This is a genomic window from Leisingera daeponensis, from assembly GCF_019801465.1.
GTDB classification, from domain to species: Bacteria; Pseudomonadota; Alphaproteobacteria; order Rhodobacterales; family Rhodobacteraceae; genus Leisingera; species Leisingera daeponensis_A.
Map to the genome: position 1 here is coordinate 1 of NZ_JAHVJA010000016.1, position 57,509 is coordinate 57,509.

Genomic DNA, 57,509 nt, shown 5'->3' on the forward strand with positions numbered 1-57,509 from the left:
TAAGGCTCAAGACGGTCCATCTGCGCGTCCGTCAGCCAGAAAAGATCAGACATATCACCGCTCATTTTTCGAACCGTGAATCACGCCACCCACCGGAAATCAATGGGTCCTGACCCTAGAGGCAAAGCCTGTTAGGATGGCCGCGGTCGGTCCAACCAGCAGCACGAAGACCAGCAAGAGGAAGGCCAGCCCCATGTTGATCTCCGACAGCACCTTCACACCGCCGTCCAGGCCGCGCAGGACCGAGATCAGCGCGATGGCGGTGATGGCGGAAATCAGGATCACCTCGGTGGTGGCGCCGGTCGGAACGCCGAACAGCTCATTCAAACCCGCGTTGGCCTGGGTTGCGCCGAAACCAAGTGAGGTCGCGAGGCCGAAAAGCGTAGCAAAAACCGCCAGGATGTCGATCACATGGCCGGTCCAGCCCCATACACGTTCGCCGAACACCGGGTAGAAGGCAGAGCGAATTGTGAGCGGCAACCCCTTGTTATAGGTGAACAGAGCCAGCGCCAGCGCAACGATCGCATAGATTGCCCAGGGATGAAGCCCCCAATGGAAAATCGTCGCCGCCATCCCCAGACGCACTGCCTCGGCCTCATCCCCTGCAGCGGCGCCTAGCGGCGCCCAGTCGGTGCGGGCGCCGCCGCCCTCAGGCACAGTAGTGCCGCCGAAGGCAGTGGAGAAATGGCTCATCGGTTCACTGACGCCGTAGAACATGAGCCCGATGCCCATGCCAGCGGCAAACAGCATCGCGAACCAGCCCATGTAGCTGTAATCCGGCGTGGCCTCATTGCCGCCCAGGCGCACCTTGCCCCAGGGGGAGACGATCAGAAACAAACAGAACAGGACGAACAGGTCTGCGGCGCCGAAGAAGAACCAGTCAAAATTGCTGGTCACTGCGGGACGCAGCCAGTTGAAGAAGGTTCCGGCCTGCTCCGGCAGCGCCAGCGCATAAAACACGAAGGCAACTATGATGAGGCCGGACACCAGAAACACCGGGTTGTGAATGTCTACCCCGAACGGGCCGATCCGGGTTTCAATATTGTCTTGGCCGATCTCATAGTCGGTATCGATGATATCCGCTTCGCCCTCGGGCTCAGGAATACCCTGATTTGTGGATTCGTCAGCCATATTGGCCTCCCTCCCTGTAAACTTTGATCCTATATGCCGGGGGCTAACACCGCCGGAGGCTTTCGGCAGTTCAGCTTTCGCGCACGACCAGCACCGACACCGGTGCCTTCTCCGCAACTCGCCCGCCATGGGCGTGGAACAGGTAATCTCTGACACTAGGAACGTGGCTGGCCATCACAATCAGTTCCGCCCCTATGTCGCTGCAGGCTTTGAGCAGTGTTGCTTCCAGATCCACCGCCGGGTCGTGGCTGACGACGGTGCGGGCAGAAGCCGAAATGCGGCGCTTGCCCGCTTGGTCTGCCGCAAAGCTGTCCAGCTTGGCGGCGAACTCCTGCGGGTTATGCGCCACGGAACTGGGCTGGGAAGTGGTGATGCCCACAAAGACCACTTCGGCCTGATAGAGATGCGCGAGATCCGATGCCATTTGCAGCGCCTTGTCCAGGCGGGCGGCGTGGGCCAGATCGACGGGCACCATGATCCTTGAAAACACGGTCTCCCTCCTTTGATTCAAATACCGCGCGTCTCCGGCACAGGGCCGGGAAAGCGCCGGGCGAAGCACATGTCGAGGCCGCGCAACCGCGGCAGTGCTCACCAATTAGGCTGCGGCGAGGCCGCGCCCTAACTGAAAAACGCGCTGCCATCGCCGCGCGTCTTCCGACAGATGCAAGCCATAATAATGATTTAGGTGTTAACGTCCATCGCCCTCCGGCCGGTATTGCCGCAAACTTTTCTGGGAGTGGCCCGCCAGCCTTCGGCCGGGCACAGGCTGGCCCGGTGGCCCAGCGTCAGCGCCGAAGACCTGGTGCAGGGGCCAAACATCCGATGAAACTGCCGCACAGCCGCGGCTTTTCCTGTCGCTGCTGCAGAACGCCAGATGCCCGGAGCGGGCGGCCCATGCAACCGTCTCGATCGAGATTCTGCAATCGATGGTGGCGTACGGGTTCGCCGCCGGCCTGCTGGCCACCGATCTGCCGGACGGAAACTGCTATGACGGCAACCCGGTTGTCCGGGTGCCGCTCGCGGGCCATCCGCCGCTGCACCAGATCGCGCTGGCCGACCGCGGTGCCGCGCTGAAACGGCCCGCCATCCAGGCGTTCACCGGTTTTGCCAGGGCCTTCTTCGCCCCGCCTGACTGAAGAACCGGCGCCTTCCGGCGCCGCTGCCCTTGTGCGGTGCTCCGCATCCTCCCGCTTGACGTGCAGGCCCGCGCACGCCACCCTGTCGCGCGGGGCGGCGCAGAAAGGCCGCCCTCGGCACAGGAGATCCGACCGATGACGGCGTCCTCCGGCGCAAATGCCTTGTGCAGCCTTCTGGGCTGCGATTACCCCGTCCTCCTGGCGGGCATGGGCGGCGTCTCCCGCTGGGAACTGGCCGCCGCCGTCGCCAATGCCGGCGGTTTCGGAATGCTCGGCATGGTGCGCGAAAGCCCGGCGCTGATCACCGAGGAAGTCACCCGTCTGCGGGCCGCCACGGACCGCCCCTTTGCGGTCAATGTCATCCCGGCGGCAACCGACCCGGCCCTGCTCGACGCCCAGATCGGCTGCGGCCTCGATCTCGGCGTTCCCGCCTTCACCTTCTTCTGGGATGTCGTGCCCGAGGCCGTGGCCCGGGTAAAGGCGGCGGGCCGGCTGGTGCTGCACCAAGTGGGCACAGTCGAGGCCGCCCGTGCAGCTGAGGCCGCCGGCGCCGACGTGATCATCGCCCAGGGCATCGAGGCCGGAGGCCATGTCCACGGCCGCCACCCGCTCTGCGGCTTGACGGAAGAGATCCTGGAAGCCGTGCAAGTGCCGGTCGTCGCTTCCGGCGGCCTCTCCACCGGCGGGGATCTGGCCGCTTTCCTGTCTATGGGTGCGGCCGGGATCCAGTGCGGCACCGCCTTTCTGGCCACCGATGAATCCTTTGCCCACCCCTATCACAAGGACCGCGTCGCCGCCGCGACCGGCGCCGACACCGTGCTGACCGATGTCTTCGTGCTCAACTGGCCCGCAGGCGCGGCGGTGCGGGTGCTGGAAAACAGCGTCACCAAATCGCTCGGCGGCCACTATATGGGCCACGACCCCGACACCCTCCCGCGCGAGGAAATCGCCTGGGACGGCAGCCAGCCGCGGCTGCGCTACAGCACCGACTCGCCGCTGCGCACCACCACCGGCGACCTGGAGGCAATGGCCCTGTTTGCAGGCCAGGGCGCCGGCGCCATCCGCCGGATCGTGCCGGCCGGCGATCGCATCGCGGGCATGGTCAGCGCAGCGGAGCAGATCCTCGGACGGCCGCTGTCGCCCCGCAGAGGAGCCACCGCATGAGCAAGATCCCCAGCACCCCGCCCGGCGGCAAGGGCTACGCCTCCTCGCCCTGCATGGCGGAGGAAACCGGTCTTTACGACCCCCAGGCCGCCGCCGCCCGGCACGCCGCGGACGTTGCCCGCTGGCGCAAGGCCGCCCGCAGCCGGCTGCGGGCGGAACGGCTCGCCACGACGGTTGCCGCACGGCAGGCGGCAGGGGATGCGCTGTCCGGGCACCTGCGGCAGCTGCTCAAATCCCGCTCCGGCGGCGCGGACGGGCAGGTCATCTCCTTCTACTGGCCGATCAAGGGCGAACCCGACCTGCGCCCGCTGATGGCTGAGCTGCACGCCGAAGGCGCCACCATCGCCCTGCCCATCGTCGAGACCAAGGCCGCGCCGCTGGTGTTCCGGCTATGGACGCCGGAAACCCGGCTGGTGCGCGGTGACTGGAACATCCCGGTGCCGCCGCCAAGCGCACCGGCGCTGACCCCCGCCACCGTGCTCGCGCCGCTGGTGGGCTGGGCGCCCGGCGGTTACCGGCTGGGTTACGGCGGCGGCTATTTCGACCGCACCCTGGCGGCCCTAACACCGCGCCCCTATGCCATCGGTATCGGCCTGGACGCCGCACAGCTGCCTACTATTTTACCGCAGCCGCACGACATCCCACTGGACGTCATTATGACTGAAACCGGCGAGCAGTTTGCGAACACAGCATCATGACGAGTACCTGAGAGCGTGCGGAAGCGTCTGCCCGGCCCGCTTCTCCGGCTAAGGTCAGGTGAATGGACAGTTTGAAGTTGCTTCGCAGCGTGGTTTGGAATGTCCGGTCCTGGGAAATCGGCGACGCCGACGAATTGCCGCAGCTGCGGGTGCGAACTGAGTTTTAGGCTCTCAGCTCTGTACGGCCTCCGACTACGAGGGCCATGTGGCGTCCAAGACGAGTTCACCCTTGCAGCCACCGCCCAGAAGCTCAGGAAACTGGCCAAACTGAAGCCAATAGTGCCTGCCGCCGCGTAGAAGAGCGGTACAGCCACAGATTGCACCAAGAAATTAGGTCCATATCCCCGGGTAGGCCGCCAAAAACAATGAGTTCTTCAACGACATCGGCTCGGTCCGTGAATTCGCCGCGCACTGTATGAACGATAACTGTTGTCAACGAACACGCTGCCCGAAGGGTGGCGTGTCTACAGTTTGAGGAATGTGGTCCGGGACCACACTGAGTGGGCCTGCGGGACAATCAGTTTTGAGCAATCGCCGTTTCTGCCAGTTGTGGAGGTGGCGGTAGCCAGTATCTTCTTCCTCGTACAGCGGACTGCACTTCGGGACGTGCTCCCCGGCCACATTTGCGTATCCCGCCGTCTCCTAAGGTCCTGAAACTTCTTCCAATGGCTTGGCTGAAGTCTTCGCAATGCTCGATCTTGATGAGGTGAAGAGGTCGGGCAATTTTGCTGTAAGCCCGGCGTCCGGCGTGTGGTCCGGGACCATAAATGCGCTTTCCCAAATCACCCCAATAAGCGCAAGATTCAAGCTTAGGCGCAAACTTGTCCGATAGACGCAAGCAATCTTGCGCGCCGAGAGGCAATACAAACACCGGTCAGTAGAGATCAACAATTGAAGACCAAGGATGAGGCCGGCAAGACTTTCCCCCTGGAATCCGCTATTATCCAGCGGTGCGGCCGACCTCGGAGCGAAGCGTGACGCGCCGGCTGAAAGCTTCACCAGGCAGCCTATACAGTCCTTGCCGGTTTGAGGCGGCCGCACACCCGACCGCGTGCTTGAAGGCATACCTGCTGCATGCAGCAAGTGACATCTCTGGGTGATTGCAACAGTTTCACCTTTCGCGGCCGCGGGCCTCTTCACGCTGCCGTTCTTCCAGTTCACCCTGGCCTTGCTGCTGAATCTGCGTCTTGCCCATCTCCGCGCTCGTCTGCTGGCCAGCCTTGGACAGCTTCTCCGCTTCGGCCTCCTGTTCCCGGGTGACATTGGGAAGCTTCTGCACGTCGAAGGTCTTCCCGGCCCGCAGGCTTTCAGCAAGGTTGCCCGCTAAATTGGACAGGGCCCTTTCCCGGTCTTCTTCCGGCACCCCGGCGTGGCGAAGAGCGGCATCTGTTTTTGCAACGATGCTGGCGGCTCCTTTCACCTGTTCGTCACCAGGTTCGAAGTGGCGAATGCGGTCTTCCAGGCGATCGGCGGCAGGGTGCTGTTCTCGATCCTTGCCCGGCATTCCACTGGCCTCCAGGTTTGACTTCTGGGCTGCAGGGCCAACCGGTGCGACTGGCACCTGATCCGCAAGCAGGGGCTCGTTCATTTTGACCGCGGTTTCAGCGGGTTTCCGGCTCTTTGCCTCCGCACGTTCGATGCCTTCCGCAACCCAATTGCGCCGTTGCACATCCCGTTCAGAGATTTCGCCGGTTTTCGGATCCTTGATTTGGAGGGCTACAGTTTGGGTGCCAGCAGATCGGAGCGTTGCCGTGTCGCCGACCTGCAGGCGGTTCACCCTGATGATATCCGGCAGGGAAACACCCCAAACCTTGTGCTTCTGACCTGATGCCAGTTCGAGTTCGACGAATGGGGTGTCTTTGGCACCTTTACGGTCACGATAGGGGGCCGTGCCGGTTTCGGTGATCGAGCCGCGCACACCCTTTTCATAGTTTGGCATGTCGATCACGTTAGTGGTCTTGCCATTGTCATGCCGGTCGCCGGCTGATGCTGACGGGGCGGGCGAAGAGTGCCTGGCGTGGCTGGATTTGGCGTCATCCAGGCGCTCAATCACCCGGTCACCGATTAGCTGTGCCCTGCGATCAGATTCCTTGCGGTCCTGTTCGGACGGCCGGTAACCTTGGACCTGCATGCCGTGGGCGGTGCCCTCGATCCACATTTCACGTCGAAAGTCTTCCGGTCCGCGGGCTTTGATGCCCTGCCAGCTGCGGTGGGCGGCGAGCTCGATCATGTCCATGGCGGTGGAACGGTCGGCATTCCCGGTGGACAGCTTGTCGCCTTTGTCCACGATGGCCGGGCGTTCATCGTCATAGGCGCGGAACAGCTCCCGCTGGTTTGCATGTTTCGTGATCAGAAAACGTTCTTCAAAGCTGCGCGGCATGCCGAAGCGGGATTGGTCCTGAGCGTGCTGCGGGGCAGGGTGGTCCGGTTCGATTTCACCGTCCCGCTGCGGCCCATGAACCATCGCATCAGAAGCCGTTTCCGGGCTCTTCGCCTTTTTGGCGGGGATTGCAGATGCACCGGCGCTTGCAGCATTCTCCTGTTGAACTGCCTGTTCGGGAACCTGTTGCGGCTCAGGCTGAACATCGTGGTGACCATGATCTTCCATATCAGGCCCTTTCCTGTTTCTGGGGTTTGTCCGGCACACCAAGCGCTGCCAGAATGTCGTGCGTGCCCTGCGGTGTTGCCAGTTTTTGGGTGGTGCTCAGCTTGGCGATCTTCTCGGTAAGCCCGGTGCTGTCGAGTGCCATCTTCTCGAAGGAGATGCCGCTGGGATCCGCCACTTCCTCGTCGGTCATCGGAACCTCGGCGGGTTTGCCGCTGGCCATGTTTGCTTCCTGGAAACCCTTGAGGAGTGTGAGCCGGGCCACGGTTTCCTCCAACGCCGCCAGGCGCTGACGCATTGCCCCGTTCTCGGCTTTCAGGGCCGAGATGTCCTCGCCGGGTTCCCGCTTCGGCACGACCGGGACCTCCGGCGGCTTGATGCGGGAGCGGGACAGGAACACCTCTTCCGCGTAAAAGCGGATCTTGCGCGCCCGAACCGGGCGCTCGCCGCCGATCAGAACCAGCGCTTCCGTGTCGGGCAGTTCCAGCAGCTCCTGCGGCATCATCAGATCGCGTTTCTGCTCGCTCTCGCTGATAGTTGTCGTTTTGCGTTCAGCCAGGTATTTCGACTTGCTCTCGCTCCTCGCGGCCATGCCATGTGTGCCGAGGCGTTCCGATATCTTTTTGGCTTCGTCGATATTCTTGGGTGTGAACACCACGGTCACGCCGGCGTTGTCCATATAGGATTTTGCCCCCTCCTGGCCGTAGATATCCGCCAGCTGCGCCGGTGTCTGAAGGATGGTCAGCACCTTCAGCCCGTAGCCCGCGAAATACCCTATGCCGCGTTTGAAGCTGGGCAGCTCGCCCACGGCCGCGAACTCATCCATGCACAACAGGACGCGGTGTTTAAGCTCGGGATTGTGCTCGGGCAGCTCCTGCATGTTGGCGTCAACACAGCTCTGGAAGAAGAGGTTGAGCAGGGGCGCGAGGCGCCCGAGGTTGTTGGGGGTGATGCCGACGTAGATGCTCATCCGCTTCCTGCGCAGATCGGCGAAGTCGAAATCAGATGCCGATGTTGCGCGGTCGAGCATCGGGTTTGCAAACAGACCCAGGTTTGCGGTGATGGTGGACTTCACGCTTTCAAAGGTTGCATCGCTCTTGGACAGGAAGTCGTTGAGCGTGGAGACCGTTTGCTGCGACAGGGGCGTTCCCGATGCGGCCCGGTCCTCGATCCTCTTTTTGAATGTCTTGACGAACTGATCCGTGAGGGTGAGCTGCCGGTAGATTTCGCCGAGGGTGAACGGCAGCTCGGGCGTTTCGGCCAGATAGCCGCCGACGCCGACAAAGGCGGTCTGGGCGGCGCGGTCGAAGAACGGGTCTTTGGATTGCACAGGAATGAACAGGTCAGCCAGGCGCTGGAGATCATCGATCTGGTAGTCGGTGCCCCGGCGCACGGCGGACAGCGGGTTCCAGCGGTGCGTGCGGCCGTTCGGCTCCAGCGGGTCGAACATGAACACCTCCTGGCCGCCTGCTTTCCGGAAGCCTGCGGTGAGGGTCCAGTTCTCTTTCTTGATATCGAGGATTACGGCCGATTCCGGCCAGTTCAACAGGTTGGGGATCACAACACCCACGCCCTTGCCCGAACGGGTCGGCGCATAGAGCATCATGTGCTCCGGCCCGCCATAGCGCAGAAGGTTGCTGGCTGTCAGATGGCCGGTCCTGGCCACTTTCACCTTGCCATTGTCTTCATCGACCCGCCCGAAACGGTCAACGGGCTTGCCGTAGTTCGGCGAGGGCAGGGGGCCTGTGAACCCTGCAATCAGCCCCTGTTTTGCCCGCAGGCCTGCACGTCTGATATCTGCGCCCTTGGCGAATGCAGCACTGCCGTGCAGGTCAGGCTTCGGCTGAGACTTGAGAATCCCGGCGATGATCAGAGCCGCAGGCGCCAGCGCGGCATAGCCCGCCAGTTTCACCCATTTCGCGGTCTGCGCGGGCTGGCCGCCGGCCAGCGCATACTCGGGATAGATCAACAGATCCTGAGGCAAAGAAACCGGGATCTTGAGCCCCCACTGCAGCACCATGGCGGAAGCGGCAAGGCCGCCGAGGGCGGCAATACTTGTCCCTGCAGCCACCACGGCCATGCGGGCGCCGGTGCTCATGCGGGGCCAGTTCTGGATGATCATTCCGCCCCTCCCTTGGCCTGCTTCAAGGAGGGGTCATAGAAAATCTCGGTAATGCGCCGTCCCTGCGGGGTCTTTTTGATCTGCACCACCACATCGACCATCTGGTAGAGCATGTCCTTGATCTCGCCGCGCTTGAGGTCGCGCCCGGCTTCGCTTTCCTTCACCAGCAGAGCCAGCTGCTCGAAGGCGAGCTGTGCGGAATCCGCGTGGATGGTCGTGATCGATCCTGCGTGGCCGGTGTTCACATTGCGCAGATAGTAGAAGGCCGCGGCGTCGCGCAGCTCCTGCAGGAAGATCCGGTCAGGCCGCATCCGCAGGGCGCTTTCCAGAAGGTCACGTGCGGACACATTGGCTTCGCCCTGGCCGCCTTTCGAATAGATCAGCCGCACCGCATTGGGCTGCGGCAGTTCGAGCTCCACGGTGTCCTCGATCGTGATCAGCCGTTCATGCTCGGGGATCAGCGGGATCAGAGCCTTGGAGAAGGTTGTTTTGCCCGAGCCGGTGGCGCCAGAAATCAGGATGTTTTTCTTGGCGGTGACGGCTTTCTTCAGAAAGGGGAGCCAAGCTTGGTCCCTGTGCAGCTGCATCAGCTCTCTGCTGTCCCCATCGGGCGTATCTGCATCGGCTGTGACGTCATCGAACATCCCCAGCCTGGCCAGCTCGTCCAGTGTAAAGCTGCACTGAGCCGGTTTCCGGATCGTGATGCTGACAGTGCCTGCGGGAACCGCTGGCGGCACCACAATCTGAATCCGCTCGCCGCCCGGCAGAGAGCCGGACAGAAGCGGGCTGGTTTCGTTGATCTCCTGGCGGGCGTAGGAGCCGATGGCACGCACCATGCTCATGAGGAAGTCGAATGTCAGCTGAAGGACGCTGTGGGTCTCCCAGCCGGAATAGGCCTCGACGAAGACCTGGCCGGGGCTGTTGACGCAGATCTCGATGATATCCGGCCGGTCGAGGAAGCAGTTGAGCGGCTCCAGATAGGCCGCGAGTGCTACCGGCACCCGCTTTTCCGTGCCGATGGGACGGGGTGCGGTCATGGCAGTCACCGCAGCATGTAGACAGGGGAAAAGTCCAGGTCGCGGGCAACCATCACGGCAACTTCCTCGCCTTGGTTCTTCCGCAGGATCACCGGCACGTTAATGGTGTTTTCCAGCTCTATTTCAGCCAGCCTGCTGGCACCGTTGCTTGTGCTCTCATATTCGCCGTCGTCATCATGGCGGTTTGCGGCAATCGCCAGGGCGTCATCAATGATTGACAGCATCATGGTGCCGCCGAAGCGGGTCCAGAACCGGGTATCCACATCTCCCTCAAATCCGCTGCGGCCGAGGGCATCGGTGGCAGGAGATGCCAAGCTGACAATGACACCATTGGGGGTTTCCGCCCGGGTCCACACCACGAACAGGCGCTTGTTGCCCCGCTTCAAGCCGCCCTGATATTCGCCAATGATCCGGGTTCCCCGTTCCAGCAGAACAACCGCGCCGGTGGTGGAGAAAATGTCGTCGGTCACGCTGCAGCGGACCATGCCCGGGTTGCTGGAATCCATCGCCGTTTCAAGCGCGCAGGGGATCATTGTTCCCTGGGTGATGGTCAAATGCGGATTGTCGAGAAGCTTGGCTTTGGCGGGCGAGGGCGCCCCGGTGAGCAGCGAAGACGCAAAGCCGCTCAAGTCTCCACCTGCACTGTCGGCGGCACTGCCGAACAGGCCGCCGGGGCTGCCCGCTGCCGCGTCCGCATTGGCTGCTCCGGTGCCGCGGGGACCTGAGTAGGCCAGGAGCGGGGCACGCTTCGAGCTTTCATAGATCAGGTCTGCCTCGCTGGGCGGGGACGGGCGACGCTCTTCCTTGGCTCTGGTCTGTTCGATAGGGCCGAGCGGCTTCACCGGCTCAGACGGAACCGGTTCCGGCAGAACAGCAGGTGCCGGATCCGGAAGATCGGCGGGCTGGAAGCCGCCGCTGGAGCGGATCCGCGTGAAGCTCTGCTGCGTTTCCGGCTCCTCCGGCACCTTGTTGCTGGGCCATTGCGCGTAGGCGGCGATACCAAGGAAGGTGATACCCGCCAGCACCAAAAGCTTCTTCCGGGCTTCGCCATCCAGCCCGCCGGTCTTCTCGGTAGTGACGGAGGAGATGCCGCGCTCTTCGGGGATTGCGCTTTCGGTCCCGGCTTCAAGTGGGTTCTTGTCGTCAGCCATGATTATTCCCCGATGATTTCGCGCCGCACTGAACGGGAAACGGTGCCCGTGCCTGTGCCGCTGCGGCCCTCGCCGGGCCACATGTTGTAAATCGCCGTCACTTGGTTCCCGAGGCGCAGGCGCAGTTCCGGCGCTATGTCGTGGACGATGATCTGGTTCTTCCGGACGGTTGTGTTTGCGGTGCGCTCTCGCCCGTTTTCCACGATGAAAACAGAAGGCAGCCGGGTGCGGCGCTTGAACGACAGCACGGTCATTTCGCCATTGTCATAGGCGCTGGCGGGCTGCAGGTCGCGGGAGCCGGCCGCCAGGTAGCGCCAGTTCTTTGTACCGGTTGTTGCCACCGCATCGGCAAGCCGCGCTGCTGCAGCCTGTTCCTGCGCGCGGGCTTTGTGTTCGGCAGCTTCCGCACGCCTGCGCTCCGCCTCGTCGCCGGGGTAGGTGTAGCGGATCTGGAAATAGACATCCCGCGTGTTGTGCATGATTTCGCCGTCGCGGGTGATCAGCTCCATGGAATAGGTGCGCGTTGTGCCATCCGCCCGCATGGTGGCGACCTGGAGATTGGTTGGAGGATTGGCCTCGCGCGCCTTGAGGTAGAGGATGTTTCCCCGCGGCTGGATTTCCCAGGCAATCGTGTCGCCGCCCGCTACATCGATGATTTCTTCGCTCTGGGCAAAAACGATCTGAACCGTGGTGCGGATGGTGCCGATCACGCGCACAACATCCCATTCGTTATAGCGCACCGAGCGCACGCGGCTGTCCGACCGTGAAGGATCGGGGATATCCAGTGCCGCCGCCGGACCCGCGGCGGCCAGCAGGGCACTGGCCAGAAGGGCTGCTTTCAGTCTCATTCCACCACCTCCGGGTCAGCACGGTAGTTGTTGGCGATGAAGCCCAGCGGGTTGATCAGCCGGTCTTCGGAGCTGATTTCAGCACGCGGGTCGAATTCAAAATTGATGGTGGCCACCCAATGGCTGCGGGTTCGGAGGTCTTCCCGCTCATTGATTTCGGTGCGGTAGAAGCGCACCTGGGCCAGCCCGTCCCCGAGGAAGGCAATCGAGCGGATCTTGATCTCCGCCTTGGTGTCCTTGCCGTAAGTATACTGCGGGCTTTGCGGGTTGCTGGCATTGTAATAGTCCGAGAACTCTCGCTGAGCTTCGGGCGAGGACAGAAGCGAGACTTCGTGAAAAATCGCTTCCCGCTCGGCGTAGGTGTAGCCTTCCCGCGCCCGCACGTAGCGGGCAAGAAAATAGCGCGATACGGCCTCGTCATAGGTCTGCCCGCCGTCTTCCAGTGCAGTCATGACCTCCGGCACGCCGCTGGCTTCGTCCACGCGGATCACAAAAGGCGTGACCTCTTTCAGCGGTGCCAGTGCCGCCACCGCCGAGACAGCCGCCAGGGCCAGCACGCTCGCACAGCCGGCGATGATCCAGGCCACCCGCTTTGACCGTTCTGCGGCAATGCGCAGGTCATAATCAAAGGACCGCGCCTCGCTCAGGTATTTCTGGAATTCCTTGTCGTGTGCATCCTTCATGATCAGCTCCCGCGGCTATCCTGATCGGTGGGATTTGCGAGCCCGATTTCCTTCTGCTTCTGGAGCACGGCCTCCTGGTAGTCCCATTTCGTGGGGTTCAGCGGGCGCACCATGCTTCCCCTGACATCGGGCAGCGGAATCACCGGGGCGCAAGCGGTGACGCCAAGCGCCGCCGCCAGAACAATAAGCTTTTTCATGTAATACCTGGTGTTTGAGGGTGATGGGACCGGATTTGCGCGGCCTCAGGTTCTGGTTGCGGAGCCGCTATGCGTGCTGTTTCCACCGCCGCTGCTTGAGCTGCCCAGGAGTTTCCGCTCAACAACCCGTTGAAGCGCGCCCGTGGAGGCACCCGTGCCAGCGGTCAGCGCCGAGGCTATGGACGGCAGGAGAAAGAAGAAGATTGTTGAGCACAGGAGACCAACACAGAAGGTGAACAGCGCGATGGTGCCGTCTTTCAGATCGATATTTGTATAGACCTCTCCAACGAAGGACGTGATGACAACAGATAGAACGACCACCAACAGCTTCAGGATGGCAAAATTTACAGTTTGCCCAAGCCAGCCAAAGAACCAGCCGCGTGTGTGATCGAACAACGCGAATGCGATGAAGAGGGGGCCAATAGCTGCCATGATGGCCAGTCCAAAGTGCACCAGAATAGAAACTACAAAAGTGATGGATGCGAAAATGGCTGCAAAGAACATGACAACCAAGGACATCAGGTAACCGTAAAAACTCCCCGGAATACTGCTTCCGTAAGCTTCTCTGACGTCCGCGCTGATAAGGGAGGCTTGGGTCATTACGGAATCCGCGGGCAAGTTTCCCTTTCCCCCAGTCAACGTTTCTACAAATTGCGGTATATCGGACCGGATCAGGTCTCCAACCCATGCTGAATAATCACCAGCTTGAGTTGCCAAGGTCCAAATGATTGCGAGCTTTATTCCTCTTGCGAGGAAGTCCATCACCGGCTCCTGGATCATGCCGCGCATGATCGCAAAACCATACAGCAAGATATACAGGGTCATAGCCGCGGTGAGCGGGGCGCTCACAGCAGAGGACATATTGCTGCTGATTGTGTTTGTGTGCTCGGTCAGGCCGTCGCCCAAACCGTCATATAGTGTCTGAATAATTCCAGCCATGCCGATCCACCCACATAAAAAGCGGTTTCACTCCGAGGGGGTGCCGCCAAATAGCCTTTTTGCGGCCTGCCGCTCACGATCGATTTGAACTTTTTCCTGGGCTCGCCAGGCATTGGTGCAATTTGCGTCGAGATTGGCACCGTCGGACAACTCGCATTTCTTAAGCACGGCGGCGCGCTCAGCTTCGTTTTGCACGAAGTACTCCACGGAGCGATTTTCTTCTTTGCAGGCAGAAATTGCGCTGAAGAATGCGATGGTGATGAGAAAATGTTGTGTTTTCATGGCGATATCATCAATTTTCAGAAGGGTAGTTCTGGAACATGCGCTGTGCAGCCGCGCGTTCGCGTTCAATCATTTGCAGTTCAACCTGCCGCTGCCTTTGAGCCTCTGCCTTGGTCTGCGCCTCTTGCAGCATGGCGAGCCCCTGGATGCGGTTGGTGTCGTTCTGCAGCATGGCCTGCTCGACCGAGAGGCGGGCGTTCAGGGCGTTGATCTCCTTCTGAGTTTCCGCCCGGCCGATTTCCATGCGCAGCTTTTCCAGCCCGGATAGCCGGTCGTCGGCTACCTGCAGAATGCGGTCTCCCATGGCGGCATTCCGGGCGCTCTGGCCTTTGATGCGCTCCAGTTCGTTCCGGTAGAAATCCTCGGCGGAGATGTCCGCGCCAATCAGAGAGGCATGATCGTAGACATCCCGCGCGGCCCCGGCCAGTTCCCCCAAGCCATCGAGATCGACATCAAAGGCGCTGGCAATCCGCATTGCATCAGCACCCAGCAGCTCCCGGACTTTGGGATCATTAAGCGCCTCGGCAATGTCATCCATGCTGGTCAGGCCGTTCACAGAGTCATAGAGACGTCTGGCCTCCTCAAGCTCCTTTGCCATCTGCGCGAGTTCCTTGGCGAACTGCGCCTTGGCGTTGGCGATGGCTGTAGCATCGACAACTGGGACACCTGCGGCATGCGCGCCTGTGCATGACAGGGTCAGAGCGACTGCGGATGTGAGCAGGAGTTTTTTCATTCCATCTCCTTTCGTCTTTGGAACAGAAGGGGAAGCCAGTGTGCAGGATCCGGGTTATCAGCCCGCAGCTCACGCATGATTTCATTGGTGGCGGTGCGGCCTGAAAGAACAGTCAGGACGTCATCAAGCCCGGTCAGATCCAGATCGCAGACCACCGAGTTCCCGCCCTGTTTCACCAGGAAGTGTCCCCGCGGCAGCTCGTTCCGGATGATGTCGAATTCCCGTTCGGACAGCCCGAAGCCGTCTATAAGGTCGGCCCGGCTGGCCTTGTCCGAGCCGAAGAAGATCAGGTTCGCACATTGCTCAATCACGGTCCGGGCGATTGGGCTGGCAAGCACGTCCGAGGGGGACTGGGTGCCTGCTACGATGATGCCGTTCTGCTTCCGGATCACCTTCAGCTTGTCCCGCACAAAAGACACGAAATAGGGGTCCGACAGCGCTTTCCAGAATTCATCGATAAAGATTGCGATGCGCTGGCCGTTGATCAGCTGCTCGACCCTGTACATGAGGTACATCATGATCGGATTGCGAATTTCGGGGTCATCCAGGAACGCGGTGATATCAAAACCCGCCAGGCTGGCCCCGAAATCGATTGTGTCCGCCTGGTTATCGAATACCCAGCCGAGCTGGCCGGCCTCGCACCAGCGGTCGAGCCGGTTGCCGATATCCCCGGCGCCCCGGCCGAAGCCCAGCAGTTCTTTCAGCGTCGAGACCGAGCGCTGTCCGCGGGGCAGGGTGGCCAGCGAGGCAACTGCAGTTTCGATACGCTTCTGGTCTTCGGCAGAGAAACGGCAGCTGTCGTCGCCGCCGCTCAGCATGCTTTTCACCAGCGAGATGAGAAACGGCGTGGCTTCGGGCGTCGCGTCGATCGCCATGAAGGGGGCACAGCCCGTTGGCTGCCCGGGCTGAAAGCTGAGGTAGCTTCCGCCAAGAGCGCGCACGAAAATCTCGCAGCCGTAATCCTTGTCAAAGAGGATGCCCTTCGCCCCGAACTTTTCCAGCTGGGACAGCATGAAGGTCTGGAAAACGGTCTTGCCCGAGCCGGAGGGGCCGCAGATAAGCGCATGCCCCAGGTCTTCGACATGGAAGTTGTAATAGAAAGGGGTGCCCGCGGTGGAGCGCAGTTTGGCGACGGCGCCGCCCCATTCGTTACCGCTCCTGTGCCCGGCCGGGAAATTGTGCAAGGGGGCCATTGCCGTGAAATTCCGGCTGGTGACCAAGGCAGGGCGGATGCGGAACGGGTGATTGCCGGGGAGCTGGGACCAGAAGGCGCTTTCAAGGCCCAGGTCTTCCCGGCCCGCGACAGCGCCGGATTCCGACAGCAGGTTCTTGGCGTCTGCCACGTGGTTTTTCAGGGCCTTCGCGTCGCTGGCAAAGACCGCCAGGCTGAGGTTGTGTTCGCCCATGACGTAATGGCCGGACATGAGCTCATCGCGCGCTTCGACCAGTTGGTCCGCCTGGGACAGCGCAGGATCCTTGGAGTTGCGCATGCGGCCTTCCTTGAGCGACATGGCACGGAGGGCTTCATTCTTGGCCACGCAGCGGAAGGATTGCGTCAGCACGAATTGAAACGGGGCCGTCAGCAGGTTGTCGAGCATATTGGGGCGGGTGACGGCGTGGTACTCCTTCACGCCGAACATGGCACCAAAGGTGGAAGCGGCCGGGTGCCGGATCTCAAACGCCTCCCGGCCGAAAATCACCCGGTCGGTGTAGATCGCATTGCCGATGGTGCCCATGACAACAGGGACGGGCTCATTGTGGCCGGTGATGAGCTGTCGCAGCACACTGGCAGGCTGGGAGATCAGCAGGCCCCGGCTGTTGCGCTCCACAGCCAGCCGCCGGGGCTTGAACCGGCTCAGGTTGCTGAGGAGCTGCAGGGTTTTGTCATCCAGTTCGCCAAGCAGATCCTGGTCCACCTCGATCTGGCTGGTCCGGGCGCGGCGGACACCTTTCGCCAGCTTGGCGCCGGGCAGCTCCCGTGGCTGCATGTAGACCGTCAGGTAAATATCGTTTCTGAAGAGTGTCTTCCGCTCAAGCTTTTCGCGGTAGGCGGCGTCAATCCACTTACTTGTCTCCGATGAGAAACCGCCTTCGGGGTAGTCGTCATCTGCTGTGCGGACCACGTGCACGTAAAGCATCATATTGTCATCGGCGATGTTGCGAAGGGCATGGTTGAGGTTGTTGTGCAGGGTATTTATCCGCTGCCGGTCAGCGGTTTCAAAGGAGACGCCTTCCAGCTTGAGCATCTGGAAAGCGCCGCGGCCGCGCGTGATAATGGTGTGCTCGTCGGAGTGCCGGATATACGGCAGGTAGCGGTCAGCGGTCAGCTCCGCTTTGATTTTCTTGGCAAAACCCATCAATCAATTTCCTCGATCCTGTAGTCCCGCTTGAGGCGCAGAGCCGAGGACGAAGAACCGCCCCAGAACCGGTGATTGAGGCAGTGTGCGCCGGTGTCGAACCAGCGGAACAGAATGCGGAAGGCGTTCTGGTCGCGCTGCACGATGAAACGTGACACGGCGAGAAAAGGGAGAGCCAGGAGCAGGTAGAAAATCGAGTCCGCAGCAATCATTGCCAGGCCCGCGGCCCCGCAGGAGATCGCAAAGGCTTCCATAGGAATGCCCCAGATCATCGCCGGGCGTGTCAGCGCCAGGAACAGCGGATCCTCGTTGATCTTTTCCATGTCCAAATCGCCTCCCTTTCCCGGTTGCTCAAGCGGTGATCATCGTCAGCACATCGGTCGAGGCGTAGATCAGGACGATGCCGCCCACGACCCAGCCTGCGCGCCGCAGGTCAACGAAGTTGAAGAGCCAGCCAAGCCCCACCAGCATGAGCCCGATGAGGGCGAGCGGCTGTTTCGCGTTGTTGAATTCATCAACGATGTTGTTGAAGAAATCCGTGAAGCCCGCGGCCGCGGCAGGCTGTGCGGCCAGGGTCAGGATGGCGGCCATGACAATGGGCGCCGCAAAGTTGCGGCGTTTGGCGAAATCGGTTCGCATGAAGGTCTCCTTTATTGAAATACAAGTGCTGCGGATGTGCCGGAACTTCCGAACACATCCCAGCGGGTTGCCGCATCCGCGGCAGCTGCTGTTACAGGGGGCCGATCTGCAGAATTGCGGCGGCCTGTTCCGTCCCCGCCCAGCACGCGCGCCACATAGCCGTTTGTGAAACCGCGCGTGAACGAGCCGGTGTTATAGGCCGAGAGGGCTTTCCCCAGCGCATCCTCTCTGGATGCGCCTGCCTCCCGCGCGCGCTCATACCCGTCGCGCAGAACCTTGGCAGAGGCTTCAAGGTTCCTGCACGGATCAAAAACGGTTTCCGGGGTGAGCCCCAGCCAGGTAAGATTGGCGCTGTTAATCTGGCCGAGCCCCATGTCGATGGACGCGCCTTTTGCGATCAGCTTGCGCGACACCGCGGCCGCCTCTGCGGCGCTGGCCGGGGCATAGCTCCGGCTGTCCGGGCCATTCACCCCGATTGCAAACGGATTGAACGCGCTTTCTGAGCGGACAATCTTCTCCAGGATATGGAGCGCGACGCCCGGAGCGCAGTTTTCGGCAATGGCTTCAAATGCCTGGCGGCTGAGCTTTCCGGCTGAGGCGGGAGCGGCTGATGCCACTCCGAGTACAGCAGCGAGCAAGAATGCCGACGGGCGGCTTTTAGCTGCCGTTGCTGCTTTCCTGACCGCTGTCGTCCGGGATCGGGATAAACAGGCCTTTGGCGCCGGGGTTGTTCCGGATGTGGAAGGACAGCAAGGCATCCGCTGTTTTGAAAATCCGCGGGCCGCCGGTCTTTGAGGAGGTGACAATCTCCTCGTGGCCGTCAGGAGAGATAGCCCACAGTTCCCACTGCCAGCCTTTTGGTGTGTTAATGGGGCGGTATTCGACTTGGCCGCCCTTCTTGAAAAATGAAGGAAGTGCATCGCTGGTCACTACTGGTCGGTTAATTCGCATCTATCCTCACCTGCCGAAATACGATGACAGGTGCAGTTAGCTTTGAATCACAATCTACTCCAAGAGGAAAGCGCTAAAAGTAAAAAAGCGCGAATACCAAGAGAGAGCAAAACGCAATATGCGTGAAATCGCTAAGAGCGCCAATCACGGAAAAACAGGTGGACGCAGGCATCGTTCGTCGGGTAACGCTCCGCCAGCCAACGTGTATTAGAGCGTTTGGACATTCTTGAGTTGAGTAACATGATTTTGGATCGCGCGTATGATTTGCAGGACACGTAAAACGGTAGCGGCCGGGCTGCTAGCAGCTTCAGCGGTAATAGGCGGAATTTCGCGCACGGAGGCGGCGCCGATCGACTGCGCGATTTTGCTCTGCCTTTCAGGTGGTTGGCCATCCTCGGCAGAATGCGGCGCGGCGCGCGCGGAGTTCATCCGCAGGATCACGCCATTTCCGATTGAGCCGCCGCTGCAGATCTGGCGGTGCCCGATGGGAGCGTCCTATAGTCCCATGCAACCGGCCAGCCCTGTAGAACGCCTCTATGACGCTGCAATCAGCGATAGTGAGGCACTTGCGGAGCTTCGGCTGCAGCCGGGAACGGCGGAACTGCCATCACTCACGACCGGCGAGCCTCGCGCCGTGCCGTTTCCGGCAGCCCTTCGCCAGCTCAAGCAGGACGGAGCACCTCCATCCGGATTGCTTGAGCTGGCTGGGGACTATTCCACGGAAAACGGGCGTGCCGACATCGACATCAGCAATCGCGCCTTCGATTTTGTCCGCTCCATCCGCGTCTACCATGTGAAGTTCGAAGCGCGGAGGGAGAAGGATTATTGCGGAGAGATCGACAGCACCCAGGTTGGCACCTACGGCGTTCAGGGCGGCTTTTCCTGGCATGGCTACAGCGCCCGGGGTGTGCCAAGCTATGTGATGCCAACCGTCAAGGGATGCCCGGAAGGCGGCCGCATCCGGGCGGTTGGTGTCGAGTGGAAGGACTACGAGGGCAATACCGGGTCGGAGCTCGTCTATTACTGAGACCTTTGCCGCTGAGTGGTTGAACCTCAATGATTGCGGCACATTTCAGACCTTGGGTCTCTGAGGTTCACCGGACATCAACCGGCTTTGATCGGGCTTTCAGCACGGAAGAGGAGGGAAATGTGAGCATTCGCTTCCTGATGGCGGTTGCCGTTGCAATGGTGCCGGGAAACCTGGCTGCGCAAGACTGTGTCGAACCGGTGCGGCCGGAACTGGCCTATTTGGAAGATGCCGGGTTCACCGGTGCTGAAATGCGGGAGCACTACCGCCTCTACTTCGCGGACGTGGAGGTCTACCTGAATTGCCTGAATGCCAGCTCCGGCCGGATCCGGGAGGAGGCCAGGGCGGCGGCATATGATTACCAGCAGGTATTGAACCGGCGCTCGTACGCGACAGACGCGGAAACCGATGGGGAGCACAACGCTTCAGAGGTCAGCATGCGCGAAAGCGGTGAACTTTACCTGTCATACAAGCCCGGATCCGGGGAGGGAGACCGGGAATGATTCGCTAGCGAGCCACGGCCAGTTGGTGTCTGGTTTCGTGCTGTTCTGCTATGGTTGTCCACTTTGTGCTGCCGGAGTAGGAGCGGGTTGTTTCGTTCAGGCAGCCGCTTGCGGTGTTCTAGCCCTTAGGGGCAACAGCCGATTGTAATCCGCCCAGGCGTTCGCGGACGGCCTCGCTGATGGCATCAATTACATCGGTTGGGAAACCCGCCGGCATGGACTCTGCGGCTGTTTCGAGCGCCTTGGGCGCACGCTCTGCAATGTCTTCAATGAGGTCGCGCGCACGTTTTTTCGAGAGCCCCGCCCGTATGGCCGTTTGCATGAAATGCCGCCCGTGAATCTGGTCGAAGCGATAATGGCGGCTGTTGCCCACCGACATCGCCATTTTCATTTGCTTGCGCTCGATCTGGCGGGCGTTAAGTGCAGGCTGGGCAGTCAGGATGTCATAGAGCGGGGTCATGCGGTAGCTGCCACCCGGACTGAGAAACACGCTGAAGTTCTTGGCATGGCCGTCTGTTGCACCGATCAGCCAGAAGATCAATTGAGCCTTCAGGAAGGTTGCCTGATCTTCGAGGGGCGTATCGCTGCCTTTGAGCAGGCCGAGAATGTCGGCCATGCCCGGTCCGCCCTCATTCTGGTACTTCAGGGTTGGGGGTACGGACAGAGCCTGGCAGCAGTCCTCTTGCGGCAGGCGCAGGAGGCGTCCGTCCTTTGTCCAATGGCGGTCGAAACGCTCTATCACAAGGGCTTTGGTACCCCCGAAGGTTTCAATGGCGGCGTTGTTCACCGGCAGGCCGAAGGCTGATGTGAGTCTGAGGCAATAGTATTCGTTCTCGACGCTGTCCGAGAGATCGATGCCGCCGGGCAGCTCGCCGATCTGTGTCTTGATGAGATGTGTGGTTGGGGTCGCGCCGTGCGGCTTGATCCATTGCCCGTCATGCCGGAGCAGGGCGGTTTTTTCTTGGGCGCCCGCCACGGAAATCCGGAACGCGTCATCTCCCGTGAGGCCGAGAGGTGCCTGGCTCAGGCCTTTCAGTATGTTCTCGATGACCACGGCATCAACCGTTTCGCCCTCCAGCCTGCCGGTGGTGTCAGGCGCAAAATCATCCCCCGCGATGAATTGCAGCGCGCCTACACAGTCACGACCGATCTTGGTCAGCATATTGTAGGCGTCAATGCCTCGGGCGCCGACTTTTTCGGCAACAAGGCGGCGAAGCTTGTCCGAGTCAGGCAGCAGGTTCTCGAAAACCGCCGCAACAGGCTCTCCCCGGTACGGCGTTTCTCGCAATGGCAGCGAAAGTGAGACAGGCAGGGCATGCTCCCAGGCCAGCCAGTCGTGGTGATAGACAAAGCCGATGGCACCGTTTCTTTCACGGGTGAGTGTTCCGACGCGGCGGTTGTTCAGGTAAATCCGCAATGGCATAAATGCGGGGCGCCGTCCCATTAGAAAAGCTCCTCGATATCCTGCCCGTGCCCTTTGGTGCGCTTGTCGATGCTGAATTCCAGGTCAAGAGCTGCAAGAACGGCCAGGATGGTGTCGAGCTTCGCAAGCTTCTCGCCGCTTTCGACTTGGGAGATCGTGGCCTGGCGCAACCCAGCGCGTTCAGCAAGTTGCGATTGTGACCAGCAGCGCTTTTTGCGCGCGCGCTGGATGATGGAGCCGATCTGTCTTGGTGTGCGAGCGAGTTCTTTCATATGAAGATGATACGCTATGACGAATAAATTAACAATATACGCTATGGCGGATAAATTTAAACTATACGCTTAAGCGAGTAATGGAGTTTTATGCGCCGTAACGCATGAAGGGTTCTGGGTGCTTTGAGCAAGTTAGAAGATTGTGCATCAAAGGTGCACTGGCCTGGGAAAGTTTGAAGACGTCGGCCGCTTCATTTCCTTGCGTAACCCTTCTGTATCGGCTTGCATCAGGTTGCTTGCTTTGAGCAGGGCGGCTGGGCCTATTCCTATTTCGCACGGCTGAAGCGGGCTCGGCGTATTAGAGGGGCCACACCTCACGCAGCAAGCTGCCGGAGCGCGTTTTCCTATGTCCGGCCACACGACCCAGTATGCCTATGAAAACAGCTCCTAAATGTGGATAGCCGAGTGGCTGGTTTCTCCTGAAGTCGCTGACCTCAGGAAAATTTCTAGCGCAGACAGGGGCAAAATGCCAGCCTCTGCGGTGGTCCACAGTTTCTCCTAAATTCTCCCACATGCTTAGCCTGCGGGGGTGATACAGAACATCGTTTTATAGCTCTTCACCGCGCCGTGCAGGGTCGGTTAGAAAGGCGCTCGACAGGCCTTGCCCATGACAGAAGTCAGCTTTGGTCATTGGTCGACCACGCAAACTGCCTGCAAAATTCTTCGTCGCGGTCTGCATTTCCTGCCGTTCGCTGCGATAGCAAAGTTACTCTCGGGGCGAACTCACGCACTGCGGGACAGAGCGAACTTTCGCTGCAAGTGTGCCAAAGTCTGGTTTCATTGGAAAACTGCTGACTATATGGCGCATTCCCGGCGCCTGCATTAGAGTAAGAATCAAAGCTCAATAACACCAATGACGGAATTCACCCGTTGCAAAATGAGGCCGCAATGCTCAACAGGTTTTCGATTTTTCTTGCGATTGCTTTCGCGTGGAACAGCGCATTGCATGCTGAAGAGTTCTGCGCTGTGCCTTTAGCGGTCAGCAACTCTGTTTCTAACGAGCATTGGGGGTCCCAAACTGAAGTTCTTACGGTGCCGGGATTCGCGAATTCCTTCATCAAACTTGGGCGAAACGAAATTCTGACCATAAAAGATAGGGCTTTGACCGAATTTGAAGGGCCACCCCTTTCAAACTGGAACCGCTTGATGCCGAATATCATAATTGATCGGAAAGGAGAGACTTGGGCCTATACCACGATACGCGAACCCGCGCTCTTTCGGCTCACAGCGAATGGTGAGTTTGAGCGTCACGGCTTGTCTAGTTTATCTGATCTGGATGGACTGGCAGACCCGGATTGGCGGCGAACACATTCTGATCGCACAGACCGAAGGCGGCTTAATCGCGACGGTCCGATTTTCGCCGTAAAATCAGGTGAACTTTATAGGGTTGTCGGAACCCTACCAACGAAAGTTCAAACGCCGCCGGGCTGGGGCCCCAGGATGCCAGTCCCAATAGATATTAACGGGCTGGGGGACTTTGCTCATGTAGACGGTAGAATATGGTATCGCACGGGCTCTGAGAGTTCTTGGCAACAAGTCGCCAGAATAAAGGATCTGTTAAGTCTCTATTCTCAGTCGCCGTTTTCGATTTTTGATGTGTTATTCATCAAAGACACCGGACGTTTGCTACTCCTCTTGGAAGATCGAGCCCTTGTTGGCCGTTTTGATACCGATCTTCGACATCCTATATTCGACTACCAGTTTTCAGGTGACATCGTCCTTGATCAAGCATCAGGGAAGGTCCTCGTATGGGCCGGCGCGCCACTTACTCAAAGCCGCGTGGACGAACCTAAACTGATTACAGAAAGCGAGGGGTTGTGGGAGATGACACCCGGAACTCCTACCAGAGTCGCTGGTTTTCAAGCACTCGCGCGTAGAACAAGTGGTGGAGTTCCTTACATGAGCTTCGTTTTTCACGAACCATCTGAGTTGACCTTAACGAGCCATAGTAACGGGTTCGCAGCGTATGATGGCGAAAGCCTGATTGATCTATCCGAATGGCGAGAGGGTCGGCCTTCTGCCACCGACAATCTAAGGCTCAAGAAGATCGGAAACGCTTATTTCGCAAAGGATCACCAAAGGCTCTTGAAAATTGAATCGGATTTGAGTGCTGCTGAAGTGGTGTTACCTGAAACAGTCGAGTGGCTGTGGGACGTCGTTTTCAGCGAGGCACTAGGCAGCTATTTCCTGTTCTCACCTGCATGGGAAAATACCTACAGCACGAAAGACTTTATTGATTTCAGTATTGTGAGAGACGCCCCGATGGGAGTTAGAAGTCTGTCTGGCGACGTTGCTTCTGCACATGGTCTCTTTGGTAACTCAGATGACGATGCTTTTGTGGTTCAATTCTGTGGAGAAACAGCAGACCTTAAATGAACCTTGCCATGTCGTAGCAATGACAAAGCAACTGCCTATGCTTAGTCGTCAAGCTGCTTGCCACAGGATAGCAATTGTCCCGATTGCAAAGTGTATCGCACTCTCTCGAAAGCGGTCACTCACGCAGCCCGCAGCATTCGGTATTTTGGGCTCTTGACCGGGCATTCGCCGCGCCAGGCGTGAATGACGGCAGGCAGCCCCAAGCTGCCCCCTTGCCTGGCGACCAGCCTGGCGGGCCAGCACATGCAGGTCGGGCGGCTTGCGGTCTTTCTCCACATCTGCAGAGCGGACATGCACTGAAGCTGATTGCCGACATTAGGCGGTTCTCACATCGGCGGTTGTTCTGCGTTGCAGCATGATAGGGCGAAGCAAAGCAGTCGGGCTCGGATAAGTCGGTTGCATGGTGTTTGGAACTCAGTCCAGCAGCAGGCCGAGGCCATTGCCGTTGCGGGTCGCTGCGACCTTGGCTCGGCCCAGCCGCTTAGCAAGCGTCCCCAACGGGTAACCCAGGAACTTGCAGGAACAGATACGGGCGCCGCTCTGTCGGTCGTTCAGAACCAGCCGACCCAAGTAGAAGCCTAAGTCGAACCCTTTGCCTGCAAGCCGGCGGCGCAGCCCAGCCCAACTGGAGGATTGCCGAAAAACCGGTTCCAGAACCATGCGCAGTAAAACCCCGGTTTCACAATCGAGACGATTGCTTTCTTCCGGTCCGCGCCACCGGGTCTGCAATGGACCGGTTTCCGTGACTAGATCGGGTTGATACATCATTCTTCGATCCTCCGATGCCGCACGCGGCGTCTCCTGATGCGGAAGTAGCAAAGCGTGGCCTGGGTACCCATACCCCGGCGTTGCAATGCGTGAACAAGTCTTGCCGCGGACCCGTGAAACGCGCGTGATTACGGCAAACGTCGTGCAATCACGGTTCCAGATTGAGGAAAACTCGGTGAGTCAGATTTCGGAGAATCTTAACCGTCAGATTCGGATTGGTTTTTTTAGAGCAAAAATTTCCAACTACGCGGGCGCGTAGCAGAACTTCAGGGCCACGCTGCCGCTGATCTGTCGCGATACGTTCCGGGAGTTACAGTTTGACGTGCCGGAGTTGATACACTGGTCAGCCCCGGATCAATTCAAGACCCCGCGGCAAAGGCGCTGGCCAGGCCATCCATGACCTGCACACGATATCGGATATCCTCTGCCTCCGACAGAAAGCACAGGCGCGGGCCTGTTTTGGTGAGAAGAGCCATCCCGACACTACGGCGATTGTCGTCGGAAATCACGAACAGGCCCTGGCCGGGGCCGCGGTAGCGATGCTCTTCGATGAAGCCGGGGAGGGCTTCGCTCTCGGGCCAGTGGGCGGACTTGGTCGTCGGCAACATGCGCGCCAGCGTCGGAGCGTCTTGTTGCCGGGCCGGGCGGAGCGACAGGTTGCCCGCCAATAATATCAGGGGATGCAGCAGGTGCCATTGTTCGGGCGCCATGACGTAGTCAAGGCAAGGCTCGGAGGTTTGCGTGCCGTGAAAGAACATGCGCCGTGCGGCGGGGCAAAGTGAAAATCCAAGTCCGGTCAGAAGCGCGCGCGACGCGGTATTATCTGCATGACAGGTGGCGATCAGGGGCGGACCAGCGTTAGCAAAGCGGGCCGTAATGGCCAGTTTCAGCGCCCGCCGCATCAGACCCTGGCGCCAAAATTCCGGTGCTAGCCAGTACCACAGCGATGCACCGATACAGAGCCCGCCCGCCACCTTGTTCTGGTATTCGATGATCCGCAGGTTCTCGCCGGGATGCGCGCCATGGGCCAGAAGCTGGCGCGCTGCCTCGGGCCCGAAAGGCTGGGCGACCGCGGCCAGCCAGCGGGCGACGCGGATATCGTTGAATTGCCCGGTGACAACGGTCTGGTCCGCCGCGGTCAACGGGCGCAGGCGCAGGTCGCCCTTGGTCAGAATTTCAGGAAGACTATCCATCATCCCGTGTTGTCCGGCTGCGGTTCCCTGCCAGATGAGCGCAGAACAGGCACCCGAATCAAGCCAGTGATTCGGATGCTTATCATGTTCGGAAAAATTTCTGCGGCGCGGCGAAATAGGCTTCGAAACAGGCTGTTACACAGCCGCGCGCAAAACGTAACGCAATTTTACACATTTTCGGAACGGCCCGCGGAAACCGCAGAAAAACGCGGCTTCCGGCCCTTTCTGATTGCGTCAACGTGCCGCTCGGATACCCTGTGTGCCACCCGGAAAAACGGGGCCCGTGGGAGGGTGGCCAATGCAGAAAATCTCAAGCAGGCAGCGCAACAGATCACTGGGGGCTTTAGTTCGGCCGGTCGGAGCCCTGCGCCCCGGGCAGGAAGTCCCAGATCGCGGAAAGATCGCTGACCATGCGCAGATGAACCTGCCGGAGAAGGTCGCTCTTGAGAGGATCGTCCAGGTTTTCAACGGCTTTGCGCGCCGTCTGCATGTCCAGAGGATCGCCAGTTTCCAGCGCGCGGTCGATGGCGTCGCGGCAGCTCCGGCCGACACCCTCGGCGGTGCTGCAAACCTCCTTCAGCGCCCGGAAAAAGCGGAGATCGGCGGGATCTGTCATCGGATTTGCCTTTCGCTGGGAAAACCGGCGCCGGTTTACAGGGGGCGCCCATGACAGGTCAATCACGCAAAACCGGCGATATCCTTATGGACCGGGTGAAGACCATCCAGGCGATCGCCCAGGCCAATACGGAACAGCTGCGGCTGAACCAGAAGGCCAGCGGCCTGATGGTACTCGAGATGAAGGACATGCAGGACGGGGTCGAAGACCACGCCCACGAGGACGCGCAGGCGCAGAACGACGCAGCGCTCAAGGAAAACACTGAAATGATCAACCGGCTAGAGGCCAGGCTTTCCGCCCTGGACGAGGAATTGGAAGCCGCGATGAAGGAGCAAAGCTGAATGACACAGCACAAGCCGCCGCAAGCAATGACGCTTTTCGACTTGATCGCCCGCACATGGGACGTGAAGACCGAGGTGCGCGCGCTTCAGTTCAATGCCAAGGGGACGTCCCTGGCCGCGCAACTGGCCGATGGCCAAATGGCTTTTGTCTCGGTCCAGGACGCCGAGAGCCCGGACAGCCGGGTACGGGTCGAGGCCGATACCGGGCGGTCGAGCATCCGGCCCCGGTCCAAGCCGCTGCCGCCTCCGGTATTCAGCGAAGCGCCCGCGGCGCGCGTTGATGTGCCGATGTGCCGGCTTGGCGATCAGGGCTTTGCCTTTCCCCATGCCGAGACGGGTGCCCTGTGGCGCGCAACCGCGCGAGGGCAGACCCTGGCAATGAATGCGGCGTGCCAGGATGCGGTCACCGCGTTGGCAACCCTTTCGAGCTCTGGTCAGGTGGCCGTCGCGCATGGGGCACGCCTGGCCCTGGTAGCCGAAACCGGCGGGGCTGAGGTGGCTGGTATCAAGCTGGATCACGGCGTTACCCGGATTGCAGTTTCTGGCGATGAATCCTTGTTGGCCTGCTGGGGTGCGGGTCAGGTGAGCATTGTCCGTGCCGAAGACATAACCTGCCTGGCGCAGATCACCTGCGACGGCAAGGTGCTGTGCCTCGAATGGTCTCCCTGCCAGCGCTGGCTGGTGGCGGGCTGCGAAGACAAGGCAGTGTTACTGGTCGATGTGACCGCGAGCGCCTCGGACCGGATCGTCGATTTCCCGGCACCGGTTCTGTCAGCACAATTCAGCGACCAGGCCAAGGCGGTCATCGCCTCAGGCGCGTTTCGGGTAGTGGGGTGGTCCTTGCCGGACCTGCCGTTCGGTGACCACGCCGGTGCGCCGATCGAGACCGGAAAGCCGGGGCTGACGATTGTCGACTGGGTGGCGGTGCATCCCAAGCGGGATCTCTGTGCGGTTAGCTACGGCTCCGGCCTCGTCATGCTGTGCCGCATCGGACACCCGGATGAAATGCTGGTGCGCGAAGGCACAGGAGCGGCGGTTTCTGCGCTGGCCTGGTCCGACGATGGCGCGCATCTGGCTATCGGTGGGGAGGACGGCAGCCTGTCGATCGCCACCTTCCCCAAGAACATGTTCAAATAAATGCCCAGGGAGGAAATCAATGACACAAGTGCTATCCGCCGAAGAACAAAGCAAGGACCGTTTTTTTCAGCAACTCGCCAAAGTGGCGGAGGAGATGGTTGAGGAACACGGCAAGGATTTTGCCGCTGGCGCGCTGGTTCTGGCCGCGCGCTGGGTGGCGGAAAACCGGCTCGGCAAACCCGAAGACTTGCAACACTAGTGGTGTTTGGCTGTCTTCGGTGTGTTCGCGGGCGGCGCCGATAGGCTCTGAATCTGATTGATGATGATTTTGCTCATCGGAGCGGCCAGCGCGGCAAGCGGGTTGGCCGAGGGAGTGGAATTTGCCGCCTTAGCGAGTGCGCCGGTCAAGTCGGGTTCAAGCAATTGCGAAAAGGCACAAAGCTCATGAATGCGAAAGGTTGCAAAATGCAGGCTGTCCCCATTTACCAGCACTGCGCCCTGTTGACGCCGCGGCGCTTCGGTTTTGAGCGCGTTGCTGTGGACCGCCGCACCCAGCGTGGTCAGTACCGATTTTCGCCACTTGGCGTAATCGGTGTCGTCGGAATAGTCGATGCCCACTTCATAGAGCTTTTCGGAAATCGCGCGGAAGGCACGGCCCCCGGCAATGTGGCGGCGCCAGAAATCGCTGGCCTCTTCTGCGCTGCGGCAGGCGGCGAAACGCTCCGCCAGTTTGCGGCGGATCAGGATCACCAGTGCCATGTCCACGTCTTCCGACAGCGGCCGGGCGATTTGCATCGCGGGCATCGGCAGGTCAGTCAGCGCCAGAAGGCGCAAGGCTGCAAGCTGTTCGGTCAACCGGGCAGAGAGCGCCGCCAGCCCGTGCCATTGCGCCGCGTTCAGCCCGTCGGTCTGGTGCTGACGTCCGATAGCCGCGGCCTCATGCAGCGCCCGGGCCCAGAGCACCGCCTGATCGTAGAGAAACACCAGGTCGACATCGGTGCTGGCGGGCGCCGCCTCGACCCGGGGCAGAGCGCGGAACCCCGGCAGGCTGCGCAGGCCCACGCGCCAGCCATGGTCGAAATCCAGACCGGCGGCGGACCAGAGTTGCCGCACCCGTGCCAGAAGCTGGGGCGAAAGGCCCGGATAGGACAGTTCCGGCGCGGCACCATCGAGCGGGATAATACCACCGTTGGGGGGATGCGGGCTCATCTTGCTGCTTTTCAATGGTTTCTTTTTCTCAGGATAGCGCGGCGCCTGGCCTCGGGGCCAGCGTTTTGTCGGCTGTTCGGGCAGGAGGCGGTTCCATGCCTTTGAAGACTCAGTTGCGAGTGCAACACCGCCAAGTGTTCCGGCTGGGTCAGGTCGTGACCCTTTTGCAGATGTCCGCGGCCGAACTCGATGAGCATCTGGCCGCAGAGGCGCAGGCGAACCCGATGCTGGTTTTGCGCCAGCGCCGGGCCGCCGGGATGAGCGCCACGGATGTGCTGGAAATGACCGCGGTGGAACAGGCAAACAGCCTTTATGATCATGTGTTCCGCGAATTGGCCGGCCTGATCGGTCAGGGCGGGTTGATGGAAAAACTCATCACCGCGCTGATTGCGGAACTTGAGCCGTCGGGCTGGTTGGCGCGCGCACCGGCGGAGATTGCCGAAAGCTTGGAATTGAGTGGGGAGTTGGTGGAAACCGCGTTGCGAGTAGTCCAGAAACGCGTCGACCCGGCGGGGCTGTTCGCGCGCGATCTCATAGACTGCCTGCGGTTGCAGCTGGAAGACCAGGATGTGATGACCGAGGACATGGAGATGGTGCTGGATCATCTTCCTGCGCTGGAAAGCGGCGGCCCGGCGGCACTGGTCCGGGCGACCGAACTGTCGCGGGATAGGGTGCAGGATTGCCTCGCGCTGCTCCGTCGACTCGACCCGAAACCGGGCAGCGCCTTTGTCTCGGATCCGACGCTTACACGTGAACCCGATGTCCGGATCACGCCGTCAGGCGAGGGCTGGGAAATCGAATTTCTGTCGTCCTGGCAGGGGGATATCGAAATCGCCAAGCTTCCGCGGGGTGGTCGGGCAAGCGAGGCCAGTGAAGCGCTGGCCAAGGCGCGGGCGCTGAAACATGCGCTCGATATGCGGGTGTCGGCGCTGAAAGAGGTGGTGGGCGAAATCGTGGAGCGCCAGGGCACCTATTTCCGCTTTGGCGACCGCGCGCTGGCACCGATGACGCTGTCCGAGATTGCGCGGGAAACCGGATTTCACCTCAGCACCGTCAGCCGAGTGCTGAACGGTTTGCTGATCGAAGGTCCGAACGGCATTGTTCTTGCGCGCAACTTGTTCACCGGCACGGCGTCGGCCCAGGCTACCCAGTCCAAGCCGCAAGTCCAGGCGCGCATTCGGGCGCTGCTGGCCGACGAAGACCCGAAGAAGCCGCTGTCCGACCGGCGGCTGACGGCCATTCTTCAGTCCGAAGGGATCGCGGTGTCGCGCCGTGTCGTGTCCAAGTACCGGCAGGACATCGGCATCCACGCCGCCGCGAAGCGTCGGCTGCGGGCCTGACGCCGCAGTCCCTCAGCGCTGTACTGCTCCACAGAAGCAGGCATCCGGATGCGGTCGCAGATCCGCAGGGTTCCGGCATGCTGCAATGCAGAAGATCCAAAATATTTCAGAGGTTTGCCCTGACAGGTGCGGTGCTTTCTGGGCGCTCGGTCCGGCGGGTATAACGCGGGTGTTTCAGCAGATGTAACGAAGCGTAAAATTCCTGAAACGGCGATTGTAACGTTTTGCGACAATCTGTCCAAAGGCCTCGACCGGCGTCGGCCTCAAGCAAATTGTCCCGCGAAGAACCCATCGAAAAATAATATTCAAAATCAGTCTGTTAATGGATTTTTTCGCGCTACTTCGGGCGTCTGCCGAATTCTGGAACCGGCCTTGCCTGAAGAGAACCACAAGACGCCAGCGCCCGGACAGGACGCTCAAAGAACGAAGGACAGGGAGAGAGACCAGCAGCCGCCACGATGCAGCGGGTGTGTCGAACTTCTCAACCTTTGCCGAGAACCGGCGCCTCAAGTGGGCGCCAAACCGAAATGGCAAAAGCCGCCAACCGGGTGCCGGGCGACTGGCCCCAGAGCTTTAAGGAGGCTCATGGCATGACTTTGACGCTCAACAAGATCACGTCCCAACGTGGTATCTCGGTAGGGGAGGCCACCAAGAAGATCTCGGATCTCGGATGGAATCCGTCCTACGTCCAAGAGGCCGCCACCTTTCCGACCGACTACAAGATTACAAAGGCTCCGCGCGACCCGATGAAGCAGGTCCTGCGCTCCTACTTCCCGATGGAAGAGGAAAAGGACAACCGTGTTTACGGTGCGCTTGATGCGGCGCTGCGCGGTGACATGTTCCGCAATGTGGAGCCGCGCTGGATCGAGTGGATGAAGCTATTCTTGGCAATAATTCCCTTCCCCGAAATCTCGGCCGCCCGCGCGATGGCAATGGTCGCACGTATCTCACCCGGCGAGGATCTCCGCACCGGCTTCACCATGCAAATGGTCGATGAATTCCGCCACTCCACGATTCAGATGAACCTGAAGAAGTGGTACATGGAGAACTACATCGACCCGGCCGGCTTCGACATCACGGAAGAGGCCTTCGGTAAATGCTATGCCACCACCATTGGCCGACAATTCGGTGAGGGATTCATCACAGGTGACGTGATGACCTCGGCCTGTATGTACCTGACCGTGGTCGCGGAAACCGCTTTCACTAACACGCTCTTCGTGGCCATGCCCTCAGAGGCGGCGCGGAATGGCGACTATGCGCTGCCCACGGTTTTCCTCTCGGTCCAGTCGGACGAAAGCCGCCACATCGGCAACGGCCACTCGCTTCTAATGGCCGCGTTGAAGGAGCCGGAGAACCACCTTCTGCTGGAACGCGACCTGCGCTACGCCTTCTGGCAGAACCACGCCATCGTTGACGCCGCCATCGGCACGTTCATCGAATACGGCACCACCAACCGCGACAAGGAAAAGGAATCCTACGCAGAAATGTGGCACCGGTGGATCTTCGAGGACTACTACCGGACCTACATGCTGCCGCTCGAAAAGTACGGCGTGAAGGTGCACCACGACGACGTTCAGGAAGCCTGGAAGCGGATCACCGAAAAGAACTACGTTCACAAAGTCGCCCAGTTCTTTGCCGTCGGCTGGCCCGTCAACTTCTGGCGCATCGAAGCCCAGACTGAGAAGGACTTCGAGTGGTTCGAGCACAAGTACCCCGGCTGGTACGCCGAGTTCGGCGAGTTCTGGAAGTGGTATGCGAAACTGTCGAAGCCGGGTGAGAAAGTCGTCACTTTCAACGAGGACACCGGTTACGTCTATCCGCACCGCTGCTGGTCCTGCCTCGTGCCTTGCCTGATCCGCGAGGACATGGTGGTCGATGAGATCGACGGTGAGCTGCACACATTCGCCCATGAGCTGGATCGCTGGACCGCGGTCGAGGCATTCTCTGACGAGTACCAAGGCCGGCCGACACCGGCGATGGGCAAGTTCTCGGGCAAGCGCGAATGGGAAACTGTCTATGACGGCTGGGACCTTGCGGATGCCATCAAGGATCTCAACTTCGTCCGCGACGACGGCGAGACCCTGATCCCGCAGCCGCACCTGCGCTTCGACAACAAGGACATGTGGAAGCTGGAGCACGTTCGCGGCCACACCCTGGCTTCACCGTTGAAAGCGCTGCGCGCCATGTCGCCCAGCGATCGCGAGGCGCACATCGCAGAGTACCGCGCAGGCTTCACCATCAATCCCTGCAACTGATCACGACCATCGCTGGGGCCGCGTGAGCGGCCCCGGCACACCCGCAAGCACGGGAGAGGGAGGAAACAACAATGACGGACATCTACAACGTGCGCCTTGAGCCGGTCGGCGTGGAGTTCGAGGTCGAGGACGGTGAATACATCCTTGACGCCGCCTTTCGCCAGGGTATCGCGCTGCCGCATGGCTGCAAGGAGGGCCAATGCTCGGCCTGCAAGTGCGTCCAGCTCGACGGCGAGACCGAGATGGAGAATTACTCGACCTTCGCACTCAACGACATGGAAAAGGACGGCGGTCATATTCTGATGTGCCGCTCGCTGGCGCTCAGCGATCTCGAGATCGAATTGCTGAATTACGACGAAGAGGTGCTGTCCAAGAGCATCCCGGTCAAGCAGTTTACCGGCCGGATCACCGATTTCCAGAAGCTCACCCATGACATTCGCGGAGTCCAGATCGAACTGGATGCGCCTTTGAAATTCTGGGCGGGTCAATATGTCGACATTACGGTCAAAACTGAAGAAGGGGAGGAGATTACACGCTCGTTCTCCATGGCAAATCCGCCGAGCGAAACCCAAAAACTCGGCTTCATCATCAAGAAATACCCCGACGGAAGGTTTAGCAACGAGCTCGACGACGGCGGCATCAAAGCCGGTGCAGAAGTCAGCATCGAAGGCCCCTACGGCATGTGCTTCCGACGCGAAGAGCGGCAAGGACCCGTGATCCTCGTCGGCGCCGGCTCGGGCATGTCGCCGGTCTGGTCAATCCTGAATGACCAGGTGACCAGCGGCGAAGATCGTCCGATCTACTTCTACTATGGCGCCCGCACGCAGGACGACCTGTTCAAGCTCGACGAGATAAGAGCCATCACCGACGCCCATCCCAATGTCGAATTCATCCCCGTCCTCAGCCATGAGGAAGATGGCAATGGATGGGACGGCGCGCGCGGCTTCGTGCACGAATACGTAGACACGCACCTACGCGAGCTCGGGATCGACGGCGAGGGCGATGTCTATGCCTGCGGACCGCCGCCGATGATCGATGCGCTGACGCCAGTGCTCTTCATGCACGACTTCGATACCGACCGCATCTTCTACGACAAGTTCACGCCCACGTCCGGTTCTTCGGGCCACTGACGGCCCGAACGCTCGTGACGTGAACGAAAACCAAGGGAGGCAATCATGCCAGCAACATCCAGCTCAGTCGGATCCGGTGCCGCCGGTGCCGCGGAATTCATCGGCTCCAAGAGCCGCAAGTACAATTACTTCGAACCGCGTGGCAAGCGGGCGACCCACTACGAGGACGTCACCGTCGACGTCCAGCCCGATCCCGAACGATACCTGATCCAGAACTGGATCATCGAGTTCGAGGGAGGCAAGGGCGGCGGTGCCTACCGGAAGGACAACACAGCGGCGCTGTCGTCGAACTGGCACGCCTTCCGTGCGCCCGACCAGGAATGGGAGCGCACTCATTACCAGCGCCAGTCGAAGATCGAGACCATGGTCCAGAACGTGATCTCGAACGCCCGCAAGGCCGGCGCGCACAAGGTCTTCGACAAGAACTGGCAGACCATCCTCCAGAAACACCTCGGCGCTTGGAAACACGCGGAATTTGGTCTCGGCACCTCGCTCATGCAGGCGCAGCGCTACGGCTATACCCAGATGATCAACAACGCCACGCTGACCAATTCCTCCTACAAGATGCGCCTGACCCAGGACATCACACTCTACCTGGCCGAGATCGGCATGGACATCGACGGCTGGGATGACACGCTGGGCAAGAAGATGTGGCTGGAAGATCCGGTCTGGCAACCCTGCCGCGAGGCGATCGAAACGATTATGGGATCGGAAGACTACCTAGAGCAGTATTTCGCCATCAACATCGTCTTTGAGCCGATGGTGGGCGAGCTAATCCGCTCGGGCTTCTTCATGCAGGCGGCCGCAGCCAACAATGACTTCATCACCCCGCCGGTAATTTCCGCCGCCGAAGCTGACTATGAGCGCAACCTCGCGAACACCGTCGATCTGATCTACCTGCTGGCGCACGACGAAGAGCATGGCGAACACAACCGCGCGCTCTTCAAGTCCTGGCTCTCCAAGCACGGCGACCTGGCGGAAAAGGCCACCACCGCGCTTCAGCCAATCTGGTCGCAGCCGCATTCCAAGCCGGTCTCCTTCGAGGATGTCAAAGCCGTCTCGCAAGAGCGCCTTGGCAGAATCATCGCCGAGCTGGGCTTGTCGTAACTCTCTGAAAAGGAACTGGAACTATGTCTAGCACAGCGCGCAATGCGTCCAACCAGAACATCTTCAAGTCGATGAAGGACATCGACCTGACTTCACGCGAGGTCTCGCACCAGTGCGGTGTCACCATGAACGACAGCGTCGAGGCCCGCGCCATCGCCGAGTTCATGGAGGAAAACGATCCCAAGGTCACAATCACCTACAACCCGGCAACCATCCGGATCGATGGCGAGGGCAAGCTGATCTTCAAGATGAGCGAGATCACCGAGTACCTGGGCCGCGAGATGACTGCCGAGACCTTCGAGGTCAACACCTCGACCCACTACGGGCGGATGGTCCGGGTCGACGACGATACCGTGATCCTGTTCGGCGACATGAATGAGGTCATGGAATACATCTGATCGACCTCTGACAGCTCCGGGGCCGCTGCAGCCGCTACGCCCCGGAGCCCCCAATTTCTCAGCCAACGCAAGGGAGTACACCATGTTCAAGACACCGAATGGAAAAGAAATATTCGTGATCGACGGGCACACTCATTTCTGGGACGGCAGCCCTGAGAACCAGGCAAATATACACGGCAAGCAGTTTATCGACTGCTTCTATGCCTACCACACGAACCTGAGCCCGGAAGACCAGCTCTGGGAAAAGACCAAGTTCGAGAAATACTCCGAGGACGACATCTACCGCGACCTCTTCGTCGAAGGGCCGGACGACATGGCGATCATTCAGACCACTGTGCTGAGCGATTTCTACAAGAAGGGCTTCGGCTGCCTCGAACGGTCTAGCGAGATGGCCAAGCGCCACCCGGAACGCTTCATTGTCAACGGCTCCTTCGATCCGCGTGATGGCGAAAAGGCGCTGGAATATATTCACTACATGAAGGAAGTCTACGACATTCAGGGCGTGAAGATGTACACGGCCGAATGGAACGGTGATAGCAAGGGCTGGGCGCTGAACGATCCGTCGGCCTACAAGTGCTTTGAACTCTGCGAGAAACTTGGCATCAAGAACATCCACGTCCACAAGGGCCCGACGATCATCCCTTTGTCGAAGGACGCCTTCAGCGTCGATGACGTGGATTACGCCGCCACCGACTTCCAGAATCTGAACTGGATCGTGGAACATTGCGGCCTGCCGCGGCTGGACGATTTCTGTTGGATCGCGACGCAGGAGACCAATGTCTATGCCGGGCTGGCGGTGGCGATGCCCTTCATCCATTCGCGCCCGCGCTACTTCGGCGAAGTCATGGCGGAACTGCTCTGGTGGGTCGGCGAGGACAAGCTGCTGTTCGGTTCGGACTACGCGATCTGGACGCCTGGGTGGCTGGTCGAGAAGTTCTGGAACTACCAGATCCCCGAAGACATCTCGGCCGAGCGCGGCGGGGTGCAGCTGACCGACGAGATCAAGGAAAAGATCCTTGGTCTGAACGCGGCAAGGCTATACGGCATCGATGTGGCGGCCAAGAAGGCCGAGCTGGCCGGCGCTCCGGTGCAGATCGCGGCGGAGTAGGGCGATGCTGGTGGCCAATCTCAAGGCAGAGCTGGAAACCGAGGTCTGGGACTGTCTCGACAATGTGACCGACCCGGAACTGGATGAGCCTGTGACAGACATGGGTTTCATCGAGCGGATCGAAGTCAAGGATGCCAAGTCGGTAAAGGTCGAGTTTCGTCTGCCCACCTATTGGTGTTCGCCCAACTTCGCTTTCCTCATGGCCTTTGGCATTCGCAGGGAGGTGACATCGCTGCCCTGGGTAATTGAGGCCGAGGTGCAGCTGAACGATCATTGCTTTGGCGACAAGGTCAACGAGGGCGTAAACAGCGGGCGCGCCTATCACGACATCTTCGCGGAGTACTGCGATGGCGCGAAGCTGGACGAAGTGGTCGAGACCTTCCTCGCCAAGGCCTTCGACCGGCGGCAGGAAACCGTGCTGCTGGGTCTGCAGGCGCTGGGTCACAGGCCCTCCGAGATTGTCACGATGACGCTGGCCGAGTTGCAACAGGTGACTTTCAACGGCGAAGAGGAGCTGCGGCAACTGCCACGCTACCTCGACCTCTTGGCAGTGCAGGGTCTGGCCACCGAGCCCGATGATCTCGCCTTCACGACGTGGGAGGGGCACGAGATCGCGGTGGCGGATCTCAGCGATCATCTGACACGGCTGCGCAGCACCCGGATCAACATGGAGTTCAACGGCGCGCTCTGCCGGGGACTCGCCAAGACCCGCTACAAGGAGGTCGAGATCGGGCCCGATGGGCCGCAGCTCATCGACTTCATTGCAGGTCACGTGCCGCCTCGGGAAGAGGCCGCAGCGACCGACTAAGGCGCGGATAAACCGAAACTTCAAAGGGAGGCGCCCAGGTATCGGCCTGGGGCGACGGAGGAAGATATGGCTAAACTTATGATACATGGCAAGACTGCCCGCAATGCATTGGCCCGCGGTGTCGCGCGGCTGGCGGCGGCGGTGGAGCCGACGCTGGGCCCAAAGGGTCTGAACGCGATGGTCGACCGCCCGGTCGGCACGCCGCTGGTCACCCGCGACGGGGTCAGCATCGCCACCGAGATCGAGTTGAACGACCGGTTCGAGAACATGGGCGCGCAGGTGGTCCGCGAGGTCTCAATGCAGACCAATGACGTGGCCGGCGACGGAACCACCACCGCCATCGTGCTGGCCAATGCGCTGATCCAGCGCGGCGTGGACCTGACCGACAACGGCGTTAAGCCGGTGGACCTCTGCAAGGGGATCGATCTGGCCGTGGCGCGGGTGATCGATGGGATCGACGCCTCCTCGCTGAGCTGCGACGATCACCCGGAATACCTAGAGGCCGTGGCGCGCGTGTCCTCGACCGACCCCAAGCTTGGCGAACTGGTGGCCGAAGCCTATCGCCGCGTGGGCCGCGACGGGGTGATTTCGGCCGATTTCGGGGTGACCATCGAGACGACGATGGAAGTGGTCGAGGGCATGTCCTTCGAGCGCGGCTACATCTCGCACCACATGGTCACCGACCGAGAGCATATGGAGGCGGTGCTGCGCAACCCGTTGATCCTGCTGACCGACCAGAAGATCCTCAAGCCTGAGATGCTGGATACCGCCATTTCGCTAGCCGACGGCGAAAACCGCCCGCTGTTGATCGTCGCCGAAGAGATCGCACCGGAAGTGGTGGTAAAGCTCTTGGACAACGGCGGGGCCGGTAAATTCCTGATCGTGCATCCCCCGGAATACGGCCATTGGCGCACCGCGGTGATGGACGATCTTGCCATCCTGACCGGGGGTGAAGTTCTGGCCCGCGACCTCGGCAAGAAGATCGAGAACGTCACGCTGGCCCAGCTGGGCGGGGCGGAAATGGTCCGCTCACATGCCTCCGGCACCTCGGTGCTGCGTGGCGAGGGCGATCCGGAGGCGATTACCGCCCGCCGCAACCAGGTCCAGCGCCAGCATGATGCGGCCCCGCCGAACATCGAGAAGGACAAGCTGCGCGAGCGGCTGTCTAAACTCACGGGCGGCAGCGCAATCATCTATGCAGGCGGTTTCACCCCGGTTGAGCAGAAGCGCACGATCCAGCTGATCGAGGACGCGCTTTGTGCGGTCCAGGCGGCCGCCGAGGATGGAGTGGTTGCAGGCGGTGGTACGGCGCTAGCGCAAATCTCTGACTGCCTCGACACGCTCGACGCGCTCGGCGACGTGGCCAAGGGCATCCAACTGGTGCGTTCGATCCTAACCGAACCGGTCCGCCGCATTGCCCGTAATGCCGGGGCCGACGTGGCCGCCGTGGCGCAGGCCGTGGCCGAGGGCCCGTCGGGCCACGGCTACAACGCCGCCGCCGGCACCTACGGCAACATGTTTGAGGTTGGCATCGTCGATCCCGCCCGTGTGCCTGCCAGTGCGCTAGTCAACGCGGCCTCGGTCGCGACGCTGATCCTGACCACGGAAACCCTGATCGGCGATCTCGACGAAGGCGAGGCCGATCCGACCGAAGGCCCCGCCCGCGGTGGCGGTGCCGAGCTTCTGGGCCGCGCCTGAGCGCTGTTTCATACCCGAGAGGCCGGGCGTTTCGGCCTCTCCCGACAAAAGGAAATAGACAATGAAAGCCGCGAGACTATACGAATACGACCCCGACATGAACGTTGAGTTGAAGATCGAAGACGTCGCCGCGCCCACGATCACGGCCCCGGACGAGGTGATCGTCAAAGTCGGCGCCGCGGGCCTTTGCCGCACCGATCTGCACATCATCGAAGGCGTCTGGAAGGACATCATGGACACCGAGGGCAACCTGCTACCCTACGTGATGGGCCATGAAAATGCTGGTTGGGTTGAGGACGTGGGCAGCAATGTCACCTCGGTCAAACCCGGTGACGCGGTGATCTGCCACCCGTTCAACGCCTGCGGCATCTGCCTGGAGTGCCGCTATGGCCATGACATGTACTGCGACCACGGCAAGTTCCCTGGTCTCGGGCTGGATGGCGGCTTTGCTGAATATTTCAAGACCAACGAACGCTCGGTCATCAAGTTGAACACTGGCATCACGCCGCTGAGCGTCGCGCCGATGGCCGATGCCGGGATCACCGCCTACCGCGCCGCCAAGAAGGCCGCGAAACTGCTTAATCCTGGCGGTTATGTCCTGCTTCTGGGCATTGGCGGGCTGGGCCATATCGCGCTCCAGGTGCTCAAGCACACTTGCGGAGCTCGGGTCATCGCGGTGGACCGGGAACCGGCGGCGCAGGTGCTGGCCAAGGAGCTGGGGGCCGACATCGTGCTCGACGGCGGGCCGAACCTCATCGACGAGGTCAAGGACCTGACCGGCGGCGGGGTGCATGTGGCGATTGATTTCGTCGGCGAGCACGGCACTGAGAACATCTGCTGGAAGCTGCTGCGCCAGGGCGGCGAGCTGATCATGGTGGGCTATGGCGGCACGGTCGAAGTGCCGACGCTGGAGCTTGTCGCCAACGAGATCAAGATCGGCGGCAGCCTTGTGGGCGACTTCGTCGAATTGGTCGAGCTGATGGAAATGAACGCAGACGGCAAGGTCACGATGCACCAGACCGAATACAAACTGGCCAACATCAACGAGGCGATTTCTGACTTCAAGGATCGCAAGTTCACCGGACGCGGCGTGATCGTACCCTGACACGCAGTCCGGTTCCCCGAGGCGCGCCGCCTGCGCGCCTTGCCTCGCGGGCCTGCGTCCTTCCCGTCTGCCCGCGAGGCTCCCTACCACCTTCAATGCCGAGGACACCATGGCCAAAGCCATCCATTCCATGATCCGCGTGCTGGACGAAAAGCGCTCGGTCGATTTTTACCGCAGGGCCTTCGGACTGACCGTGGCGGAACGTCTCGAGTTCGACGGCTTCACGCTGGTTTATCTGTCCAATGACGAGGCCGCCTTTGAACTCGAACTGACGATCAACAAGGGCCAGACTGAGTCCTACATCCCGGGCAACGGCTATGGCCACTTGGCGGTCTGCGTGCCCGACGTGGTGGCGGAACACGCAAGGTTCGAGGCAGAGGGGCTGAAGCCCCGCAAGCTCGTCGATTTCAAACACGAGGGCGCAACGCTCGCCCGTTTCTTCTTCGTTCAGGACCCCGACGGTTACGAGATCGAAATCCTGCAACGGGCCGGACGCTACCGGTAATCCAGATCAGACAGGGAGGATCCCAATGTCACTACGCAAGCAAGGCATGACCCGCCGCCAGTTGCTGTCGCAAAGCGCGCTCTTCGGTGCGGGCTTCGTTATCGGCACCGGTTTCGTCGCAGGCAAGGCCAGTGCCTCCAATTGGGCGCTCGAGGTCCAACATCTCAACCCCGAAACTATGGCGACGCTTATCCAGATGGCGCGCGATATCTATCCGCACGACCAGGTTGGGGATCAGTTCTATGCAATCGCGGTTAAGGGCTATGACAACGCAGAGGCGGCCGAAGGGGTTGAGGCCGGTGTCGCAGCGCTAAACGATGCGGCCAGGGGCGTGGGCTATGCCCGCTACATCGACATCGGGTGGGAACGTGAGCGCGCCGATCTGTTGCGCGGTATCGCAGACACCGCCTTCTTCCAGAAGGTCCGCGGTGGTCTAGTGACCGGTCTCTACAACCAGAAAGCCGTTTGGCCGATCTTCGGATACGAGGGCGAGAGCTTCTCCGAAGGCGGCTACATCGACCGCGGTTTCGACGACATCAACTGGCTTTGAGGGGGCTTGACCAATGAGCGCACCATTTGACCTGACAGACGACAGCGTTGTTGTCGTGATCGGAACCGGCGCCGGCGGCGGCGTCCTGGCCAACGAATTGGCCCAGAAAGGCGTTTCCGTCGTCGCGCTGGAGGCCGGCGGGCGCTACCTGCCCGAGGATTACCTCAACGACGAATGGGACAGCTTCGGCCAGCTTGCCTGGGTCGACCCGCGCACCACCAGCGGTGATTGGCGGGTGTCGAAGGACTTCTCGGGCCTGCCGGCCTGGATCGTCAAGGCGGTCGGCGGTACGACCATCCACTGGGCCGGGGCGTCGCTGCGCTTCCAGGACCACGAATGGAAGGCGCGCAGCACCTATGGCGATGTCGCGGGGGCCAACCTGCTCGACTGGCCGATCGACCCGCGGGAGATGGACGGCTACTACACCCGCGCTGAGAACAAGCTGGGCGTGACGCGCACGGGCGGACGTGCCGGGCTGCCGGGCAACAACAACTTCAAGGTCTTCGAGAACGGCGCGCGGGCGCTGGGGTATGAAGCGGTCCACACGGGCCGGATGGCGATCAACTCGGGCGACTACGACGAGCGCCCGGCCTGCCAGCAAACCGGGTTCTGTTTCCAGGGCTGCAAATGGGGGGCCAAGTGGTCTGCCGCCTATACCGACATTCCGCGCGGTGAAGCGACAGGCAACCTTGAGGTGCGTGAACGCTGCCATGTTCTGCGGATCGAGCACAATGAGCGCGGCAAGGTCACGGGCGTCATCTATGTCGATGCGGAAGGCAACCAGCAGGAACAGAAGGCGCGGGTCGTCTGTGTTGCAGGGAACTCGATCGAAAGCCCTCGGCTCCTGCTCAATTCCGCCTCGCCAATGTTCCCCGACGGGCTGGCAAACAGTTCCGGCCAGGTCGGGCGCAACTACATGCGGCATGTGACCGGCTCGGTCTATGGGGTCTTTGATCAGCCGGTGCGCATGTGGCGCGGCACGACAATGGCCGGGATCATCCAGGATGAGGCGATAAACGACCCCTCCCGGGGCTTCGTTGGCGGATACGAGCTAGAGACTCTGGCACTGGGTTTACCATTTATGGCGGCATTTCTCGACCCCGGCGCCTGGGGGCGGGAGTTCACCACTGCGCTCGACCATTACGAGAACATGGCGGGCATGTGGATCGTGGGTGAGGACATGCCGCAGGAAACAAACTGCATCACGCTCAACACTGGCGTGACCGACCAGTACGGGTTGCCGGTGGCCAACGTGCATTTCGACGATCACCCCAACGACATTGCTATGCGCGATCATGCCTACAGCCAAGGCAAGGCGGTCTACGAGGCGGTCGGAGCGACCCGCGTCTTCCCGACGCCGCCCTATCCGTCGACTCACAACCTCGGCACCAACCGTATGTCGGCCAACTCGCGCGACGGGGTGGTCAACGCCCATGGCCAGAGTCACGACATCGCCAACTTGTTTGTCTCAGACGGCAGCCAGTTCACGACCGGTGCGGCAGAAAATCCGACGCTGACCATCGTGGCGCTGGCGATCCGGCAAGCCGAGTACATCGCGGAGGAGCTTGGCCGTCAGAACCTCTGACCCCGCGCTGAGACACCGATACAAAACAGAATTTCCAAACCAGGGAGACGAAGATGGACGGAAATGACATGAGGAAGGCGGGCGGATGCCCCGTCATGCATGGCGCAACAAACAAGGCGGGGCGCAGCAACCGCGACTGGTGGCCGAACCAGCTGAATATTTCGGTACTGCACCAGCATCAGCCAGTGTCCAGCCCGATGCCTAAAGGTTTCGATTATGCAAAGGCCTTCAAGGCGCTCGATCTGGATGCTGTCAAAGCAGACCTGACCGCGCTGATGACCGATAGCAAGGACTGGTGGCCCGCCGATTACGGCCACTACGGGCCGTTCTTTATACGCATGGCCTGGCATAGCGCTGGCACTTATCGTACCGCCGATGGGCGCGGCGGGGCCTCGGCCGGCAACCAGCGTTTTGCGCCGCTCAATTCCTGGCCGGACAACGGCAACCTTGACAAGGCCCGCCGGCTGCTCTGGCCGATCAAGGAGAAATACGGCAACGCCCTGTCCTGGGCCGACCTGATGATCCTCGCTGGCAACGTCGCCATCGAGAGCATGGGCGGCAAGACCTTTGGCTTCGCTGGCGGGCGCGAGGATATCTGGGCGCCAGAGGAAGACGTCTACTGGGGCGCCGAGGCCGAATGGCTGGCAACCTCCGACAAGCCGAACAGCCGGTATTCCGGGGACCGCGAACTTGAAAACCCGTTGGCTGCTGTGCAAATGGGCCTGATCTACGTCAATCCTGAAGGCCCGGACGGCAACCCAGATCCCATCGCGTCGGGTCGTGACATCCGTGAAACCTTTGCCCGGATGGCGATGAATGACGAGGAAACCGTGGCCCTGATCGCCGGCGGCCATACCTTTGGCAAGGCACATGGGGCAGGCGACCCGGCGCTAGTCGGACCCGAACCCGAGGCTTGCCCGTTGCAGGAAATGGGTTTCGGCTGGAAAAACGCTCACAAATCGGGCAAGGGCGTGGACACCACGACGTCGGGTATCGAAGGTCCTTGGACGCCGAACCCGACCGAATGGGACAATGGTTATTTCGACGTGCTCTTCGGCTACGATTGGGAACTGACAAAAAGCCCGGCCGGAGCGCATATCTGGCACGCGAAGGGGCTTTCGGATGAGGATCACGCGCCGGAAGTCGATGCCTCAGTCTCCAAGGTGCCGGTGATGATGACCACTGCCGACATGGCGATGCGGATGGACCCGATCTATGGCCCGATCTCCAAACGGTTCCACGAAAGCCCAGAGAAATTTGCTGAAGCCTTTGCCCGCGCTTGGTTCAAGTTGACCCACCGCGACATGGGGCCCAAAGCCTGCTACTTGGGTAAAGAGGTGCCCGACGAGGAACTGATCTGGCAGGATCCGGTCCCGGTCGTGGATCATCCGCTCATCGACGACAAGGATATCGCGTCGCTGAAGGCGGAAATCCTGGGCTCCGGCCTATCGGTCGCCGATATGGTCTGGGTGGCTTGGGCCTCGGCCTCCAGTTTCCGAAGATCAGACAAGCGCGGCGGCGCCAATGGGGCGCGCATCCGTCTTGCCCCGCAGAAGGACTGGGAGGCCAACGAGCCGGAACGCCTGGCACACGTTCTCGACGTTCTTGCCGGCATCACCAGCGCTTTTAACGGCGGCGCGTCTGGTGGAAAAAAAGTGTCTCTGGCAGATGTTATCGTTCTCGCGGGCAATGCGGCCGTCGAAGAAGCGGCAAAAGCCGCAGGCCACGACGTTACCCTGCCGTTCATCCCGGGTCGCACCGATGCGAGCGCCGCCCAGACCGATGCCGAATCCTTCGTTCCGATGGAGCCAATTGCAGACGGTTTCCGAAACTACGAGAAAGCCGCCTATTCGGTTCCGGCCGAGGCACTTCTGGTGGACAAAGCCCAGCTCCTCGGTCTTAGCGCTCCTGAGATGACGGTCCTAGTCGGCGGGATGCGCAGCATAGGCGCAACCCATAAAGGCACGGATACGGGTGTTCTGACAAAGAATACTGGGGCGCTTAGCCCGGACTTCTTCGTCAACATTCTGGACATGGAGACGGAATGGGTGCCGGTCAACGGCGCCGAGCGTGTCTTTGACGGCTGCGACCGCGTCAGCGGTGCCAAGAAATGGACCGCGTCGCGCGTAGATCTTGTATTCGGATCGAATTCACAACTTCGGGCGCTGGCGGAAGTCTATGCCAGCCGTGGCAATGAAGGCCTCTTCGTCTCTGATTTCGTAGCGGCTTGGAGCAAGGTTATGAATGCTGATCGGTTCGAATTGAACTGACGCCTGACACGGTGGATCAGACGAAAACCGTATTTGGTTTGTTAGCGAGTATGTCGGGGGCCAGACACGGGTCCCTGACAGGTTGTGTCTGCCATGAATGCCCTGATCGCGGAACCGCGTTTCGGCCACTAGACATGCTCGGAACACTACCAAAAACCGCAAGAAAAGCCTGTTACGGCGATATTCGATCCTAAAGTTTTGGCAATTGGCTGCGCAGGCTGCTAACATTTTTGCACGGGAGGAAAAGTAGTGGTGGATATTTTTTCAAAGCGCGATGGTCCGCGTCTTGAAGACGTGAAGGCAAAGCGCCTTCTGTCGGAAAATGCTGGCACGATACGCAAACTTGCGGATCAGATCAGCAATGGCGGATTCAGCCGGATGCAGGCCGAGCAGGCGCGCCGGAAACAAGAGCCGAAGCCCGACGGACTGATCATTCACGACATGAAGGCGCGGGTCACATCCGACGTGCCCGAGCCTTATGTCAAGGTCAGCCTCAACAACCGTGTGGTGCTGGTCGACAAGTCGACAGGCCGCCAGATGCAGATGCTGGGCGAGATCCGCGGCAACTTCATATCGAAAAAATTTATGCTGGCGACGAAGGAAAACGGTTTCTTCTCGCCGCTGGAGGGCGACACCGCCGCCGCGCTGGCGCATTTGGACGGGATGGAGATGACCGACACCTTTAACGATCGCACCCTTGCAGAGGCGATTGAAGCCTTGCTTGTACCGCAGGACGATTGAACCCTGCCGCGCAATTTTCTCGAAATAGACCGGATGGAATACCTACAGGGCCGTTAGTACAGGCCCGAAACGACACTTTAGAAAAGCAAGAGGGCGCAGCAATTGCCTGATAACTCCAGCTATTCGGAAGGCGATACCCGCAAGGCATGGGAGAGATTTGTCTCCTCCGACAAGGATGGCAACGGGATGCCGACGAACGTGCGGGATGAGATCCTCGATTCCTGGCGGCGCAGCCGGGAGTTAGGAGTCGATGCCGGCAGCCAAGCATCGCGCAAGGTGATCGACCAAAGCCAGTTGTTTCTCCGCCGCGAACGCAATTCCGCGCTCCGCCAGGCGGCCTCGGCGGCCTTCAAGCGGCTGGAGCCGCATCTGAAAGAGGCTCGCACCATCCTGATCCTGGCTGACAGCCAGGGGGTGATCATCGACGCCATCGGTGACGAACACGTACTTGACGAGGGTCAGGAAATCCATTTGCAACTTGGCGGCGATTGGAGCGAGCGCACCATCGGCACCAACGGCATCGGCACGGCTCTTAAGACCGGCAAACCCTCTTACGTGCACGCCTCCGAGCATTTTGCCGAAGGCGTACAGGCTTGGACCTGCGCGGGTGCGCCGATCTTCGACCCCCTCACCCAGAACGTGATCGGTGTCGTGGATCTGTCTGGTCCGCCGCAGATTTTCCGCCAGCATAATGTGGCGCTGGTCCTGGCGGCGGCGCGCGAGATCGAGATTGCGCTGGCAGAACAGAAACAGGTTGAACGCACTCAATTGCTGGAGGCCTTCCTGATGTCGGATTACAGCCGCGCGCATGACAGCGTGGTGCTGGTCGATCAGTCAGGCCGAGTGCTGTTCCGCCGAGGGCTGGACGATGATCCGCAGCGCCGGACCAAGGAATTGTCGGTCGGCCACAAGCTGTTGCCGAAACTCGAAGGCCTGTCGGACCAGGACATTCCCAAGCTCTTGCCTCTTAACGTTAAGGCGGAAGGCATCGAACGGCTCAAGCTGGAAGGCGTCTTTCGCGGCGCCGCCCTGTTTCTCAAGGACAAGGGCAAGATGCAGCGTAAGGCTGGAGCAACCTGCACCATCAAGCCGCGGGTCAATGTGGCCGAAGGCGAGATCCAGATCATCGGGTCGTCGCCGAAGATGGCGGATGCCATCGGCCTGGCCGAACGCGCGGCGCTGGCCAATGTTTCGGTGCTGATTCAAGGTGAAACCGGGGTCGGCAAGGAATTGTTCGCGCGCCTGATCCACAGCCGCATACCGGATAACAAAGCGCCCTACGTGCCGGTTAACTGCGCTGCCATTTCCAGCGATCTGATCGGCGCGGAACTGTTCGGCTATTCGGAGGGCGCCTTTACCGGCGCCGTCCGGGGCGGGCGCGCCGGGAGGTTCGAACAGGCCAACAACGGGGTGCTCTGCCTCGACGAGATTGGCGACATGCCGATCGAATTGCAGCCCTACCTGCTCAGGGCGCTCGAACAGCGTGCGATTTACCGCATGGGCGAAAACAAGCGGCGCCCGGTCGATGTCCGGCTGGTTTCGATGACCAACCGCGACCTGCGCCAGGAGATCGAGAAGGGCAGTTTCCGCCGCGACCTGTTCTACCGGATCGGGGTGATGACCATCGAGGTGCCCCCCTTGCGCGAACGCGGCGACGACATCGTCGCGTTGCTCGACCATTTCTCAAAGAAATATGCCGAAGAAACCGGACGCCCGCCGATGACCTTTGCCAAGCGGGCGATGGAATTGATGCTGCAATACCAGTGGCCCGGCAACGTCCGGGAGCTAAGAAATGTCGTCCAGCGCTTCTACCTTATGAAGTCGGGTGGCTTCGTGACTGAGCGGGACCTGCCACCGGAGATTCAGGACGATTTCGATGATGGCGACGAGGATTCTCTGGAGCACATCCTAGGCGGCCATTCCGGTGACTTAGAAAGCATCGAAGCCAGCGCCATCCGCCGGGCGATCACTGCTGAAAACGGCAACCTGACCAAGGTGGCCCAGGTTCTGGGGATCTCGCGGCCAACGCTTTATCGCAAGATCAAGCGGTATCACATCCGCAAGGTCTGAGGTTGCGGGCTACAGGGGCCCGGTTACAGCATCAAAGCCCCACATATAACGCAGCAAGCTGCCGGAGCGCATTTTTCTATGTCCGGCCACAAAGCCATGTATAGCTATGAAAACAGTTCCGAAATGTGGATAGCCGAGCGGCTGGTTACTTCCTGAAGTCGCTGACCTCAGGAAAGTTTCTAGCGTAGACAGGGGCAATATGCCAGTCCCTGCGGCAGTCCACACTTTCTCCTAAATTCCCCCGCCTGCTTAGTCTGCGGGGGTAATACAGAACTTCGGTTTTTAGCTCTTCACCGCGCCGTGCAGGGGCGGTTAGAAAGGCGCTCGACAGGTCTTGCCCATGACAGAAGTCAGCCTTGGTCATTGGTCGACCTCGCAAACTGCCTTCAAAATTCTGCGTCGCGGTCTGCATTTCCTGCCGTTCGCTGCGATAGCAAAGTCACCCTGGGGGCGAACTCACGCACTGCGGGACAAAGCTGTCGTTCCCTTCATGAGGGATTTCCGGCATGCTCATATCCGTAGCATCGTAGACAATAGGGTAAGATATGAGTTTTGGAGACGCCAACAAGCGACCCCCTAAAGCAAGCTGGCTCTATGATGTGGCTGTGTTTAACGAAAGTGAAGACTATGCAGTGCCGGGCGATGTTTTAGTTTTCCGCAACATCGAAGAAATGTGCTCGGGGATGGAAGCTTGGATGGTCGAAGATGGCGGAATTGGGTTTTGCTTGAATGGCTTAGGGCAAACTATCAAGCTTGACATGATCGGTGAAAAAGCGGTGGGTCTAGTAGACGATGCTAGCGAACCCGATCTCACCACCTTGCAATCGTGGCTAAAGTCTGCAGCCAAAAGTGTCCGAGATGCGAGAGAGATTAAGTCGCGCAAAAAGCCTCGTTTTTTCTGGTCGCCTCCGACACTCGGATACGTCGAGGCTCAAGGGGTATTGCCTGAGACCATTGAGGGATTGATAGCCTACATTCATATGTAGGTTTGGGCTCTTTGCTGCCTTGCGGCGGTGCAGCACCAAGCTGCCCGCCGCGGCAGCGTTCCTGGCTAACCGTGATTGGCTCGAGCCAGCCCAAAGCGGCCCCATGCCTAGCGACCAGCCTGGCGGGCCAGCACATGCAGGTCGGGCGGGTAGCGGACATTTGCTGCTGGCGCAAACTGCAAGAAGATCCTCGAACGAAGCGGACCTAGCTGTGGACGATGGGTTGCAGGCTATACGCTAATCTCCTATAAGTCATTGCAACCCCAAATTGCCTATCATTTGAGATTCACTAGTGAATACCCTTGTCCCGCAGAGCGCAATCCTGGTGAGCATCTTCTGAATGATCCTCCGTTGACACCCTTGTCAAAAGGCAGTGTGAGAACAGCTGCCAAGCTCACTTGAGGAGCTTGAATTGAGAAAATCTACAAGCAAGAGAAATAAGCGTGAACCATACTGTTGGACCTGATCCACTTGAGCCCGATGAGCGAGCACGCTCCAACTTTGTGCGCGACTTGGTGCAGCAGCGGAAAGAACCACCGAACGCTTCGTCGGTGTGGCCCGGCCCGACACCAAAGCACATCGTACAATTTTGGGACGACTTGCAACGGCTACCTGGAGACGTTGAAGCCTGCATGAACTCTTGGAGGCAGCTTGAACGAGAAGGTTTTACAATAGAGGTATTCGATAAACACTCTGCGAGCACTTTTATCCGAAATCGTCTGGGTGCGCGTTTTGAAAGAGCGTTCAAGCAGTGCTATCATCCTTCGATGATGTCGGACTACTTTCGCTACTCATATGTACTCGTCGAGGGTGGGTTTTACATTGATGCGGACGACGTCTACCACGGCACGCCTATTGGCAAACTTTTTGAAGATGGACGTTTGAAGCTGCAGCCGTTCTGTTACGATGTGGCAACGGCTCAGATGGTGCCTGCAAAAGTGTTTACTGAACACGGAGCTGATCGACTGGAGTGGATATTCTACTTCAATACGACGCCCCTTATAGCACCACGAAATCATCCCATCGTTGAAAGGGCTCTCTTTAACGCCACCGCCTCTTTGGAAGCAGACAAATCCAATGGTTTGCCAGAAGTTCAAGCTACAACTGGGCCGGGAAACCTCACACGATCAATCTTTGAGGTAATAAGTGAAGGTTGTCCGTCCGACGCGCTCATGGTTGCGCATGATTGGGATCTAACATCCACAAGCCAGTGGCCACTTAGCTATCGCAACGACTCGAGAAATTGGAGGTTGTCCAATCAGCAAGCCTTTGTAGAACCACATACTACAGCCGAGCTATGAACCTCAACCGCACGCGTTTTGCCGTTCATCGTTTGGCCGTTCGGATGGGACATGGCTTTCGCAGCATTCTTCCGAGGCAAAAATCAAGAGCATTCGGGCGCCAGCAATGCTTATCGGCGGAAACGATCGAAAAGGTTTACGTAATCAATCTTGACCGAGAACCAGACCGTTGGGCTCGCGTTAGAACGGAGCTTAGGCGGGTTCGGGATACGTTTGGCGGTGACCTTCTAGCTCTTTCGGAAAGACACCCAGCCGTGGATGCGAGGAGTTTCTTGCAGGACCCTCCCAAGAGCGCGGCTGTTGATCCCTTTTACACATTGGCAGATCAACTTTTTGTCGAGCCTCAACCTCAGACGCTTCCAACACGGTTTGAGCTTGATGAGCCAATCCGAATGAGCCGGGCTGAAGTTGCCGTTGCAAGGTCACACATAGAGATTTGGAGGAAAATTGCGAACGGCTCGCAGGAATATGCTCTTATTCTCGAAGACGACGTTTGGTTTCACCCAAGCTTCGCCCGTCATCTCGATAAAGCTTGGAAGGATATTGCGGATAATAGCGATAGCTTTGGTGCCTTAGACCTACTTTATGTTTCATACATGGAGGCAACGAACGGTGCTCCAAAGAATTTCGTTTCGAATAGTGTATTCAGGCCAGAGCGCGGACTATGGTACTTGTCTGGTTACGTCCTTTCACGGCAAGGAGCGAAGAAGCTTCTCCGCTTGCTGCCGTGTCGTGGTCCGGTTGATCTGTGGATCAACCAGAAGTTCAGTGAGTTGAATGTTTATGCGACAAGGTGCCCCATTGTTCGTCAAAGAACAGACTCTTTCTCCACCAACTCTTACTCTATTCTTCCAGCCCTCACTACGATTGGTGCTATAGACAGTGAAGGCGCGGCGCTATTCAATTCCAGACCAACGCGACAGCCTGTTTTTTCTTTTGGCCCACCCAACTCTGGCCAATCGTCTCTGGCTATGGCTTTGTCAATGCTTGGTTACCGATGCTGTAGCGATCTCGACATGCTCCCGACAGAGGAATTAAATCAGCTTAGCGAAGGAAGTTCAGATCGGGTTTTTAATGCGTACGTCAATGTGGGGTGCCTCGAACCCATGATTGAGGACCTTCGCAGCAAATATCCCAACGCCAAGTTCATCTTAACTGCGTCTCCCGGAAGTTCTGCTGGCCCAACGCTTCAAGATATTTTGGACTGTCTTGAGGGTGCGGATGTTATCACACTTGATACTGAAAGTATCACTGCATGGCGAGTTCTTTGTGAGCACCTTAGGTGCGTTCCACCATTTTGCTCATTCCCAAGTTTGGAAGATTTGGGACAAAGACCCGTCGCCGATGAACGCACGGAACTAACCTTGGGCAAAGAACGCGCATTACCCAAGTGGGATCGTTCTCCCTGGGTAGTTGAAGCTGATTATCACTCTTGGTCAGGAATTCGAATCGAGCCGCCGAGCGATGTGGCAGCAGGAAGGTATTTGAATTCTTGCGACGTCCCAGGTCCGTTCGACTCGAAGTTTTGGTCCAAGCGATCAGATACCTTTACCGGGAACGCGGCGCTTTTCCGTCCCGAAAATGTAAAGAAATATGATTTCGAGGGCGTTTCGCTACATGTCCAGCGGGAAGAGTTGGGTGTTCGGAAATTCAGTGCAGGTGCCGTAACCAGCCATGCCGATTTCTCTTACGGACGGTTTGAAGCAACACTTCAAGCTTCTAGCGTGCCTGGGGTAGTCACAGGGTTCTTTCTTCACCGAAATTCGCCACATCAGGAAATAGACATTGAAATACCCGGGAATGCGCCCAATCGTCTAATTGTCAATGTCTTTTACAACCCAGGCAACCAGGGCGCACAGTTCGACTACGGTTACCGGGGATCTCCAATGTACATCGAACTGGGATTCGACGCGTCAAAGGGAATGCATCAATATGCAATCGAATGGACGCCGCACGAGATCAGATGGTTGGTCGATGACGCGCTAGTCCACCGACGCGTGCTTTGGAATCCAACCCCTATTCCGCATTTGCCCATGAAACTGCATTTAAATGCTTGGCCTTCTCGCTCCTATCAACTTGCTGGGCGGCTGTCCGCTCGTCGGCTTCCAGCTAAGGCCTACATTCATTCAATCCGAGTACAGAGTTACGACCAGCTACCAATTGCACAAGAAGTCAAAACCTCTATGGGATCTGGTAAGCCAGTCAATTGTGGAGCTTCAAAATGAAGATTCTTTCTTACAATCCTGGCCACGACGGCGCATTCTCGTATATCAAGGATGGTCGTTTAATATTCTCCATCGAAGCCGAAAAAAACTCCAGTTACCGGCACTCAGCGATATCTGTACCCGATGCCTTCCAAGTCATTGCTGAACTTGAAACAATTCCAGACGTTCTCTGCCAAGGTGGCTGGTGGCCTGGTGACATTCCGCGAGTTGGGGAGGTCGTTGCAGGTTACCGTGACAACGATTTCGCCACGGTCAACGTGAGTAAAAGGCGCTTTCTGGGAAAGGCCATAGATTTCTTTTCATCGTCCCACGAGAGATCGCATCTTCTTTGCGCGTTTGGCATGTCGGACCTGCCGAAAGGCACTCCCTGTTATGTGTTGCTTTGGGAAGGTGTCATTGCGGCCTTCTACGAAATCGATGCCGAACTCAAAATAAAGAAGATAGCGGAAGTGCTGCCAGAACCAGGCCATCGATATGCGTTGCTTTACGCATTGGCGGACCCAACTTTCGACATGAGTGTCGCTGAATACTCCCGACTATCCGACGCTGGAAAACTGATGGCACTCGCTTCGTTTTCGAAAAGAGGTCAAGCTTCTAGCGAGGAAGAAAAAATTGCGTCGTTCTTGTTGCAAGATTGCGAGCACTTGAAACCCAGCGATTGCGAGGCCCTGAAGGAGTTGTGTCACTACAATGTGGGGCTGGATGATCAAGAATTTCGAAACTTTGCTGGAATCTTTAGTGGTCGGCTTTTCAACCGTTTTGCCCAGTTCGCAGAAGCCAATCTCAAGAGGGAAATGCCCTTGTTAGTTGTAGGAGGTTGTGGTCTTAATTGCGATTGGAACACCAATTGGAAAGATTCAGGACTGTTTAGCGAGGTGTTCGTCCCGCCGGTCGCCAACGACTCGGGTTCGGCGATTGGCACAGCCATTGACGCACAGTTCCACCTCACTGGCGAACCAAAGATTGAGTGGAGCGTATACTCTGGACAACATTTTCAGTCTGATGAATGTGTGGATAGCGCCGAGTTTGACGTATTGGAGCCGAATATCGGGACGGTTGCCACACTGCTGGCAAACGATATGATCCTTGGGTGGGTCAGCGGTCGCTACGAAATTGGACCGCGCGCCCTTGGCAATAGATCCATTTTGGCAGCGCCTTTCAGAGCCAGCACCAGAGAACGGCTGAATGTGATAAAACAGCGGGAGCAGTTTCGGCCAATAGCTCCCGTATGCTTGGAAGACGATGCAAAAAAATGGTTTGGCTGCAATCAGCCAAGCCCATTTATGCTTTACACTTACCGCGCTTCAACGAATGAGCTTTCGGCGGTGACTCACGTCAATCGGACTGCGCGTATTCAAACTGTATCGGAAGTGAGCAACCCTAGATTGCACGAGTTGTTGACGGCATTCAAAGATCTAACAGGCTATGGGGTGTTGTGTAACACTTCATTGAATTTCAAGACCAAGGGCTTCATTAACACGATGTCTGATCTTTCTGCATACACTTTGGAGCACAAGATTGACGGGTTCGTGGTCGATGGAAAGATATACATGCGAAGAACGTCTTCACAGTACCAAAAATATCTCCGCCAAAATTGTTGAAAGGCGTCGAAACAGTTTCTCTCTGTCTCGCCCTAAGCTCTTACATGATTAGACCGATAAACAAAGTATAGAAGGATGTCAGCGTCGACAGAAGTGATGCGCCTCAGGATCATCCAAGGTCCGATTTAGTGAATAGTGCAGCACTGTCCAACGGAATGCCGCGCCGAAGCACTGAATGCTGCACTCGGTTGCCCATGGCCGTTCTGGCTACCACTGCAGTGCGGCGTCGGGTTGTGACGAATGTCCGGTCAGGGTCGGGAGCCAACGGCACGCCTGGACAAGACCGGTGATTGGCACACCTGTTAGTCTGACATTATAGGACGCCAAGCAATTTCTTCACGGCCTCTATCACCGCTTCGAGTTTCTCTGGGTTGAGCGCGAGGTAGCCCGTTCCCATCGTAGGGATCGCCCACTTAATCGTGGTATCGACGATCAGATCGCCTTTTCTCAGACACCAAGCGAAGCCCTTATTTAATGCTGTGGCCAGCGCCTCGATGATCTCTTGAAGGCGTTTGGGGTCAGGATGGTCTTTGGCGATTTCAACTTTGAGGTCTTGCACTGGCTGCCGGACGATGCCCAGTTCCTGCGCTACAGGCGCATCGTGGAGCAGTTCGGGCGGCATGTTTCCACCAATGCCGTGCCGGTTGAGAGACGCGCGTCGCAGTTCGGCCTCGAGCTCTTCAACGCGCTTTTCAAGGTTAAATTTGGCACGGATTTTCTCGATTTCCTTGGCTATAGCCTCGTGCCCGGTTTCCCAGATTGCTTGGTCAATCAGAGCCACCCGCCGTTGTAGTTCCCAAGGCAACGGTTGCCCGTCCACCAATCCGGAGTACCACTCGAGAAAGAAAGCAAGGAAATCCCCCCAATCCTCGCTTTTGCTCGAATGGTACGCTGTCAACTTGTCATAGCTGTTTGCCAAGGCTAGCGGCATAGGCACGCGCGACCAAAGAGGTTGATCAAACAGCTGTGCGGGATGATTATTCTCAAGGAATTTGGCGTCACTGTTTGCCTGGCGGTAAGCGAGTTCGCTCCAATCCACGGTCTCTGCGTCCGCGTCGTCATCGTAGCCTGCAGCTCGCAACAGCACAGATGAACTCAACACACCAGCTGCGATTTCCGGGTTGCCCTCGCCAAGGGTGGAATAATGTGCTGAAAACACCGCGTCAGCGAATGCTGACCACGTATCCGCTGCCGTTGAATAGAAGGCAGAATTCAGGAAATCTTCTTCTTTATCCAAAACCTCCGCCGCTGCAACGGTGGAGATTATCATGGAACGGAAAACACGCCACAAAAGCTTGAGGATCTCATTTTTGCTTTCATCTCCCAACCTTGGAAGAACTCGCAACGCAGCACGTGCCGAGAACGCAACCAGTGCCGGATGCGGTTGGGTCTTCAGCCACGCTCTTGCACTGTCCTCATCCGATATTACCAACTTCGCGCTCCTTTAATGACGCCACTTGGTCGCTACGAGCTTAACCAGTTCAATAATGTATTGATAGCGAGTGCCTAAATTGGCTCATAGAGGGCAGCAACTATTTGAGAAGTTGCTCTGTTCTTGACTGGCCGAAAACTCTGCCTGCTTGGCAGGCCTTGGCCTGCCGGATCATGCTGCACGATGCCGCCGATGGCCGTTTTGGGGAAGCTGCACAGCAGCGATGACCATCCTGGCCAACGGCAGGATAGGGCCGCTTGACCTTCTTCAGTTGTCGTCGGATAGTATGGTTGGCCTAACGCGTAGGCCGGTGTGCCCGCCATGCGAAGCAAAGCAACGCGATTTCGATTTTTTTTGGATACCATGCCGTTGGCAGGGTCTGATAAGCAGCGGGCACCTTTTCGGATCCAGTTCGGATATGGATCATGAAACCGACATACTCACTGAAGAAGCTGAAAGAACTGTCAAAGCGCTACGCACGAGCGCAACAGGTTCCCCTACACGAAGCACGCGACTTTGTTGCCGGGAAGCTAGGGTTCCCACATTGGAATGACGTCACGAAGGCGCACAGAACAGGTTGGAACCCAACGCAGACGCAACTGTCGAGCATTGAAAGCCTACTCATAGGCTTACTTCCTGGAAATGAAACAGGCCGACCTAAACAGGGATCTTACATCGCAAATTCGATTTTCGAGGAGGATCTTCAACACGGCAAAATCAAAGGGCATGAATACCAGATCTCAGTTTCATTGGGCGATGTTCATATGTGCGGGACGGGATGGCACCTACACGTGCCGGAAGCACCGAACAAGGCACCTCGCCTTGAGATCGCTAAGCAGATCGAACATGAGGCACCCGTTTACGAAACGCAATTTCAGCATCATGCACTAAGGATTGCACTCAAACGTGCGGAGCAGGTTCGTGCCGGTATTGCATCAGATTGGCCGAGACGGTCTACAAAACCAGACAAAGAAGGTGTCGTCCGCCATCCGATAAGCGGTGCTGAGTCGAAAAAATGGTACTGCCTACATTGTGACTCATCGATGACCGGCAAACAGATTGCGAAGAGCCTTTGGCATTGCCCAAGTTGTGACGCGTCTCCCCTCGATATCCACGAGAATGCTTGGTGGCTAGAAGATGGAGATTCTGGAGCCAAGCCACTTGAGGACATAGACATTCAAGGGAGACCTGACCTGGTGGTTGATGTTGCAGATACACGGCTAAAATTGGAGCTCGATCCCGAAAGAATAACGCTATTGATCCGAAGCGCACTTGTTGAAGACGCTTCAAACGCAAGCGAGCGTTTGGGTGCCCTATTTGCAGATATCAACATTCATGAAGACAATGATGTCTGGATCACCTTTGATGAAGATCTTTGGCCGGAGCACAAGGAACCAGTATCCGCTCTGGCAGTGGCGGCTCTTCTCGGAATAAGGGTCGAGCAGGAACTTTGCTTGCGGGAGTTGCCTTTTGCTTGGCCGGGGTTGGGGGAGCACACCTCCAGTACCGTTGAGTATACGGAAATGATGCTCAAAGCCTACGCCAGCCAGAGGGCAGATAAATCTATCGAATAACCAAAGATTACAAGGCTGAAGGCTGCTGGGAATGCTCCGCAGCCTTCACCATTAAGCCCAGGCTGCAACAGCGGCGAATGGCAGCAAGGTCCCGCGGAAGCATTGCTTGGGATAAAATGCTGCACCCAGTTGCCAATGGCCGCTCTGGCGACCGCTGCAGTGCGGTAGCGGGTTGTGACGAATGTCCGCAAAGGGCCGATCAGGTTTCGAAGGGCGAAGACGGTTCGCAACTTTGCAGCGGC

At 59.1% G+C, this 57,509-nt stretch carries 53 protein-coding genes and 1 pseudogene; 29 read left to right on the forward strand and 25 right to left on the reverse strand.

Annotated elements, in window-relative coordinates; genetic code table 11:
* Positions 1-120: 120 nt before the first annotated feature.
* Together KUV26_RS21160 and KUV26_RS21165 are read right to left on the reverse strand one after the other, a co-directional pair.
* Positions 121-1,131 (reverse strand): annotated as a pseudogene (locus tag KUV26_RS21160) (BCCT family transporter); the annotation flags it as partial.
* Between the two features lie 70 nt (positions 1,132-1,201).
* Positions 1,202-1,606 (reverse strand): universal stress protein, encoded by a 405-nt coding sequence (locus KUV26_RS21165; protein ID WP_261400034.1) that lies wholly within the window; start codon positions 1,604-1,606, stop codon positions 1,202-1,204.
* A 454-nt stretch (positions 1,607-2,060) separates the two neighbouring features.
* Here KUV26_RS21165 and KUV26_RS21170 point away from each other — a divergent pair, with 454 nt between their 5' ends.
* The 3 genes from KUV26_RS21170 (at position 2,061) to KUV26_RS21180 (ending at position 4,129) form a co-directional block, all read left to right on the forward strand.
* Positions 2,061-2,267, forward strand: a complete 207-nt coding sequence (locus KUV26_RS21170) for a hypothetical protein (protein ID WP_222509896.1) — start codon at positions 2,061-2,063, stop codon at positions 2,265-2,267.
* Between the two features lie 135 nt (positions 2,268-2,402).
* Positions 2,403-3,431: an NAD(P)H-dependent flavin oxidoreductase gene (locus KUV26_RS21175; RefSeq protein ID WP_222509897.1), complete on the forward strand. Its 1,029-nt coding sequence runs from the start codon at positions 2,403-2,405 to the stop codon at positions 3,429-3,431.
* Positions 3,428-4,129, forward strand: a complete 702-nt coding sequence (locus KUV26_RS21180; RefSeq protein ID WP_222509898.1) for a 5-formyltetrahydrofolate cyclo-ligase — start codon at positions 3,428-3,430, stop codon at positions 4,127-4,129. Before KUV26_RS21175 ends, KUV26_RS21180 begins: the two co-directional genes overlap by 4 nt.
* Positions 4,130-5,240: 1,111 nt before the next feature.
* Here KUV26_RS21180 and KUV26_RS21185 read toward each other — a convergent pair.
* The 16 genes from KUV26_RS21185 to KUV26_RS23770 form a co-directional block, all read right to left on the reverse strand.
* Complete coding sequence (locus KUV26_RS21185) at positions 5,241-6,737, reverse strand: LPD7 domain-containing protein (protein ID WP_222509899.1); 1,497 nt, start codon at positions 6,735-6,737, stop codon at positions 5,241-5,243.
* Between the two features lies 1 nt (position 6,738).
* Entirely contained in the window at positions 6,739-8,856 is a 2,118-nt protein-coding gene (locus tag KUV26_RS21190) for a type IV secretory system conjugative DNA transfer family protein (protein WP_222509900.1), read from the reverse strand.
* A complete protein-coding gene (gene virB11, locus KUV26_RS21195; protein WP_261400035.1) occupies positions 8,853-9,893 on the reverse strand; it encodes a P-type DNA transfer ATPase VirB11 in 1,041 nt (346 codons plus the stop codon). The genes KUV26_RS21190 and virB11 overlap by 4 nt, the downstream gene beginning before the upstream one ends.
* A gap of 5 nt (positions 9,894-9,898) precedes the next feature.
* Positions 9,899-11,044 carry a type IV secretion system protein VirB10 gene (virB10, locus tag KUV26_RS21200; RefSeq protein WP_222509901.1) on the reverse strand — a complete coding sequence of 382 codons (1,146 nt, stop codon included), beginning with the start codon at positions 11,042-11,044 and terminating at the stop codon, positions 9,899-9,901.
* A 2-nt stretch (positions 11,045-11,046) separates the two neighbouring features.
* Positions 11,047-11,892, reverse strand: a complete 846-nt coding sequence (gene virB9, locus KUV26_RS21205) for a P-type conjugative transfer protein VirB9 (RefSeq protein ID WP_222509902.1) — start codon at positions 11,890-11,892, stop codon at positions 11,047-11,049.
* On the reverse strand, positions 11,889-12,575 hold the full coding sequence (locus tag KUV26_RS21210; protein ID WP_261400037.1) for a virB8 family protein: 687 nt from the start codon (positions 12,573-12,575) through the stop codon (positions 11,889-11,891). Before KUV26_RS21210 ends, virB9 begins: the two co-directional genes overlap by 4 nt.
* 2 nt (positions 12,576-12,577) lie before the next feature.
* Entirely contained in the window at positions 12,578-12,772 is a 195-nt protein-coding gene (locus tag KUV26_RS21215; RefSeq protein WP_222509903.1) for a hypothetical protein, read from the reverse strand.
* Between the two features lie 45 nt (positions 12,773-12,817).
* On the reverse strand, positions 12,818-13,711 hold the full coding sequence (locus KUV26_RS21220; protein WP_261400038.1) for a type IV secretion system protein: 894 nt from the start codon (positions 13,709-13,711) through the stop codon (positions 12,818-12,820).
* Positions 13,712-13,738: 27 nt separating this feature from the next.
* Positions 13,739-13,993, reverse strand: a complete 255-nt coding sequence (locus KUV26_RS21225; protein ID WP_222509904.1) for an EexN family lipoprotein — start codon at positions 13,991-13,993, stop codon at positions 13,739-13,741.
* A 10-nt stretch (positions 13,994-14,003) separates the two neighbouring features.
* A complete protein-coding gene (virB5, locus tag KUV26_RS21230; RefSeq protein WP_222509905.1) occupies positions 14,004-14,726 on the reverse strand; it encodes a P-type DNA transfer protein VirB5 in 723 nt (240 codons plus the stop codon).
* Positions 14,723-17,083, reverse strand: coding sequence for a VirB4 family type IV secretion/conjugal transfer ATPase (locus tag KUV26_RS21235; protein WP_222509906.1), 2,361 nt, complete (start codon positions 17,081-17,083; stop codon positions 14,723-14,725). Before KUV26_RS21235 ends, virB5 begins: the two co-directional genes overlap by 4 nt.
* The gene (locus tag KUV26_RS21240; RefSeq protein WP_261400040.1) at positions 17,083-17,406 is read right to left on the reverse strand and encodes a type IV secretion system protein VirB3; all 324 of its coding nucleotides are present in this window, start codon (positions 17,404-17,406) and stop codon (positions 17,083-17,085) included. Before KUV26_RS21240 ends, KUV26_RS21235 begins: the two co-directional genes overlap by 1 nt.
* A gap of 28 nt (positions 17,407-17,434) precedes the next feature.
* On the reverse strand, positions 17,435-17,722 hold the full coding sequence (locus KUV26_RS21245) for a TrbC/VirB2 family protein (protein ID WP_222509908.1): 288 nt from the start codon (positions 17,720-17,722) through the stop codon (positions 17,435-17,437).
* 11 nt (positions 17,723-17,733) lie between these two features.
* The gene (locus tag KUV26_RS21250) at positions 17,734-18,339 is read right to left on the reverse strand and encodes a lytic transglycosylase domain-containing protein (protein WP_315900161.1); all 606 of its coding nucleotides are present in this window, start codon (positions 18,337-18,339) and stop codon (positions 17,734-17,736) included.
* Positions 18,340-18,379: 40 nt separating this feature from the next.
* Positions 18,380-18,652, reverse strand: a complete 273-nt coding sequence (locus KUV26_RS21255; protein WP_222509909.1) for a hypothetical protein — start codon at positions 18,650-18,652, stop codon at positions 18,380-18,382.
* Between the two features lie 228 nt (positions 18,653-18,880).
* Complete coding sequence (locus KUV26_RS23770; RefSeq protein ID WP_261400051.1) at positions 18,881-19,114, reverse strand: hypothetical protein; 234 nt, start codon at positions 19,112-19,114, stop codon at positions 18,881-18,883.
* 250 nt (positions 19,115-19,364) lie between these two features.
* Between KUV26_RS23770 and KUV26_RS23830 the strand changes: the two genes are divergently transcribed.
* A complete protein-coding gene (locus tag KUV26_RS23830; RefSeq protein ID WP_315900162.1) occupies positions 19,365-19,700 on the forward strand; it encodes a hypothetical protein in 336 nt (111 codons plus the stop codon).
* A 122-nt stretch (positions 19,701-19,822) separates the two neighbouring features.
* A complete protein-coding gene (locus KUV26_RS21265; protein WP_222509911.1) occupies positions 19,823-20,203 on the forward strand; it encodes a hypothetical protein in 381 nt (126 codons plus the stop codon).
* Between the two features lie 118 nt (positions 20,204-20,321).
* On the opposite strand, the gene KUV26_RS21270 is transcribed toward KUV26_RS21265, so the two are convergent.
* Positions 20,322-21,647, reverse strand: coding sequence for a type II toxin-antitoxin system HipA family toxin (locus tag KUV26_RS21270; protein ID WP_222509912.1), 1,326 nt, complete (start codon positions 21,645-21,647; stop codon positions 20,322-20,324).
* Entirely contained in the window at positions 21,647-21,898 is a 252-nt protein-coding gene (locus KUV26_RS21275) for a helix-turn-helix domain-containing protein (RefSeq protein ID WP_222506745.1), read from the reverse strand. Before KUV26_RS21275 ends, KUV26_RS21270 begins: the two co-directional genes overlap by 1 nt.
* Positions 21,899-22,786: 888 nt before the next feature.
* Here KUV26_RS21275 and KUV26_RS21280 point away from each other — a divergent pair.
* Positions 22,787-24,274, forward strand: a complete 1,488-nt coding sequence (locus tag KUV26_RS21280) for a hypothetical protein (RefSeq protein WP_222509913.1) — start codon at positions 22,787-22,789, stop codon at positions 24,272-24,274.
* A 414-nt stretch (positions 24,275-24,688) separates the two neighbouring features.
* On the opposite strand, the gene KUV26_RS21285 is transcribed toward KUV26_RS21280, so the two are convergent.
* From KUV26_RS21285 to KUV26_RS21295, 3 genes are all read right to left on the reverse strand, one after another.
* Positions 24,689-25,042 (reverse strand): hypothetical protein, encoded by a 354-nt coding sequence (locus KUV26_RS21285; RefSeq protein WP_222509914.1) that lies wholly within the window; start codon positions 25,040-25,042, stop codon positions 24,689-24,691.
* A 359-nt stretch (positions 25,043-25,401) separates the two neighbouring features.
* Positions 25,402-26,238, reverse strand: coding sequence for a GNAT family N-acetyltransferase (locus tag KUV26_RS21290; protein ID WP_222509915.1), 837 nt, complete (start codon positions 26,236-26,238; stop codon positions 25,402-25,404).
* A gap of 340 nt (positions 26,239-26,578) precedes the next feature.
* A complete protein-coding gene (locus tag KUV26_RS21295) occupies positions 26,579-26,851 on the reverse strand; it encodes a hypothetical protein (protein WP_222506256.1) in 273 nt (90 codons plus the stop codon).
* Positions 26,852-26,901: 50 nt separating this feature from the next.
* Here KUV26_RS21295 and KUV26_RS21300 point away from each other — a divergent pair, with 50 nt between their 5' ends.
* The 3 genes from KUV26_RS21300 to KUV26_RS21310 are packed head-to-tail and all read left to right on the forward strand — an operon-like array spanning position 26,902 to position 28,528.
* Positions 26,902-27,192, forward strand: a complete 291-nt coding sequence (locus tag KUV26_RS21300) for a hypothetical protein (RefSeq protein ID WP_174149209.1) — start codon at positions 26,902-26,904, stop codon at positions 27,190-27,192.
* Positions 27,193-28,329 (forward strand): WD40 repeat domain-containing protein, encoded by a 1,137-nt coding sequence (locus KUV26_RS21305; protein ID WP_222509916.1) that lies wholly within the window; start codon positions 27,193-27,195, stop codon positions 28,327-28,329.
* Between the two features lie 19 nt (positions 28,330-28,348).
* Positions 28,349-28,528, forward strand: a complete 180-nt coding sequence (locus KUV26_RS21310) for a hypothetical protein (RefSeq protein WP_222506254.1) — start codon at positions 28,349-28,351, stop codon at positions 28,526-28,528.
* On the opposite strand, the gene KUV26_RS21315 is transcribed toward KUV26_RS21310, so the two are convergent.
* Positions 28,525-29,478 (reverse strand): hypothetical protein, encoded by a 954-nt coding sequence (locus KUV26_RS21315; RefSeq protein ID WP_222506253.1) that lies wholly within the window; start codon positions 29,476-29,478, stop codon positions 28,525-28,527. The two genes, KUV26_RS21310 and KUV26_RS21315, sit on opposite strands and share 4 nt — an antisense overlap.
* A 95-nt stretch (positions 29,479-29,573) precedes the next feature.
* Between KUV26_RS21315 and KUV26_RS21320 the strand changes: the two genes are divergently transcribed.
* The 19 genes from KUV26_RS21320 to KUV26_RS21410 all read left to right on the forward strand — a co-directional run bounded on the left by KUV26_RS21320 (position 29,574) and on the right by KUV26_RS21410 (position 54,261).
* A complete protein-coding gene (locus KUV26_RS21320; protein ID WP_222509917.1) occupies positions 29,574-30,818 on the forward strand; it encodes an RNA polymerase sigma-54 factor in 1,245 nt (414 codons plus the stop codon).
* 590 nt (positions 30,819-31,408) lie between these two features.
* Positions 31,409-33,073, forward strand: coding sequence for a methane monooxygenase (locus KUV26_RS21325; RefSeq protein ID WP_222506251.1), 1,665 nt, complete (start codon positions 31,409-31,411; stop codon positions 33,071-33,073).
* 71 nt (positions 33,074-33,144) lie between these two features.
* Positions 33,145-34,203 (forward strand): NADH:ubiquinone reductase (Na(+)-transporting) subunit F, encoded by a 1,059-nt coding sequence (locus KUV26_RS21330; protein ID WP_222506250.1) that lies wholly within the window; start codon positions 33,145-33,147, stop codon positions 34,201-34,203.
* A gap of 45 nt (positions 34,204-34,248) precedes the next feature.
* Entirely contained in the window at positions 34,249-35,310 is a 1,062-nt protein-coding gene (locus KUV26_RS21335; protein ID WP_174149214.1) for an aromatic/alkene monooxygenase hydroxylase subunit beta, read from the forward strand.
* 23 nt (positions 35,311-35,333) lie between these two features.
* Positions 35,334-35,708, forward strand: a complete 375-nt coding sequence (locus tag KUV26_RS21340) for an MmoB/DmpM family protein (protein ID WP_222506249.1) — start codon at positions 35,334-35,336, stop codon at positions 35,706-35,708.
* Positions 35,709-35,790: 82 nt separating this feature from the next.
* On the forward strand, positions 35,791-36,816 hold the full coding sequence (locus tag KUV26_RS21345) for an amidohydrolase family protein (RefSeq protein WP_222506248.1): 1,026 nt from the start codon (positions 35,791-35,793) through the stop codon (positions 36,814-36,816).
* A 4-nt stretch (positions 36,817-36,820) separates the two neighbouring features.
* On the forward strand, positions 36,821-37,624 hold the full coding sequence (locus KUV26_RS21350; protein WP_222506247.1) for an iron-sulfur cluster assembly protein: 804 nt from the start codon (positions 36,821-36,823) through the stop codon (positions 37,622-37,624).
* 66 nt (positions 37,625-37,690) lie between these two features.
* Positions 37,691-39,322, forward strand: a complete 1,632-nt coding sequence (gene groEL / locus KUV26_RS21355; protein WP_222509918.1) for a chaperonin GroEL — start codon at positions 37,691-37,693, stop codon at positions 39,320-39,322.
* Positions 39,323-39,383: 61 nt separating this feature from the next.
* Positions 39,384-40,427 carry an NAD(P)-dependent alcohol dehydrogenase gene (locus tag KUV26_RS21360; RefSeq protein WP_174149219.1) on the forward strand — a complete coding sequence of 348 codons (1,044 nt, stop codon included), beginning with the start codon at positions 39,384-39,386 and terminating at the stop codon, positions 40,425-40,427.
* 109 nt (positions 40,428-40,536) lie between these two features.
* Complete coding sequence (locus KUV26_RS21365) at positions 40,537-40,932, forward strand: VOC family protein (protein WP_222509919.1); 396 nt, start codon at positions 40,537-40,539, stop codon at positions 40,930-40,932.
* Between the two features lie 25 nt (positions 40,933-40,957).
* Complete coding sequence (locus KUV26_RS21370) at positions 40,958-41,482, forward strand: Twin-arginine translocation pathway signal (protein WP_222509920.1); 525 nt, start codon at positions 40,958-40,960, stop codon at positions 41,480-41,482.
* Positions 41,483-41,495: 13 nt separating this feature from the next.
* Positions 41,496-43,067: a GMC family oxidoreductase gene (locus KUV26_RS21375; RefSeq protein WP_222506243.1), complete on the forward strand. Its 1,572-nt coding sequence runs from the start codon at positions 41,496-41,498 to the stop codon at positions 43,065-43,067.
* Positions 43,068-43,120: 53 nt separating this feature from the next.
* The gene (gene katG / locus KUV26_RS21380) at positions 43,121-45,337 is read left to right on the forward strand and encodes a catalase/peroxidase HPI (RefSeq protein WP_222509921.1); all 2,217 of its coding nucleotides are present in this window, start codon (positions 43,121-43,123) and stop codon (positions 45,335-45,337) included.
* A 249-nt stretch (positions 45,338-45,586) separates the two neighbouring features.
* Positions 45,587-46,078 carry a hypothetical protein gene (locus KUV26_RS21385; RefSeq protein ID WP_315900163.1) on the forward strand — a complete coding sequence of 164 codons (492 nt, stop codon included), beginning with the start codon at positions 45,587-45,589 and terminating at the stop codon, positions 46,076-46,078.
* Between the two features lie 102 nt (positions 46,079-46,180).
* Complete coding sequence (locus KUV26_RS21390; protein ID WP_222506241.1) at positions 46,181-48,148, forward strand: sigma-54-dependent Fis family transcriptional regulator; 1,968 nt, start codon at positions 46,181-46,183, stop codon at positions 48,146-48,148.
* Between the two features lie 545 nt (positions 48,149-48,693).
* Positions 48,694-49,134 (forward strand): hypothetical protein, encoded by a 441-nt coding sequence (locus KUV26_RS21395; protein ID WP_222509922.1) that lies wholly within the window; start codon positions 48,694-48,696, stop codon positions 49,132-49,134.
* Positions 49,135-49,577: 443 nt separating this feature from the next.
* Positions 49,578-50,435 carry a glycosyltransferase family 32 protein gene (locus KUV26_RS21400; RefSeq protein WP_222509923.1) on the forward strand — a complete coding sequence of 286 codons (858 nt, stop codon included), beginning with the start codon at positions 49,578-49,580 and terminating at the stop codon, positions 50,433-50,435.
* Positions 50,432-52,660: a family 16 glycosylhydrolase gene (locus tag KUV26_RS21405; protein WP_222509924.1), complete on the forward strand. Its 2,229-nt coding sequence runs from the start codon at positions 50,432-50,434 to the stop codon at positions 52,658-52,660. The genes KUV26_RS21400 and KUV26_RS21405 overlap by 4 nt, the downstream gene beginning before the upstream one ends.
* Positions 52,657-54,261: a carbamoyltransferase C-terminal domain-containing protein gene (locus KUV26_RS21410; protein ID WP_222509925.1), complete on the forward strand. Its 1,605-nt coding sequence runs from the start codon at positions 52,657-52,659 to the stop codon at positions 54,259-54,261. The genes KUV26_RS21405 and KUV26_RS21410 overlap by 4 nt, the downstream gene beginning before the upstream one ends.
* 313 nt (positions 54,262-54,574) lie before the next feature.
* Here the strand turns inward: KUV26_RS21410 and KUV26_RS21415 are convergent, their stop codons facing one another.
* Positions 54,575-55,693 carry a hypothetical protein gene (locus tag KUV26_RS21415; protein WP_222509926.1) on the reverse strand — a complete coding sequence of 373 codons (1,119 nt, stop codon included), beginning with the start codon at positions 55,691-55,693 and terminating at the stop codon, positions 54,575-54,577.
* 425 nt (positions 55,694-56,118) lie between these two features.
* On the opposite strand from KUV26_RS21415, the gene KUV26_RS21420 reads away from it, so the two are divergent.
* Positions 56,119-57,267 (forward strand): hypothetical protein, encoded by a 1,149-nt coding sequence (locus tag KUV26_RS21420; protein WP_222509927.1) that lies wholly within the window; start codon positions 56,119-56,121, stop codon positions 57,265-57,267.
* Positions 57,268-57,509: the final 242 nt, after the last annotated feature.

Coding starts and splice junctions, on each gene's coding strand:
- KUV26_RS21350 (WP_222506247.1), top strand. CDS start 36,821: ATGCTGGTGGCCAATCTCAAGGCAGAGCTGGAAACCGAGGTCTGGGAC.
- KUV26_RS21405 (WP_222509924.1), top strand. CDS start 50,432: ATGAACCTCAACCGCACGCGTTTTGCCGTTCATCGTTTGGCCGTTCGG.
- KUV26_RS21270 (WP_222509912.1), bottom strand. CDS start 21,647: ATGGGACGGCGCCCCGCATTTATGCCATTGCGGATTTACCTGAACAAC.
- KUV26_RS21365 (WP_222509919.1), top strand. CDS start 40,537: ATGGCCAAAGCCATCCATTCCATGATCCGCGTGCTGGACGAAAAGCGC.
- KUV26_RS21375 (WP_222506243.1), top strand. CDS start 41,496: ATGAGCGCACCATTTGACCTGACAGACGACAGCGTTGTTGTCGTGATC.
- KUV26_RS21185 (WP_222509899.1), bottom strand. CDS start 6,737: ATGGAAGATCATGGTCACCACGATGTTCAGCCTGAGCCGCAACAGGTT.
- KUV26_RS21280 (WP_222509913.1), top strand. CDS start 22,787: ATGCTCAACAGGTTTTCGATTTTTCTTGCGATTGCTTTCGCGTGGAAC.
- virB5 (WP_222509905.1), bottom strand. CDS start 14,726: ATGAAAAAACTCCTGCTCACATCCGCAGTCGCTCTGACCCTGTCATGC.
- KUV26_RS21235 (WP_222509906.1), bottom strand. CDS start 17,083: ATGGGTTTTGCCAAGAAAATCAAAGCGGAGCTGACCGCTGACCGCTAC.
- KUV26_RS21285 (WP_222509914.1), bottom strand. CDS start 25,042: ATGATGTATCAACCCGATCTAGTCACGGAAACCGGTCCATTGCAGACC.
- KUV26_RS21295 (WP_222506256.1), bottom strand. CDS start 26,851: ATGACAGATCCCGCCGATCTCCGCTTTTTCCGGGCGCTGAAGGAGGTT.
- KUV26_RS21215 (WP_222509903.1), bottom strand. CDS start 12,772: ATGAAAAAGCTTATTGTTCTGGCGGCGGCGCTTGGCGTCACCGCTTGC.
- KUV26_RS21310 (WP_222506254.1), top strand. CDS start 28,349: ATGACACAAGTGCTATCCGCCGAAGAACAAAGCAAGGACCGTTTTTTT.
- KUV26_RS21325 (WP_222506251.1), top strand. CDS start 31,409: ATGACTTTGACGCTCAACAAGATCACGTCCCAACGTGGTATCTCGGTA.
- virB9 (WP_222509902.1), bottom strand. CDS start 11,892: ATGAGACTGAAAGCAGCCCTTCTGGCCAGTGCCCTGCTGGCCGCCGCG.
- KUV26_RS21360 (WP_174149219.1), top strand. CDS start 39,384: ATGAAAGCCGCGAGACTATACGAATACGACCCCGACATGAACGTTGAG.
- KUV26_RS21225 (WP_222509904.1), bottom strand. CDS start 13,993: ATGAAAACACAACATTTTCTCATCACCATCGCATTCTTCAGCGCAATT.
- virB11 (WP_261400035.1), bottom strand. CDS start 9,893: ATGACCGCACCCCGTCCCATCGGCACGGAAAAGCGGGTGCCGGTAGCA.
- KUV26_RS21340 (WP_222506249.1), top strand. CDS start 35,334: ATGTCTAGCACAGCGCGCAATGCGTCCAACCAGAACATCTTCAAGTCG.
- KUV26_RS21175 (WP_222509897.1), top strand. CDS start 2,403: ATGACGGCGTCCTCCGGCGCAAATGCCTTGTGCAGCCTTCTGGGCTGC.
- KUV26_RS21395 (WP_222509922.1), top strand. CDS start 48,694: ATGAGTTTTGGAGACGCCAACAAGCGACCCCCTAAAGCAAGCTGGCTC.
- KUV26_RS21165 (WP_261400034.1), bottom strand. CDS start 1,606: ATGGTGCCCGTCGATCTGGCCCACGCCGCCCGCCTGGACAAGGCGCTG.
- KUV26_RS21335 (WP_174149214.1), top strand. CDS start 34,249: ATGCCAGCAACATCCAGCTCAGTCGGATCCGGTGCCGCCGGTGCCGCG.
- virB10 (WP_222509901.1), bottom strand. CDS start 11,044: ATGGCTGACGACAAGAACCCACTTGAAGCCGGGACCGAAAGCGCAATC.
- KUV26_RS21290 (WP_222509915.1), bottom strand. CDS start 26,238: ATGATGGATAGTCTTCCTGAAATTCTGACCAAGGGCGACCTGCGCCTG.
- KUV26_RS21220 (WP_261400038.1), bottom strand. CDS start 13,711: ATGGCTGGAATTATTCAGACACTATATGACGGTTTGGGCGACGGCCTG.
- katG (WP_222509921.1), top strand. CDS start 43,121: ATGGACGGAAATGACATGAGGAAGGCGGGCGGATGCCCCGTCATGCAT.
- KUV26_RS21330 (WP_222506250.1), top strand. CDS start 33,145: ATGACGGACATCTACAACGTGCGCCTTGAGCCGGTCGGCGTGGAGTTC.
- KUV26_RS21420 (WP_222509927.1), top strand. CDS start 56,119: ATGAAACCGACATACTCACTGAAGAAGCTGAAAGAACTGTCAAAGCGC.
- groEL (WP_222509918.1), top strand. CDS start 37,691: ATGGCTAAACTTATGATACATGGCAAGACTGCCCGCAATGCATTGGCC.
- KUV26_RS21275 (WP_222506745.1), bottom strand. CDS start 21,898: ATGAAAGAACTCGCTCGCACACCAAGACAGATCGGCTCCATCATCCAG.
- KUV26_RS21210 (WP_261400037.1), bottom strand. CDS start 12,575: ATGAAGGATGCACACGACAAGGAATTCCAGAAATACCTGAGCGAGGCG.
- KUV26_RS21345 (WP_222506248.1), top strand. CDS start 35,791: ATGTTCAAGACACCGAATGGAAAAGAAATATTCGTGATCGACGGGCAC.
- KUV26_RS21320 (WP_222509917.1), top strand. CDS start 29,574: ATGCCTTTGAAGACTCAGTTGCGAGTGCAACACCGCCAAGTGTTCCGG.
- KUV26_RS21190 (WP_222509900.1), bottom strand. CDS start 8,856: ATGATCATCCAGAACTGGCCCCGCATGAGCACCGGCGCCCGCATGGCC.
- KUV26_RS21240 (WP_261400040.1), bottom strand. CDS start 17,406: ATGGAAAAGATCAACGAGGATCCGCTGTTCCTGGCGCTGACACGCCCG.
- KUV26_RS21370 (WP_222509920.1), top strand. CDS start 40,958: ATGTCACTACGCAAGCAAGGCATGACCCGCCGCCAGTTGCTGTCGCAA.
- KUV26_RS21315 (WP_222506253.1), bottom strand. CDS start 29,478: ATGAGCCCGCATCCCCCCAACGGTGGTATTATCCCGCTCGATGGTGCC.
- KUV26_RS21180 (WP_222509898.1), top strand. CDS start 3,428: ATGAGCAAGATCCCCAGCACCCCGCCCGGCGGCAAGGGCTACGCCTCC.
- KUV26_RS21305 (WP_222509916.1), top strand. CDS start 27,193: ATGACACAGCACAAGCCGCCGCAAGCAATGACGCTTTTCGACTTGATC.
- KUV26_RS21300 (WP_174149209.1), top strand. CDS start 26,902: ATGACAGGTCAATCACGCAAAACCGGCGATATCCTTATGGACCGGGTG.
- KUV26_RS21245 (WP_222509908.1), bottom strand. CDS start 17,722: ATGCGAACCGATTTCGCCAAACGCCGCAACTTTGCGGCGCCCATTGTC.
- KUV26_RS21410 (WP_222509925.1), top strand. CDS start 52,657: ATGAAGATTCTTTCTTACAATCCTGGCCACGACGGCGCATTCTCGTAT.